Below are 57,023 nucleotides of genomic sequence, written 5' to 3' on the forward strand. Positions count from 1 at the left end.
TTCCGACCCTGACGCGGGATGGAGCAGCCCGGTAGCTCGTCAGGCTCATAACCTGAAGGTCGTAGGTTCAAATCCTACTCCCGCAACCAGCGTCGGAAAATCTCAGAACAGCCCGTTCAGACTACAATTGATCCACTGGATCAATTGCTTAACGTCTTCACCTCGTCAGGCTCATAACCTGAAGGTCGCAGGTTCAAATCCTGCTCCCGCAACCACTTGGGTCGAACAAAGTACCGAACAAGCCGCCGCAAGGCGGCTTTGTTCATTCTGGACCAACCCTATCAGCGCCGCCAGGGCACCCTCCAACTCAATCCGCACGCGACAGCATTGTTTACACAGGCACAACTCATTGCGTACGATCCTGTTGAATATTTCCGACATTATAAACAAAGGGTTTGATGCCATGCCAGATACGCTGGACCTGCATAAGTACGAAAATCTAAGTCCTTTCCAAATCAAAGACGAACTCATCAAGCTGGCACAGAAAGAGTCGCGCCAGATGGCTCTTCCCTATCTGAATGCGGGACGTGGCAACCCCAACTGGATCGCAACACAGGCACGCGAGGCGTTTTTTCTTCTGGGTCAATTCGCGATGACCGAAGCGCGGCGCCATCGCAATGAACAGCGGGTCGGTTTGGCCGGAATGCCGCAGGGGGATGGATGCTATGACCGGCTCAAGACGTATTGTGCGGATTCGATAGATAAGAATGGCCCTCCGGGTGCTGACACTCTGGTTGATGTGGTGGACTTCGCGATTGAGAAGTTCGGCTTTGCCCCTGACGATTTTGTTTTGGAATTGGCCGACGGCATTGTCGGTGACCACTACCCGATGCCTGATCGGTGCATGCAGCACAACGAGGCGATCGTCCATGAATACGTGATGTGGGCGATGTGCGCCGGTCACCGGCCCGACGCGAAATTCGACATTTACGCGGTCGAGGGCGGCACGGCTGCGATGTGCTATATCTTCAAGGCGCTCAAGAACCAGCGTCTGCTGAATGCTGGTGACACCATCGCATTGGGCACGCCGATATTCACGCCTTATCTGGAAATGCCAGTGCTCGAGGACTATGGGCTGAATGTCGTGGATGTATCCTCGGCCGAGAAAGATCACTTTCAACTGACCGATGACGACCTCGAGCAACTGGCCGATCCGAAGGTCAAGGCTCTGTTTCTGGTCAATCCGGGCAACCCGTCTTCGGTCGCGATCAGTTCCGAGGTCATGGCCCGGTTGGTCGAATTCGTCAAAACCCGTCGCCCGGATCTGATCATCCTTACGGATGACGTCTATGGTACATTCGTTCCGAACTTCCAGTCGGTGATGGGGCATCTGCCCGAGAACACGATCGGGGTCTATTCCTACTCAAAGTATTTCGGCTGCACCGGCTGGCGTCTTGGCGCAATCCTGGTGGCTGAGAACAACATCTTCGACAGGATGATTGCCGAGGCGCCGGCCGAGACAAAGGCCGTGGTCAACGCACGGTATGAGACCCTGACCCCGGATCCTTCGTCCTTCAAGTTTATCGACCGCATTGTGGCCGACAGTCGCGATGTGGCACTGAACCACACAGCGGGGCTGTCATTGCCACAGCAAGTGATGATGACACTGTTCTCGTTGGTCGAACTGATGGATGAACAGAAAGGTTATCAGCAATTCTGCTGGGGTATCCTGAAACACCGCTTTGATGAGTTGGTCGAAGGCCTGGGCATTGAAGTGCCTGACAACCCGTTGTTCGACAAATACTACGGCATCATCGATTTCGAATTCTGGCTTCGGAAATACGTGGGCGAAGAGGTGGTTGCCTGGATCAAAGACAACGTCCACCCCCTCGATATTTCCTTCAAGCTGGCCCAGGATCACGGGATTGTTCTGCTGAACGGATCGGGTTTTGATGCCCCCAACTGGTCGGCGCGGGTGTCCTTTGCCAACCTGGACGACAGCGCGTATCGGCAGATTGGTCGCGCGGTCCGGGCCGTGGCCGTTGGCTATGTGCAAGCTTACCGCGCGTCGAAAGGGTTGCCGTTGCACGGCTAGGTGCGAGCGCAAGAAGCTGATCGGGCAAAGCATTGGCCATCTCCCTGCCCGACGATACTTTGCAGCCTACCCAAAAGCTATGTGTCGCCGCGCTTGGGGGCCGTGTTCCTAAGGATCGGCCTAGGGAACAAATGCCACGACCAGCGGTCCCCAGAGGGTCAGGAAGATGTTTGCCACGGCGTAGGTCATTGTAAAGGCGGGCGTTGGGGTCGCATTGCCCGTCTTTTCCAGCAGCGTTGCAAAACCCGGATTTCCCGAACGTGAACCGGTTACAACGGCGCAGGCCTCGACCGGGTTCTTGATGCGCAGGACAAAATAGTTGATCGGGAACTGTACGATCATCGGCATCAGCGTCACCAGGATTCCCAGAAGCAGGAGGGTGATGCCGTACTCCTGAATCGCTTCCAGCGCGGGTTGCCCGGCATTCAGACCGACGACACCCACAAAAACGGCCAATCCGAAACTTTGAAGGAAATTCGCCGCACCCCGATTAATGCCGCCAATCTTGGGTCGTCTGATGCGCAAATAGCCGATGATCAGCCCCGTTACGAGGCATCCGAGCCCCGAGCCCAGTGCCACTTTGGTACCCGCGATGTTAAAGCTGATCTCGCCGATCAGATAACCAATCGCCACACCGATCCCCAACGCCACGAAATTCGTGACCGAGGCCGACGGAGGCACATAACCCGCAAGCTTCGAAACCCGATTCAGATCGTCCTTGTGGCCGACGATGCTGATCTCGTCACCCGCATGGATTTCGGTTTTTTGCAGAACCGGTATGTCATGGCCCATTCGGGTGATTTTCGAGATATGGACACCGCGCCGTTGATCCGCTGTAAGCGCCGCGCGCAGTTCGGCAAGGGTTTTGCCGGTCAGTTTGCGGTTGGTGACCACAACGTTGCGACGCTCTTCCACAACTGTCAGTTCCGGCGGATACTCACCGATTTCACCACTGACAGTGCCTTCGAATTGAGTGAGAGTTGCGACAAGGCCTGAGACAACGATGACGTCCCCGGCATTGACCGACGTCTGCGGCGTTGGATCGACGGGAGCACCGTTTTGCAGCAACCGTTCGACCACAAGATCGCCCTGGTAACCGCTCTCAATGTCCTTAACCGGTTTTCCAACTATCGCCGCATCGTCGTTCACCTGGTACGCCCGGGCTTCAAAGCGGTTCATCGGAAGGAACTCGCCTTCTTCCAGCCTGTGACCACCACCGCTGAGTTTCTGAGCCAGCTTGATAGCTTCTTGTCGCAGATCAACGCGCATTATGATCGGGATGACACTGACGGCCAGAATTGGACCGATTGAGCCAAAGATATAGGTAACCGAGTAGCCCACAGCGATGTTCGTCTTAAGCTTTTCGGCTTCATCCGAGGCCAGACCCAGCAGATCGATAGCGTTTCCTGCGGTTCCGATAATGGCCGATTGAGTCAGGCCGCCAGCCGCCAGACCTGCCGCCAGTCCTTTGTCCAGTCCCGCCAGTCTGGCCACGACGACAACAAAGAACAATCCCCACAAGGTCATCATAAAGGCGGCCAGAAGCTTGGTCAGCGCCGTGCGGTTCAATGCAGCGAAAAACTGAGGGCCACCGTTGTAGCCCACCATGAAGATAAACAATGAAAAAAAGACGTTCTGAACATCCGCGCTCAGGTTTATGCCGCCAATCTGACCGACAAATACGGCCACAAGCAAAGTACCCGCGATGCCGCCCAGCTCAAACTTGCCAACCCTGAATTTCCCGACTCCGTAACCCAGACCCAGACACAAAAAAAGCGCCATTATTGGAAAGGCGCGTAGTTGTTCAGTGATCAATTCCATCATCAAACCCCTGGGTTTCTACACTGCTCGAGCCGGCACTGCTTATGACGTCTCAGCACATTGAAAAGACAATAGATTTAAACTCATACCGCTATGTCGCTGACAGGTAAGCATCGAGAGAGAGTTCTGTCAAATTCTGACATATCGGCAAAACCGAATGCGTGTTCGCAGCCTCTCGTAGGGAACTCTGCGCCAAACGAGCCACTTCAGGACGGGTTTGTTCATTTCCAGCCAGATTATTGTCACTGTCGATCCGCCCCCACTTGATCTGCACGCCGTCCCTCACTTGCCGGACCAAGATACGTTCGACCAAACCCGGGGCGAGGTCCGGCGATCCGGTGCGGATCGACCGATCCGATATTTTCTTTTTAAGTGATCATTCGCGTTGCAGAGTTTCTGTCGCTCGTCCCGCGAAAGTATTAGCCGCGTTTGGTTGTTATCAACAAAGCCAGCATTCTTTAGAAAACACCTTGCGGCTGCGGCGCGAAAGCTTGGTGCGAGAAATCTTGGTGATGAAATATCGGCTGCCACGCAGAATACCCGGTCCACTTAGTTCTTTGGTCACGGCGGCGAGCCGATCTCAATGAGCCAGGAGCGTAGCGTACTGACGGGAGGAGACCGTTGGTCTCCGTCCCGGCAAACGAAGCACAGGGCGTTCTCGTCTTCAACGCTGACATCACTGAGGTAGACCAGCCGTCCTGCCGCCAGGTCATCAGCGACCAGAATCTGACGCACAAGGATGGCACCCTGCCCATCGATGGCAGCCGCAATCAAAACGGCAGAATTTGGGAAAGCCGAGCTTTTTGATTGAGCATCCGGGTGGCGTATTCCGGCCTGTATCGCCCATGCATCCCAGTGCGGATGAAACTGATCATGCAAAAGAGGAAGCTGAATTATGGTGTCAGCGGCAACCGGACCTTCCGCCACCAAGGAAGGCGCGGCAACAACGACGAGGCGTTCCTTCCAAAGGCGCTCGCGGTAAAGCCCACTCGGCGGATTGCCGCCATACCGCAGCGACACATCGACCTCGCTGTCAAAGAAATCGATGATTTGATCATCGGTATCCAGACGAATGGAGATGCCGGGGTGGCGCTTGCGGAACTCCGGAAGCCTCGGCACAAGCCATTTGATCGCCAGGGAAGACGAAAGCGATACCGTGACCGAACGCCGTGTTTTCGAACGCTTAATCGCCCCAATCCCTTGTTGCAACGTTGCGAATGAGTCCTGTGTCGCCAGATGCAGACGTGACCCTGCATCAGTGAGTTCGACACCGCCCGGCAGTCTTCGCAGCAACCGAACATCCAAGTATTGCTCAAGTTGCTTGATCTGGCGGCTTACCGCGCCATGCGTCACACCAAGGTCATCGGCTGCTTTGCTGATGTTCAAGCGTGATGCGGCTGCGTCGAAGGCTTGTAATGCTCGAAGATGTCTGATGATCGTCATGACTGTGATTTTATCTCACATCTATGTGTCGTAAAGTCGTTTTATTTTAGGCTAGATACCGCATACCTTAGTCAAGCCAAGGCAGAAAAATCATAGCGGAGAAAGTGAAATGACTGGTGTCAGAGTGGCCCTGATGACCGGAACTGGCCAGGGCATTGGAAAGGGGTGCGCCGTCGAGATGGCGAAAGCGGGCTACAAGGTCTCGCTGATGTCCCCATCGACGCGATCCAAAGACCTGGCAGAGGAATTGGGCGGGATTGGACGCCAGGGTTCGGTCCTCGACACCGATGATCTGCAAGCGATGGTGGACGCCACACTCGATAAGTACGGAAGGATCGATGCCGTCGTCAGTAACATGGGCCATGGTGGCGGCGTACCAGAGGCAATCAAGACGGTTGGCTTTGATCCGGAATTCGACGGGCCGTTGCTGGAATTGCCGGATGAGTTGTGGCACGAAAGTCTCGACATGTATGTTCTGAACGTGGTCAAGCTGGCGCGCATTGTGACCCCGATCATGATTGAACAAGGCGGCGGTTCATTCGTGAACATCTCGTCCATGAACACGGTTGAACCGCGCGCGCCCTACCCGATGAGCATGCTGCGCGGTGCGCTGCATAGTTTCGCCAAGCTGTTCGGAGATCGGTATGCCCGCCACAACATCAACATGAACAACCTGATGCCCGGTTTTTGCGAGAACGTGAATCTGTCCGATATTGCAAGACGGTCCATCCCCGCGCAACGCCCGGCAACATTCGCCGAGATCGGCCAAGCCTGTGTATTCCTTGCCTCGGAAGGAGCGCGTTACATTAACGGGCAGAACATCCTGTCGGATGGAGGGATGAACCGTGCGGTTCGATGACTTTGGGAAGGTAAAGGCATGATCGTAAGATCGCTCGAAGGTATTGTCGGGACAGAGCGGGATATTACCGGCCCGGGATGGAACAGCAGACGGCTTTTGCTCGCGTCCGATGGCATGGGATTTTCGATGACCGATACAATCATCGAAAAGGATGCGATCCTCGAGCTTGAATACACCCATCACCTGGAAGCCTGCTACTGTATCGAAGGCAGAGGTCAGATCAGGCGATTTGGCGAAGCGAAATGGTACGCACTGGAACCTTTCACGCTATACGCTTTGGATCAAAACGACAGACACCTGGTACAAGCTCTGGACGGTCACCTCCGGCTCGTCTGCGTCTTCAACCCGCCCCTCACCGGGAGGGAGGTTCATCGCGAGGACGGAAGCTATGCGCCAATTGAATCCTGACGCGCACAGTGAGTTATTTCCAAGTTTCCAAGCTCGGGGAAAGGGCGCATTGCCAATAGTCCATTCCGGGGTCATTGCGACCATCAACCGAAGCATTGTGAGAGCCCGCTTCGCGGACACGGCAGTCATCCAATTCTATAGATCAGTTGTCCTGATTAGGATTAAACTCTTCGTTGACAGCTATTGGACTTGGTCACCAACCCTAATACCGCTTTGCAGCTGCTCCTTCCGGCCAGCATCAACCGGATTTCAATTCACTGGACTTTCGAAAGGTCGATCGTAGATTTGTGACATTCTTCGAAAGAGGTGCCCGCGTGTTGGTCAGGATCGGTTCACTCGTTTTCTGGGTATGGTGTTTGTTTTGTTTCGGCGCTGCGTCTTCTGTCGCTGATGTAGTGCACCGTTGGGTCCAGCTTGGGCCCGATGACGAAGTTGTTGTACGCGCAACCTCTACATCGCCTGACTGCCCCAACTTGCAAGTCGATGGCCATTTGGTCGCCATGAACAAAAGGGCGATACCAGACAGCCAGTTTCCGGAAATCGTCTGCGAGCATCGCGCGCCAAAAAGGGCGCAACAGATAATGCTTGAGGGAAACGCGCTGCCAATTCTAAATCCAAGCGTCCAGCGGATTGTCGTGATTGGAGATACCGGCTGCCGCATTCGGGGCGGCAGGGCTCAGGCCTGCAATGACCCGGTTGCCTGGCCATTGGAATCGATCGCGGCAGAAATTGCATCCAGATCACCGGATCTGATCATCCACGTTGGCGATTACCTGTACCGGTCAAGTGAGTGCCCAGACCCGGAAAAGTGCGGTGGTTCCCCTTTTGGTGACAATTTCCGGGCCTGGTCTGCAGATTGGTTGGACCCGGCCGAAACCCTGTTCGCTCTTGCCCCCTTCATATTTGTCAGAGGCAATCATGAAAGTTGCGGGCGCGGCGACAAAGGGTGGTTCCGGTATTTTGCACCTGGTCTCGTTCCGGATGATTGTCCGGCTGTGACTGAACCCTGGGTAGCCTCTGTCGACGGGTTTGATCTGATCGCATTCGACTCGTCCGCCGGTCCTGCCCCAAAAAGCAGCCCCGATCTGTTGCCCGAATATGGTCGAATGGCCGGGGATATGTTTGCAAACATCAGTGGCGAAACCTGGTTTCTCACTCATCGCCCACTTTGGGCAAACATGCGTGCCTTCGGTGAACTGATCGATGGCGACGACACACAGCGCGCGGCGTTTGGCGAGGCCATGCCAGGACCATTGAACCTTGTCCTGTCTGGCCATATTCACGCGTTTCAGGCAATCGATTTGGCAGATGGGCCGGTGCAGGGGATAAGCGGCAACGGCGGGACACAGCTGGATCCAATGCCAACAGGTGCTTTGACCAATGTTGAAGTCGCCGGAAGCCTGGCAAGTCTCGTGGTCAACAACAGTGATTTCGGCTTCCTGATGTTGACCAGAGAGGTTGGAGACAGTTGGTCGATGGAGGCGATTGACGCAAAAGGAAACGCACTAAATCGATGCCTCCTGAGAAGCCGCGCGCTTTCTTGCGAGTGATGTCACCGGATGGCACAACTACTCATCGCACCGGTTCAGAACGCGTAGCGCACGCCGAATTCGGTGTAGTTCTGATTTAGGACCAGATCGGCCTTCCGACTTTTTCCAAGAACCAGTTCGGCGTTGGGCAGGTCGTTCCCGGTTGCGCGTTGCAGTGCCGTTACGGGGTCGAGGCCGTGTTTGATCCACCGTTGTTGCAGTCTGCTTTCGAGTTCTTCCAATGTCGGGCTGACAAAAACCGTCAGAGCAAAGACATCCGCCAATGCATTCCAGGGATCACTGTCCATCAGAAGGTAGTTCCCCTCAACGACGACAATCGGAGTTTCTGGATGAACGGCAATCGCGTTTGCAATCGCCAGATCCATCTGTCTGTCGAACTTTGGGTGAAAGACTTCATGCTGCGCGGATTGCAGGCCCTTGATCGCCTTACAGAACCCAACCGCATCGAAGGTTCCCGGGGCACCTTTTTTTGCCAGTAGTCCCCGTGCTTCAAGGACGCGGTTGTCCAGATGATAACCGTCCATGGGCACCAGCGTTGCCTGTGGAACCCCCGAGCCCTGATCAGTGTTGAGCGATTGAACGACGGCCTCCGCCAGGGTCGATTTTCCGGATGCAGGGGGGCCGGCGATTGCGACAATCATCCGGGCACCGGCCTGCCGTCGGGCGGCAATCAGGTCGCAAACGTGTTTTACGTCCTGCTCGATCACGCGGCGTCCTCTTTCGGGGGTTCCTTGGCGCCGGTCATGAAAGCCACAGCGTCGGACATCGTGTAGTCCTTGGGATCGATTGTGCAGAGCCGTTTGCCCAACCTGTGTACGTGAATACGATCGGCGACTTCGAAGACATGGGGCATATTGTGGCTGATTAGGATGATCGGAATGCCCCGCGCCCGAACATCCTGGATGAGTTCAAGCACCTTGCGGCTTTCTTTCACGCCCAGTGCGGCTGTTGGTTCGTCCATGATGATGAACTTGGTCGCAAACGCAGCGGCACGGGCAACGGCCACGCCCTGGCGCTGGCCTCCGGACAGGGTTTCGACTGCCTGATTGATCGATTGAACGGTCATCAAACCAAGCTCGGTCAGCTTGTCACGCGCGAACTTCTCCATGGCTGGCCGGTCGAGCTGGCGCAGGTATTTTCCCATGAAGCCCTGTTTGCGGATCTCGCGGCCCATGAACATGTTATCCGCAATCGAAAGGGCAGGGGACATCGCAAGTTGTTGGTAGACGATCTCGATCCCCATGTTCCTCGCGTCAATCGGAGAGGTGAAGTTGACCTTCTTCCCCTCAATCAGGATCTCGCCCTCATCCGGGATCGTGGCGCCGCAGATTGCTTTGACGATGGATGATTTGCCCGCGCCGTTATCCCCGATGACCGCCAGGATTTCGCCCTGACGCAGCTCAAAATCGGAATGGTCGATGGCGGTTACATGGCCATAGCGTTTTACGATCCCGCGGCCCTGGACGACTGGAGTTGTGTCTGACATCAGCCCGATACCTTTCTGATCCACTGGTCAACCGCGACCGCCGCGATGATGAGAAGTCCGATAAGCAGGAAGGTCCACTGTGCGTCCGCGCCCAGTAGCCTGAGGCCAAGCGTGAAGACGCCGACGATCAGGGCACCAAACAGGGATCCCAGAATTGAACCGCGCCCCCCGAAAAGCGAGATACCCCCGATCACAACCGCGGTGATGCTTTCGATGTTGGCCAATTGCCCGGATGTCGGCGAGACCGATCCGATACGCCCGATCAGAGCCCAGCCAGCGAAAGCACAGATCAGACCGGACAACATGTAGACCGACATCAATGTTCTGTGGACATTGACCCCTGATAGTTCTGCGGCTTCTGGATCGTCCCCCACTGCGTAGACATGTCGGCCCCAGGCCGTGTGTTTGAGCGCGTAGGCCAACACAAAGATCAGCACGAGCATGAATATGACGCCAACGGTGAAGGTTGCTCCACCGATGCTGAACTTGGTGCCGAAGAACTGAAGGAAGGGGGCGTTTGCCTCGATGTCCTGACTGCGAATGGTTTCGTTCGCGGAATAGAGGAAGTTCGTGGCCAGAACGATCTGCCACATTCCAAGCGTGACGATGAAGGGGGGAAGCTTGACGCGACTGACAAGCCAGCCATTGAGCGCTCCGATCATGGTTCCGGCGGCTAGTCCGCACATAACGGCAATTGGCACCGGAATGCCGTATCGGAAGGAAAACTGCCCCATGATGACAGAAGAAAACACCATGATCGCGCCAACGCTCAGATCGATGCCAGCGGTCAGAATGACCAGGCTTTGCGCTGCGGCCACGATGCCGACGATCTGCACCTGCTGAAGGATCAGGGTCATCGCGAAGGGCGAAAAGAACTTTGAGCCCAAAAGCAGTCCGAAAATCAAAATCGCACCGACCAGGACGATTAGCGGCACAAAGGACGGGTTAACATGCAGAAGATGCTGCAACTTCCCCAGAACGCCGTGGCGATGGTCCTCAAAAGTCGCAACAGTTTCTGTTTTGCTGGCTGCGGATTCAAATCCCTGGGCGCTTTGGTTTGCTTCGGACATATCTCCCCCTTTTCGTGGGCGTTATGCCGCCCACGAGATTAGTGTACAGGAAGTTTCGGTTTGCTGGCGAAAGGAATGATGAGGCGCTTCGGCGCGCCTCATCCAACAGGCCTGCGCTTAGCCCCAGCAGAGCTCCAAGCCTTCAGCGACCGAAATCGATTCCACACCATCAACGGGCTGATCGGTAATCAGCGCAACGCCGGTATCGTAGAAGTCTTTACCGGGTGTGTTTTCTGGCTTCACGCCCTCGTCGGCCCATTTCTTCACGGCCTCAACGCCAAGCGACGCCATCAGCAGGGGGTATTGCTGGCTTGTGGCGCCAATCACTCCGGCCTCAACGTTTTGTACGCCGGGGCAGCCGCCATCGACCGAAACGATCAACACGTCGTTTTCACGCCCGATGGATTTCAGAGCCTCATAGGCACCCGCGGCCGCCGGTTCATTGATCGTGTGAACCACGTTAATCGTTGAATCCTTGGCCAGAAGGTTTTCCATGGCACGGCGTCCACCTTCTTCGTTTCCGTCGGTTACGTCGCTGCCGACCAGCCGTGCGTCTGTTTCATCGCCGATAACATTTGGATCCGCCAATTCCACTCCGAACCCGTCGAGGAAGCCCTGATTGCGCAGAACGTCCACGGTCGGCTGGCTGACATTCAGATCAAGCGTCGCGATTTTGGCGTCCGCTGCTGCATCACCCATTTTGGCCTTCGCCCATTGCCCGATCAGCAGACCTGCCTTGTAGTTATCTGTCGCAAATGTCGCGTCCGCCGAGTCAATCGGGCTGAGCGGCGTATCCAATGCGATCACAAGAACACCAGCGTCCCGAGCCTGCTGAACCGCGGGGACAATCGAACTTGTGTCAGACGCTGTCAGCAGAATTCCCTTGGCGCCATCGAGGATGCAGGTTTCAATCGCCTGGACCTGAGTTTCGTGGTCGCCGTCGATTTTGCCAGCAAAAGCCTTCAGGGTCATGCCAAGCTCTTCCGCCTTCGCGGTCGCACCCTCCTTCATTTTTACAAAAAATGGATTGGTGTCGGTCTTGGTGATCAGGCAGACGGTCTCACCGGCCGCTTGCGCAGATGCGGCAGCCAGTGTGAGTGCAGTCGCCGATGCGGCAAGCTTGAGTAAATTTCTCATGTTGTCCTCCCATAAAATCATCGTCGTCCCGCATGGCGCGCCAGCGAGACCTACCTCCATCCTCCAATGCAGGTCGTATTCAACAAACCGCGATTCGAGCCTCGATGTCAATAAGTAAATAAAGTTTATTTATTAATTCGATCAGATATCTTTTCATAAGAAAACAAGGTGGTTATGTTCGGGATTATGGAGAAAGAAGCACTTAAAATGCTGACCGGCGGGGTAAGTCAAAGCGGTGTTCGCGATCATAACGAGCGCCTGATTTTGACGGTTTTACAACGCCATGGACCGGCAGCGGGTGCGGATGTTGCCCGGTTGACCGGCCTTTCTCCTCAGACCGTTTCAATCATCCTTCGCAAACTTGAAAAGGATGAGATTCTCAAACGTGGAACCCCTTTACGTGGGAAAGTTGGCAAGCCTTCGGTCCCGATGGAGTTGAACCCGGAAGGCATACTTTCTGTTGGAATGAAGATTGGGCGGCGCAGTGCAGACCTGCTTTTGATCGACTTTACAGGCAAGCCGCGCCGCCAGCTTTCCACCACTTATGACTACCCGCTGCCAGAAGCCGTATTCGGGTTTCTGGAGGCTGGCCTGGAAACGCTTTTGGCGCATGAGCCCCGGAAACTGCGGGACCGCGTTTGCGGGATTGGAATTGGCACCCCGTTCGAGCTTTGGAAGTGGCACGACCTGACGGGGCTGGCGGCCAAACAGTTCCGGTCCTGGAAGAACGTAAACTTCTTTACCGAAGTGGCCAGGTTCAGCAGTTTGCCTGTTTTTGTCGTCAACGATGCGACAGCAGCGTGTCACGCCGAACATCTCTACGGTCGCGGCGCGGAATACCGCGACTATTTCTACTTTTTCATCGGCTCGATGATCGGCGGCGGGGTCGCTTTGAATGGCACGGTGTTCGAGGGCAACCAGGGCAACGCCGGGGCCCTGGGCGCGATGCGCACCACCGGCCCCCTGGGCGAAAGCCAGCAGCTGATCGATACAGCCTCGCTGTTTTTGCTTGAGGACAGGCTGGTCGAAGCGGGCGTCGATCCGGGCATTCTCTGGAAGAAGCCGCAGGATTGGAGCAGCATTTCCCGTTATGTTGAGCCGTGGATTGGCACGACAGCTCAGGAATTGGCCAAAGCCGCGCTTTCGATCTGTGCTGTCATTGATTTCGAGGCAATCTTCATAGATGGGGCATTCCCGCCGGAGGTCAGGGAAGAACTGGTTTCAAGGGTGCGTCGCTATCTGGCCAACCAGGACAAGCGCGGGTTGATCCCGCCGGTCGTTGAAAGTGCAGCGGTCGGGGAAAACGCGCGCGGCATTGGCGCTGCGAGCAGTCCGATCTTTCGCCAGTTTCTGTTGAACACCAATGCGGGGCTTTCCGGAATGTAGCGGAAGCGCATTACAGGCATATTGGAGCAGAAGCTCGCAAAACCCATTCGAAACAAAATTCCCCCAAGCATCTGCACCCGGGGGAATTTCAGTTCTGTATCTTTGACCTGTCAGATCGGCTGATCGGCCAATCTCAATGGACGAAAGCCTAAATGTCGAACTTGACGCCCTGCGCCAACGGCAGTTCGGCCGAGTAGTTCACGGTGTTGGTCTGGCGGCGCATGTATGCCTTCCAGGCATCCGAGCCACTTTCGCGCCCGCCGCCGGTTTCTTTTTCACCGCCAAACGCGCCACCAATCTCGGCGCCGGACGGTCCGATGTTGACATTGGCGATGCCACAATCCGATCCTGCCGCAGTCAGGAATTGCTCGGCCTCGCGCATGTTCAGGGTGAACACGCAGGATGACAGGCCCTGCGGCACATCATTCTGAATGTCCAGCGCTTCGGCAAAGTCGTCATATCCCATGACATAAAGGATCGGCGCAAAGGTTTCGGTCTTCACCACCGCGCTTTGACCGGGCATTTCGACGATAGCAGGTTCCATGTAGACGCCGGCCGGCACTTTTTCGGTCACCCGATTACCGCCAAAGACAGTTCCGCCCTCGGCTTTTGCGGCCTCCAACGCTGCGGTCATGGCCGCGCCCGAGGCTTCATCCACCAGCGGGCCGACCAAGGTGCCTTCGGCCAGCGGATTGCCGATGGGCAGACCGGCATAGGCCTTCTTCAGACGGCTCACCAGTTCCTCGCGGATCGAGTTGTGCGCGATCAGGCGACGCAGGGTGGTGCAGCGCTGACCGGCGGTGCCAACAGCAGAGAACACGATGGCACGAACCGCCATTTCCAGATCGGCCGAAGGGCCAACGATCATAGCGTTGTTTCCGCCCAGCTCCAGAATGCACTTGCCGAAACGTTGCGCCACGATGGGGGCCACCGCGCGGCCCATGCGGGTCGAACCTGTTGCCGAGATCACCGGAACATCCGCGCTGGCCACCAGCGCTTCACCCAGGGCGGCGCCCCCGATCAGGGTTTGCAGCAGGCCGTCAGGCGCATCGCCGAACCGGGCGAGCGCGCGCTCAAAAATCCTCTGGCAGGCCATGGCGGTCAGCGGCGTCTTCTCGGACGGCTTCCAGATCACCGGATCGCCACAGACCAGGGCCAGCGCCGCGTTCCAGGACCAGACCGCGACCGGGAAGTTGAAGGCCGAGATCACGCCGACCGGACCTGCCGGATGCCATGTCTCCATCATCCGGTGACCGGGGCGCTCGGAGGCGATAGTCAGACCGTAAAGCTGACGCGACAGGCCGACAGCAAAATCGCAGATATCGATCATCTCCTGCACTTCGCCCAGACCTTCCGAGGTGATCTTGCCAGCTTCCCAGCTGACCAGAGCGCCCAGATCATCCTTGGCGGCCCGCAGCTCCTCGCCAAGCAGGCGGATCAACTCGCCGCGGCGCGGTGCCGGAACGACACGCCAGGCTTTGAAAGCCGATTGCGCGCGGGCAAAGACAGCGTCCATCTCTGCAACCGGTGTCTCGTGCACTTGTGCCAGCAGGCTGCCATCGATCGGAGACGTCACCTTGAGCGTGCCGCCGTTCAGTTCGGCCTCGGTCAGATCCAAATTCGCAAGCGTGGTTTGGGCTGTCATCACAATGTCTTTCATATCTCAGGCTGCCTTGTTCTGTTTGGTGACGTCACCAGCGCGATAAAGCTGGCCGAATTCGGTGTTGAGGAAGTCATCAAGCTTGACCTGTTCCTGCCGGACAAACCCCTTCGCGGGCAGTGCGCCGATGCGCATCAGGTCAACCACGCCCAGAACACCTGCGGCGGTGGTGACCTGAATGGCGCTCCAGACCTGTCCGTTGATGGTGCGGGCAAAGGACTTGTTGATCAGGGACTTCTCGCGCAGCACCCCGTCAATCCTGCCCTTGGCGGTGCAGTAAACCAGAACGACGTCCTGGTCGGTGCGGGGCAATGCGGCCTCGAAAATCTCTTTCAGCAGATCGCGGCGGCGTTCCAGCCCCAGATCGTTCAGAAGCAATTTCAGAATGTCGCAATGGCCCGGATAGCGGATCGAGCGATAGGACACGGCCCGCGCTTTGCCTTCCAGCGTTTCCGGCAATGTGCCCAAGCCACCCGAAGTGTTGAAGCACTCGTATTCCACGCCGTCATGGCCCAGAACCTCGTAATCTTCCAGCGGTGCAGTCTTGACCAGCTTGCCGTTCACGATGGCATCGCACGGGTTGCAGTATTCGTTGATCAGCCCGTCGGTTGACCATGTCAGATTGTATTTCAGCGCATTCGTCGGATACAGCGGCAACGCACCCACCCGCATATGCAGGCTGTCGATCTCGTCAAACTCCGCCGCCAGCGAAGCGCCGGCAATCCCGACAAAGCCAGGTGCCAGGCCACATTGCGGCATGAACGCCGTCTGGCTGCCCTCGGCAAGCTCACGCACTGCCTGGGTTGCGGCGACATCTTCGGTCAGGTCGAAGTAATGCGCGCCCGCAACCTTGGCTGCCTTGGCAATGGTCGGGGTCAGAAAGAACGGTGCTGCCGAAATGACGGCATCAAATCCGGTTAGCTCTTTGGCCATGCCGTCCGCGTCAGTGGCGTCGATCTGTTTGGTGCCAACGCCCATTTTCGCGATATCGCCCAAAGCTTTCAGGTCATGATCCGCAACCGTAACACTGTAATTCGGCGACCCTTTCAAAAGCGTCGCGATCATCTGCCCGATCTTGCCGGCCCCGATGACACAAATATTCCAGGACATCAGTTTCTCCATAAAACTGTCTTGCGTGGAAAATGGCTGAAAGGGGTTACGCTTCATAGGGACCAATCTGACGAATTGCACCTAGATGACGTCAAAATGACGGAATTTTTGTCAGTTCGGTAGGTCGGTTGCAAAGCACCGTGGCACGTAACGAGGGTTGCAAATTGACATGACGTTGAAATCACGAAGGGCTCAAACAGCCGAAGGCCTTCTGGGCGCGGTGTATCAGGGGCGATCCGGGGGCGTGGCGCAGCAGGTTTCAATTGCGCCCTCAAACTCGAGCCGCAATTGAAAGCAATGCGATCTAAATTTCCAGCGAAAAGCTATGAGCTGGACTACGCCGCGCCCGAAAACTCGGCCCACTTCTGGCGAAGTGTCGCCGTCAGGCCGGTTGGCTGAGGTTCAGCCTGCTTCGAAATCTCTTCAGCCGAAGCCAGCACCGGAAACTCGGAGCGTACTGTTTGAAGCGACGGAGTGCTCTGCGAGAGCTCCTCACACATGACCGCGGCAATTGCGGCCTCCAATTCGGCCTCGTCCAATTCCTGTGCCGGGGACTCCATCGTCCTTAGACGCAGATACGGGTAATACGGCCTTTCATATTCCTCATGCATTGTAACACCAAACCGTTAACTCAGACATTCGCAGATCAATGCGCCACACTTGAATCCAACACATCGCCTGAAAACTTGTTCTGCCAGGAATGCGTCACACTCGCCCCACATGCGGCGGCATTGCAGCTTAAATGTGGCAAAACATTGTCAATCGGGCAAGCTAGGAGCGGCACCGGACGGAAAAAACCGTTCAAACTGACCAGCTTAGCAAACAAAGGGGTAGGTTTTGGCGGGACTGTTTCCCGTTGCTCCATTATGGGAACGATTTTTGCCCATAATCGCGACGGTCAGTTCCGATACTCAATCGGTGTCACGCCACCGATTCACGATGGGATACCGGCGATCCAACCAGAAGGCGCGTTTGGTCAGCCTTGTTCCCGGCGCAGACTGAAACCGCTTGTACTCGCTGATGTAGATCAGATGTTCGACCCGACGGGCCTCGGCCTCGTCAAAACCTGCCGCCACACAATCGGCGATCGAGCCGTCCTGGTCGACCAGGATCTCCAGGATGGCATCCAGAACCGGATAGTCGGGCAGGCTGTCACTGTCCTTCTGGTCCTCGCGCAGCTCTGCGCTTGGGGGCTTGTCGATAACTGACGGGCGGATGACCTCACCCGCTGGTCCCATCATCCAGTCGCGATGATTGGCATTGCGCCAGCGGCAGGTCTCGAACACGCGGGTCTTGTACAGATCCTTGATCGGATTGTAACCGCCGTTCATGTCGCCATAAATGGTGGCATATCCCACCGCGACCTCGGATTTGTTGCCGGTTGTCAGCAGAATCTCGCCAAACTTATTCGAAATCGCCATCAGCAGAAGTCCACGCAGGCGAGACTGAACATTCTCTTCGGTCAGGTCTTCGTTTCGACCTTCAAACAATGGGGCGAGCGAATTGGTGACAGCGGCGCGGCTTTCCGAGATCGGAACAAAATCGTAGTGAACGCCCAACGCCCTTGCGACGGCCTCGGCGTCGTCCAGCGAGGCCTGGCTGGTATATTCCGACGGCAACATCACGCAGCGCACGTTTTCCGACCCGAGCGCATCCACCGCTATTGCCGCCACCAGCGCGGAATCGATGCCGCCGGACAGGCCAAGCAGGGCTTTGCCGAACCCGGTTTTCCCCATGTAATCGCGCAAGGACTGCACCATTGCGCGATAATCCTGTTCCCATTCATCCGGTTGCGGCACGATTTCTGCCGGTGCAATGCGCCAGCCATCTTCGCTACGTTCCAGATCGATATGTGAGATCGCTTCATCAAACACGGGCATCCGGAACGCCAGCTCTCCTCCCGGATTCAGGCCGAATGTTCCGCCGTCAAAAACCTGATCGTCCTGACCGCCCACCATGTTGAGGTAGATCAGCGGCAGTCCGGTTTCGATAACGCGCGCCACCATGTGGTTCAGGCGTATGTCGTATTTGTCGCGGAAATACGGTGATCCGTTGGGGATCAGCAGAAACTCGGCGCCGGTTTCTGCCAGCGTTTCGGTTACATCCTCGTGCCAGCTGTCTTCGCAAATCGGGCTGCCGATGCGGGTGTTGCCCACCGAATAGGGGCCACCCAGCGGTCCGGCGTCATAAAGGCGGACTTCGTCGAAAACCGTTTCATTGGGCAGGTGATGTTTCAGGACTTTGCTGGAAATCCGCCCACCCTTGAGGATCAGATAGGCGTTGAACAGTTTGCCATCCTCGACCCACGGACCGCCAATTGCCAGCGCCGGCCCATCGGCGCAGCGTTCAGCAAGCGATTCGACCGCAGCCATGGCCGCTTGGTGAAACACCGGCTTCAGGATCAGATCCTGCGTGTTGTACCCGGTGATGAACATTTCGGGCAACGCCACCAGATCGGCCTTGGCATCGCGCCCCTGTGCCCAGGCGGCAAGGGCTTTGTCAGCATTGCCGTCGATATCCCCGACAACGGGGTTGAGTTGCGCCAGAGTGATGCGGAAACGGTCGGCCATACTGCCCTCTTGCCCTCGACTGTCCTATTGCCATTTACCAGATCGCACCGTGAGGAAAAGACAAATGCGGCAAAAGCCGTTGCCCTGCCCTGAGTGGTGCCTTAGTTTTGCGCAACAGAACGCATTCAAAGCATGACCGGCCAGGCGTGAAAACCCATGAACTTGTTTCGCATATCTATAGCCGTTTCACTTTTGGCCCTGACGGCGGTCAACGTGGCCGCGCAGGGTGACGAAGTCATCATTGCCGATGACGAGGTTGGCGGCGTGTACGAGGGCACGTTTGAAAACGGGCTACGTCATGGGACCGGCACGTATCGCCTGCCTGACGGCTTCGAGTATTCCGGTGAATGGTTCGAAGGCGAGATCAAGGGCAAGGGCATCGCGCGCTACGCCAATGGCTCGGTCTATGAAGGGATGTTTGCAAAAGGCCAGCCCGAGGGGCGCGGCAAGATCGTTTTTGCCGATGGCGGCAGCTACGAAGGCGATTGGGCCGGCGGATCCATCAACGGGACAGGTATCGCCGAATACGCAAACGGAATGCGGTATGAAGGCGAGTTCAAGGATGACCGCCATCACGGCAAGGGCATGATCAAGGATCCTGCCGGCTATGTCTATGACGGTGATTGGGTCGACGGCGTGAAGCAGGGCAAAGGCCGGATAACTTACGCCGAAGGCGGCGTCTATGAAGGCGATATCGAAAACGGGCTGCGTCATGGCCAGGGTACGCTGACGCTTTCTGACGGGATGATCTATACGGGGGACTGGTCACAGGATCTGATCACCGGCAAGGGCCGTCTCACCCAGGCCAACGGCGATGTCTACGAAGGGGACATGGTCGAAGGTCGGCGTGAAGGCAAAGGCAAGGCGACCTACAAGAATGGCGCGACATATGAAGGCGACTATGTGGATGATCGCCGCCACGGCAAAGGCCGGTTTCTCGGCGCGGACGGGTTCGACTATAACGGCGAGTGGTCCGAAGGCCAGATTGAGGGATTTGGTGAGTTGATCTATCCGGATGGATCAACCTATGTCGGGGACTTTCAGGCTGACCTGCCGCACGGCAAGGGTATGAACACTTTTGCGGACGGTACGATCTACGAAGGCGATTGGATCGCCGGCGTGTTCGAAGGCAACGGCAAGGCGACCTATCCCAGCGGCGTCGTCTACACCGGACAATTCAAGAATGCCCGCAGCCATGGCCAGGGCGTTCTGACATTTGCCAACGGCTACAGATACGAGGGCGAATGGGTTGACGGCGAACGGCACGGCAAGGGCAAGGCCAGTTTCGCCGACGGCACCGTTTACGAGGGTGATTTCCGGAACGGTGAGCGCCACGGTGAAGGAACGATCACAGCGCCAAACGGGTTCAGCTACACGGGCGGCTGGATTGACGGCAAGATCAGTGGTGACGGTATTGCCACCTATGCGACTGGCGACGTTTATGAAGGCAGCTTTGTTGACAACAAACGGCAAGGCAACGGCACCATGAAATATGCCAACGGTCTGGAAGAAACCGGTGTCTGGGAAAATGGTGCGCTGGCGGAAAAGGCTGACGAATCCCAGGACGCCACGGATGCGGATGAACCAACGCAGGAAAACGCAGAGGAACCGGCCGCTTCGGATGGGTGACCCTTACCTACCAGGGTATCCGTTCACCGGCCCAGTCAAAAAAGCCGCCGCTATCCGCAGGCATTAATCCTTCGATGACGGACAGCAGATTGCGGGCAGCTTCATCCGGTTCGACTGCCGGGTGCCTCCCCAGATATTTCCGCGTAAACTCGGTTTTGACCGTACCGGGGTGCAGCGCCACGCAAATCGCCTGTGTATGCGTGCGATCCAGTTCAATTGCAGCGGTGCGCGTGATCTGATTGACTGCTGCCTTTGCGGCGCGGTAGCTGATCCATCCCCCAAGCCGGTTGTCCCCGATGGAACCGACGCGCGCGGACAAGATGGCAAATACGGAACGCCGATCCCGGGGCAGCAACCGATTTGCGTGGCTAAGCACAAGGGCTGGCCCAACCGCGTTCAACGCGAACTGGTCCATCATCGCCGTTGAAGACAGCGACCGGATGGTCTTTTCCGGCCCGTGGCCATCGATCTCAAGCGCGCCCGTGGCGACCAGCACCAGATCAAACGGGCCCTGAAGCTTGTCCAGCGCGGAGTGAACAGTATCGGGTTTCGTCATGTCAAATCCACCGGCCGAGCGGGACAACCCGGTCACGCTGACCTGTTTCAGGTCCAGCTGCCTGCAAACGGCGCGTCCAATTCCTCCGCTTGAGCCGATGATCAATGCTGATTTCATGTGCGCCAACCTAGAAGGATACCCGTCTGAATCAATGCCCGGCTGTAAAGGCCGGGTCCGGTCAGAGGATCGCAAATTGGTTCTTTTCATTCCTTGCGGGCTCTGTATAACCTCACAGTCATGATCAACCGCGCAGATATCCCTTATGCCGACACCGCTTTTTGCGGTGCGTCGCTGCGTGGCCTACTGATCCTAATCCGCCTCTGAGCGTGCCATTCGGCGCGCCCGCTCAGAGGAGGACGCCCGCGCGCCATAGGCTTTAGGACAGAAGAAGAAAGAGAATCCCATGACCAACGTGACCGACCAAGACCGCGTCTTGATCTTTGACACCACTTTGCGCGACGGCGAGCAAAGCCCCGGCGCCACCATGACCCACGACGAAAAGCTTGAGATCGCCGAGCTGCTGGACGACATGGGCGTCGACATCATCGAGGCCGGTTTCCCAATCGCCTCTGAGGGTGACTTCAAAGCGGTTTCCGAAATCGCCCAACGTTCAAAAAACAGTCGCATTTGCGGTCTGGCCCGCGCAAATTTCGCGGATATCGACCGCTGCTGGGAGGCGATCAAACACGCCGAACAGAACCGCATTCATACATTCATCGGCACCTCTCCGCTGCATCGCGCCATTCCGAACCTCACGCAGGACGAAATGGCGGAAAAGATCCATGAAACGGTCAGCCATGCCCGCAACCTGTGCGAGAATGTGCAGTGGTCGCCAATGGACGCGACCCGGACGGAATGGGATTACCTGTGCCGCGTTATCGAGATCGCGATCAAGGCAGGCGCGACCACGATCAACATACCCGACACTGTCGGTTATACGGCACCACTGGAATCCGCCGATCTGATCAAGCGTCTGATCGAAACCGTTCCCGGCGCAGATGAAGTCGTGTTCGCGACCCACTGTCACAACGACCTGGGGATGGCGACCGCGAACTCTCTGGCGGCCGTGATCGGCGGGGCGCGTCAGATCGAATGCACCATCAACGGCCTTGGCGAACGTGCGGGCAATACCGCGCTGGAAGAAGTTGTGATGGCCATGCGGACCCGCAACGACATCATGCCGTTCCGCACCGGGATCGATACCACCAAGATCATGCATATCTCGCGCCGGGTCGCCACGGTGTCGGGCTTCAACGTGCAGTTCAACAAGGCCATTGTCGGCAAGAACGCCTTTGCCCATGAAAGCGGTATCCATCAGGACGGGATGTTGAAAAACCGCGACAATTTTGAGATCATGCGCCCCGAGGATGTGGGATTGTCCGGCACTTCGCTGCCCTTGGGCAAGCACTCGGGCCGCGCGGCATTGCGGGACAAGCTGAACACGCTGGGCTATGAGGTCGGTGACAACCAGCTCAAGGACATCTTTGTTCGGTTCAAGGATCTGGCTGACCGCAAGAAAGAGGTCTTTGACGACGACATCATCGCGCTGATGACGCTGGACGATGACGAAGCCAACGATTTTCTGCAACTGGTGTCGATGAAAGTCACCTGCGGCACCGGAGGTCAGGCAGAATCGACGGTTGAGCTTGAGGTTGACGGAAAGGATGTCATCGCCACGGAATACGGTGACGGCCCGGTTGATGCGACGTTCAGGGCAATCCGCGCGATTTTCCCGAACGAGGCTCATCTGCAGCTCTATCAGGTGCATGCCGTCACCGAAGGGACGGACGCCCAGGCCACAGTATCGGTGCGGCTGGAAGAGGATGGCATGATTGCAACCGGCCAGTCGGCGAATACCGACACTGTTGTGGCCTCGGCCAAGGCTTATATCCATGCTCTCAACCGTCTGGTCGTGCGCCGTGCAAAAGCCGGGCCCGGGGCGGACACGCGTGAGATCAGCTACAAGGACCTGACCTGAAGGGCGCGAATGCTCCCGCACCCGCGGCGGTTCGGCTGCGCAGAACCACCTTGCGGCTTTGGGCCCGGCGCCGCGCTTTGGCGCGGTGCCGGGCCCAAACCAATTGACTGCATCTTTGATGCCGGCAAACGGGGCGGGGGTTCCCCCGTTGTTTGCGCGAACGTCTCTCAGATCCTGTCGAACAGGGCCGTAAGCCGCGCGGTTTCATCTTCGAAACCGTACGGAGCGTTGATTATGAACATCCCTGAACCGATCATGTTGTGCCCTTCCCGGGCAGGCGGGAAGATCACTTCGTGGCGCATCACCTTTGGCAATGCCTGATTGGTCAGGGCTGCCAGCATAGGCTTATGACGGTCATCGGCCAGAATCGGGTACCACAGCGCGATCACCCCGACATTCCACTTGCGGTGCAGTTTGGCGACGATCCCCGGTAAACGACCATATTCGGCCTTCACCTCGTAGCTGGGATCGATCAGCAACATTCCACGACGCGGCGTGGGCGGCAGCAGGGATTGCGCCAGTTCGTAGCCATCCTGCCGATACACCCGTGCGTTTCGGGCCGTTAGCGCGCCTGAAAGGGCCGCGTATTCCTTTGGGTGCAGTTCCGCGAAATGCAAATTGTCCTGTGGGCGTAACAGGCTGGCTGCGATCATGGGAGAACCCGGGTAACAGGCCGGTCCATACCGGGCCTGTATGTCCGAGATTGCCCGGGCCAGCGGGTGTTCCGGATCGAACCAGGCCTCTCGCCGCGCCCTTTCGATGCCCGCGTCCGCTTCGCCGGTTTTGCGGGCCTCCTCCGAGTCCAGATGGTATAGCCCGCGTCCGGCGTGGGTTTCGATGTAGCTCAGCGGTTTGTCTTTTTGCGTCAGATAACGCAGCGTCCAGGCCAGCAAAGCGTGCTTTTGCACGTCCGCCAGATTCCCGGCGTGGTAAATATGTTGATATGAAAGCATTTTGCCTTCTAAAGTCCCTATCAATGAGGCGAAAAGGCGCTGATTGTCACGGAATCAGGCCTTTAATCGGGCGTGTTGGCACCCTATAAGTCATCCGTCCCGGAACCGTCGAGTCGCGGGCAGTAGAAAATTCTGACAGACAGGATCAGGGGAAACATGGGGATCTTTGGCAATCTGGGCGGCCTGTTCACAGCGGACATGGCCATTGACCTTGGGACGGCGAACACGCTGGTTTATGTCAAAGGGCGCGGCGTCATTCTGTCCGAACCCTCTGTGGTCGCCTATCACGTCAAGGATGGCGTGAAGAAAGTGCTGGCTGTGGGCGAAGACGCCAAGCTGATGCTGGGCCGGACCCCCGGTTCCATCGAGGCCATCCGCCCGATGCGCGAAGGGGTCATTGCCGACTTCGACACCGCCGAGGAAATGATCAAGCATTTCATCCGCAAGGTGCACAAGCGCTCGACCTTCTCGAAACCGAAAATCATAGTCTGTGTTCCGCATGGTGCGACTCCGGTCGAAAAGCGCGCAATCCGACAGTCGGTTCTGTCCGCAGGGGCCCGTCGCGCGGGTCTGATCGCTGAACCCATTGCGGCCGCCATTGGCGCGGGAATGCCGATCACCGATCCGACCGGAAACATGGTTGTCGATATCGGTGGCGGTACAACCGAAGTTGCGGTTCTGTCGCTGGGCGACATCGTTTATGCCCGCTCGGTTCGCGTCGGTGGGGACCGGATGGACGAGGCCATCATCTCGTACCTGCGCCGTCAGCAGAACCTGCTGGTAGGTGAATCGACCGCCGAGCGTATCAAAACCACCATCGGCACTGCCCGGATGCCCGATGACGGCCGTGGCCAGTCGATGCATATCCGCGGCCGTGACCTGCTGAACGGTGTCCCGAAAGAAATCGAGATCAGCCAGGCTCAGGTGGCCGAGGCGCTGTCCGAACCAGTCCAGCAGATTTGCGAGGCGGTGATGACCGCGCTGGAAACCACGCCGCCCGATCTGGCAGCGGACATTGTGGACCGGGGCGTCATGCTGACCGGCGGTGGCGCTCTGTTGGGTGATTTGGACCTGGCGCTGCGCGAACAAACCGGTCTGGCCGTGTCGATTGCCGATGAAAGCCTGAATTGTGTGGCTTTGGGCACCGGCAAGGCGCTGGAATACGAAAAACAACTGCGCCACGCGATTGACTACGAAAGCTAAGGCGCGCACCCTTCCAATACAGGGTTAACAATCGGGCGCGAGCAGCACGGGAAGGAGTCCTGTGGCAAAGGACCGATCACAGCGCGACGAATACACCACCCCCTTACGCCGCTTGTTGCTGGGGATCGTTGTTTTGTGCCTGCTGGGTATCTTTCTGGTCTGGCGCATTGACAGCCCACGGGTCGAGAGGTTTCGCGCTCAGGTCGTGGATGCCGTGGTGCCCTCGATGGAATGGGCCATGGTGCCGGTCACGGCCACGGTCAACCTGGTCCGCGATTTCCAGAGCTATCAGCGGCTGAGCGAGCAGAACCGGGAATTGCGCAGTGAACTGCGCCGGATGCGTGCCTGGAAAGAGGCGGCGCTGCAGCTGGAACAGGAAAACGCCCGGCTGCTGGACCTGAACAACGTCCGGCTGGATCCGCGCCTGACCTATATCACCGGTGTTGTCATGGCCGACAGCGGCTCCCCCTTCCGGCAGTCTGTCCTTCTGAACGTGGGACAGCGGGACGGTATAGTCGATGGCTGGGCCGCCATGGACGGGATCGGGCTGGTTGGGCGCATCTCCGGCGTCGGCGCCGACACCGCGCGTGTCATCCTGATGACAGACGCCTCGAGCGCTATCCCTGCCACTATCCAGCCGTCCGGGCAGACCGCTTTGATCAAGGGGGACAATACAGCGGTGCCATTGGTCGAGTTTCTGGAAAACCGTGAACTCGTCCGACCCGGCGACCGGGTCATTACGTCGGGCGACGGTGGCGTTTTCCCGGCAGGATTGCTGATCGGTCAGATCACCGCCGATCCGGGTGGCAGGTTGCGCGTGCGTCTGTCCGCCGATTTCGAGCGGCTCGAGTTTCTGCGCGTGCTGCGCTACCAGTCGGCGCCCGCCATTCGTGATTCCGGGGATATTGTTGGTCCGCTGCGACCCGAAGCATCCCTGACCCCCGACGAGGCCGCTGATGGATAAGGCGGTTTCCCATCTCTGGGCCATGCGCTGCCTCTATGTTTTTCTGGTGGTTCTTGTGCTGTTTCTGCACCTGTTGCCGCTGAACACGCAGCCGGACCGCTGGCCGTTTCCGGATGTTCTGATCGCCCTCACATTCGCCTGGGTGCTTCGGCGCCCCGAATACACGCCCATCGCAATTGTGGCCGTTGTCATGCTGATAGCCGACCTGCTTCTGCAACGGCCGCCGGGGTTGCTGGCGGCACTGGTCGTTGTGGCAACAAACTATTTGCGCTCGGCAGCGCCGGGAATGCGGGATATCGGATTTTTTGGCGAATGGAGCTCGGTCGCGGCGGTGATGACCGGTATCTTTGTGCTGAACCGTTTCATTCTGTCGGTTCTGTCGGTCCAACAGGCCGCCTTTTGGCCGACAGTTGTTCAACTGATTGTGACCATCGCCATCTATCCCTTGATTGTGCTGATCAGTCAGAATGGTATGGGCGTCCGCCGTATTTCAGCCGCGGATGCCGGTATTGTCGGGGCGCGGGCATGAAGCAGAAACGCACCAAATCCCAGGGTCTTGCCTATAAACGACTGCCGCGCCGGGCGTTGGTTCTGGGTGGTTTGCAGGCGGTCTTTATCGGTGGTCTGGCCGCGCGGATGCGGTTTATGCAGGTTGATCAGGCCGATCAGTACCGGCTGCTGGCCGAGGAAAACCGGATCAACATCCGCCTGATCCCGCCGACACGCGGGCGCATCTATGACCGGAACGGGCAGGTCATTGGCCAGAACTCGCCGTCCTACCGAATCGTGATCGTGCGCGAAGACGCGGGTGATATCGACACGGTCATTGCCAAGCTTTCGGAACTGATCCCCCTGAACGAGGATGAGATCGAGCGTGCCCGCACGGAAATGCGCCGGTCCGCACCCTTCCTGCCGGTCACGTTGGCAGATCAGGTCACGTGGGAGGACATCTCGAAAGTGGCGGTGAACGCGCCGGCCTTGCCTGGCGTGACGCCCGAAGTCGGTCTGACCCGCCAATATCCCCGGTATGAGGATTTCGCCCATATCGTCGGTTATGTCGGCCCGGTCAGCGACTACGACCTGAGCCAGATGGAAGACCCTGAGCCGGTTTTGCGCATCCCCCGGTTCCAGATCGGCAAGGTCGGGCTGGAGGCCAAGCAGGAAGCCACTCTGCGCGGCAAGGCCGGGGCCAAGCGGGTCGAGGTCAACGCGACCGGTCGCGTGATGCGGGAACTGGACCGCCAAGAGGGTGAAGCCGGGGCCGACCTGCAATTGTCGATCGACGCCGATCTGCAGCAATACGCGCAAGCCCGATTGGCCGGAGAAAGCGCGGCAGCCGTTGTGATTGATTGCGAAACCGGCGATCTGCGCGCGATTGCCTCGGCCCCCAGCTTTGATCCCAACCTGTTTGTACGCGGTATCTCGGTCGCCGATTACAGGTCGCTGACACAGGACAAATATCGCCCGCTGGCCAACAAGACGGTACAGGGTACCTATCCACCGGGGTCGACGTTCAAAATGATCACGGCCATGGCTGCGCTTGAGGCCGGTGTGATCGGACCCGGCAATACGGTATATTGCCCCGGTCATCTGAAAGTCGGCAGCCGCAGGTTCCATTGCTGGAAGCGCGGCGGGCACGGTACGGTCGATCTGGAAACCTCTCTCAAACGCAGTTGCGACGTCTACTACTATGATGTTGCCCTGCGCGTGGGCATCGACAGGATATCCGACATGGCCCGAACCTTCGGGCTGGGCATCAAGCACGATATCCCGATGTCGGCCGTGGCAGGGGGGCTGGCGCCAAATCAGGAATGGAAACAGCGGGTCCACGGGCAGGAATGGCTGGTCGGGGACACCGCGAACGCCTCGATCGGTCAGGGCTTCATGTTGGCCTCGCCCATGCAGCTTGCCGTCATGACCGCGCGGATCGCCACAGGCCGCGCCGTGACGCCGCGCCTGGTCCGGTCGGTCAACGGGGTCGAACAGCCCTCGGGCGCGGGTGAGCCACTTGCGGTCAATCAGCGGAACCTGTCACAGGTGCGCAAAGCGATGTTCTCGGTCTCCAATGACCGGCGTGGAACGGCCTACCGCAGCCGTATCATCGCAGATGAGTTTCGCATGGCGGGCAAGACGGGTACCAGTCAGGTCCGCAACATTACCAAGGCTGAACGCGCTGCTGGTGTGATCCGAAACGAAGATCTGCCTTGGGAACGGCGTGACCACGCGCTGTTCGTCAGCTTCGCCCCGTACGATAATCCGAAATACGCCATAGCCGTCGTCGTTGAACATGGCGGTGGCGGGTCCAAGGCGGCCGCCCCTGTCGCGCGGGACATCATGCTTCAGGCGCTCTACAACGGTACGCCCCCGCTTGAGGCGTATCCGGTTGCCGACCGCGAGCGCATCAAGGAACAGCAAAAAAGGTTGGAGGGCGACCGCCGCCCCAAAGCGCGTCCGGATGAAAAGGACCGCGCATGAGCTATCTTGAATATGCCGTCAAATCCACGCCGTCGGGGTTTCGCAAGTTTCTGTATATGAACTGGCCGCTGACCCTGCTGTTGATCAGCACGGCCAGTGCCGGGTTCCTGATGCTGTATTCGGTGGCGGGCGGTTCGTGGACCCCGTGGGCCGAACCGCAGATGGAGCGGTTCGGGATGGGTCTGGCGGCCATGTTCATTGTGGCGCTTGTTCCGATCTGGTTCTGGCGCAACATGTCGGTTCTGGCCTATCTCGGCTCGATCGTTCTGCTGATCTTTGTCGAGCTTTTCGGCACGGTCGGCATGGGCGCGCAGCGCTGGATCGACCTTGGGTTCATGCGGCTTCAACCGTCCGAGGTCATGAAGGTTGCCCTGGTCATGGTGCTGGCCGCCTATTACGACTGGTTGCCGTCTCACAAGACCTCGCGCCCGCTTTGGGTGCTTATCCCTGTTGCCCTGATCCTGATCCCAACCTTCATGGTGCTCAAACAGCCTGACCTGGGTACGTCGATCCTGTTGCTGGCCGCTGGCGGTGGCCTGATGTTTCTGGCTGGTGTCCACTGGGCCTATTTCGCCGCCGTAATAGCAGCAGGTGTCGGGCTGATCGCCACAGTGTTCAACAGCCGTGGGACAGACTGGCAATTGCTCAAGGACTACCAGTTCAGGCGCATCGATACGTTTCTCGATCCTTCCACCGATCCGCTTGGCGCGGGTTACCACATTACACAGTCCAAGATTGCCCTGGGATCCGGGGGCTGGAACGGACGCGGGTTTATGCAGGGCACTCAGTCGCGGTTGAACTTCCTACCCGAGAAACATACCGATTTCATCTTTACCACACTGGCCGAAGAGTTCGGGTTCGTCGGCGGCATCACGCTGTTGATCCTGTATGCTCTGATCCTGATTTTCTGCATGGTTACCGCGCTGACGACCAAAGACCGTTTCTCATCGCTTGTGACTTTGGGCATTGCACTGAACTTCTTCCTGTTCTTTGCCGTCAACATGTCCATGGTCATGGGTCTTGCCCCGGTTGTCGGCGTTCCGCTGCCCATGGTCAGCTATGGCGGCTCGGCCATGCTGGTTCTGATGGCCGCGTTCGGCATCGTTCAAAGCGCGCATATCCATCGTCCTCGTTAATCTGAAAGGCAATCCATGACAGTGAATGTCCTGTTTTCCGCACGTCCCGGGCTTTGGCCGGTTTATGAGCCGTTGCTGCGCCAGGGCCTGTCCGAAGCCGGGCTGGAGTTTGAGTTGTCGCCAGAGATTTCACCGGAACAGGTCGACTACGTGGTTTACGGACCGACGGGCGGATTGCGGGATTTCGGGCCCTTCAGTCGGCTCAAGGCTGTACTCAGCCTGTGGGCCGGGATCGAGAGTATCGCGGACAATGAAACCCTGACCGTGCCGCTGGCCCGGATGGTCGATCACGGGCTGACACAAGGCATGACAGAATGGGTCGTCGGGCATGTGCTGCGCTACCATCTGGGGATGGATCGTCACATCACCGTCCAGGACGGCGTCTGGACGCCCGAAGCACCGCCGCTCGCGCAGCAACGGCATGTAACGGTTTTGGGTCTGGGCGCTTTGGGGCTGGCCTGCGCCAAGGCACTGGCCGCGCTGAATTTCAATGTTACCGGTTGGAGCCGCACGCCCAAGGACGTCGACGGCGTGACTTGTCTGCATGGGCAGAAGGGATTGGAAAGGGCGCTGTCACAGGCAGAAATCGTGGTTCTGCTGCTGCCCGATACGGCAGCGACGGAAAACACGCTGAACGCGGAAACGCTGGCCCTGTTGCCCAAAGGTGCACGGATCCTCAATCCGGGTCGCGGGCCGTTGATCGACGATGATGCCCTGCTGGATGCGTTGAATTCCGGGCAGGTGGGCCATGCCACACTGGACGTGTTCCGGACCGAACCACTGCCGCCCGAGCATCCGTACTGGGCACATCCCAACGTGACTGTGACACCTCATATCGCGTCCGAAACCCGCGAGATCACTGCCGCGCAGGTTATCTGTGAAAACATCCGGCGCGGCGAGGCAGGTGAGCCCTTCCTGCATCTGGTGGATCGCCAGTTGGGGTACTGACGACCCATCCAGTTCAGGCGGCGATCAGGCCCCGCCCTTTCAGCAGTGCCTCGACACCCGGCAGACGGCCGCGAAAGGCCAGATACAGATCTTCGGCCTCGCGTGAGCCTCCGGTGGACAGGATGTTGTCCTCAAGCGCCTGGGCGCGATCGGGATCGAAGGCGCTGCCCGCCTCCTCAAATGCCGCAAAGGCGTCGGCATCCATGACCTCGGACCACATGTAGCTGTAGTAGCCGGAACTGTATCCGTCCCCGGAAAAGACATGCGCGAAATGCGGAGTGGCGTGGCGCATTCCGATGGCTCGCGGCATTCCGATTTCGGCCAGAACTTCGGCCTGTTTCGCCATCGGGTCGGCTGGGGCCGCGCCGTCGTGGAATGCCAGATCGACCAGAGCCGAGGCGACATATTCCACGGTCTGAAAGCCCTGATCGAAATTGGCCGCTTTCAGTACCTTCTCCAACATGTCCTGCGGCATTGGTTCGCCGGTTTCTGCATGCGTTGCGTATTCTGCCAGTACCTCGGGCACTTCCAGCCAGTGTTCGTAAAGCTGGCTGGGCAGTTCCACAAAGTCCCGCGCAACGCTTGTGCCCGAGATGCTTTCATAGGTCACATTCGACAGCATCTGATGAAGGGCATGGCCAAATTCGTGAAACAGGGTGCGCGCGTCGTCGTAGGACAGCAGCGCCGGGTCGCCTTTGGCGAAGTTGCAGACATTAATGACAACTGGCGCCTGTTCCTTGGGGAATTTCGCCTGCGCGCGCATTGCGCTGCACCAGGCACCGGACCGTTTGGAACCGCGCGCGAAGTAGTCCCCGATGAACACCGCGATATGCTTGCCATCGCGCGTCACCTCCCACGCGCGGCAATCGGGGTGATAGAGCGGGACATCCAGCGGCTTGAATTCCAGCCCGAACAGCCGATTGGCGCAGGCAAAGGACGCCTCGATCATACGTTCCAACTGCAGATACGGCTTGAGCGCGGCCTCATCCAGATCATGCTCGGCCTTGCGCCGTTTTTCCGCGTAATATCGCCAGTCCCAGGCTTCCAGCGGCCCGTTGACCCCGTCCTCCTGCATCATTTGCGTCAGGGTTTCGGCATCGGCATCTGCGCGCGCCTTAGCAGGCTTCCAAACCTGCATCAGCAGGTCCCGCACTCTATCCGGCGTCCGGGCCATTTCCGTTTCCAGTTTGTAATCGGCAAAGCTGCCATAACCCAGCAGCGTAGCGCGTTCTTCGCGCAACGAAAGGATTTCAGCGGCAATCTCGCGGTTGTCGGTTTCCCCGCCTTTCGCACCACGCGCCGCCCACGCGAGATACGCCTTTTCGCGCAGATCGCGGCGGGGCGAGAATTGCAGAAACGGCACGATCAAGGACCGTGACAGGGTCACAACCGGGCCATCCAGCCCTTTCTCCTTGCCGGCCGCACGGGCGGCATCGGTGGCAAAACCGGGCAGACCGGCCAGATCACCCTCGGTCAACTCCATGAACCAGTCTCTTTCATCCGCCAGCAGGTTCTGGGTGAAGGATGTGCCCAACGTGGCCAGACGGGATTTGATTTCCTGCATGCGGGTATCGTCATCACCCTGCAACGCCGCACCCGCGCGCACAAAACCGCGATGGGTCAGCATCAGGACACGCGCCTGTTCGTCGGTCAGGCCCAATCCACCGCGCCGCGCCCAAAGATCGGCGACCCGCTGAAACAGAGGTTTGTTGGATGAGATCGCGGAAAAATGGGCCGCCAGTTTGGGTGAAAAATCGCGCTGCAGGGCTTCGCGTGCAGGGTTGCTGTCCGCACCTGCGACGGTAAAAAAGACCGCCAGAACCTTGTCCATCTGTTCCCCGGCGGCTTCGAGTGCCTCGATTGTATTGGCGAATGTCGGGGCGTTCGGATTTGTCGCGATGGTATCGATCTGGGCGGTGTGCGCGTCCAATGCCTGATCCAGCGCCGGGGCAAAATCATCGTCCGAAATCTCGGCAAATGGGGCGATTGCAAAGGGGGTGTTCCAGTCGGACAGGATCGGGTTGGTCATTCAGATCTCCTTTGTCCGACAAGGTAGGCAGCCGGGGTGTGATGGTCCAGAGGGCGGGCGCGCAAGTCGCCTGAAAAAGTCGCAATCCGGCTTGCATCGGCAGTGTGGCGCACGCAGGGTCGTCGGCAAAGGGAGACAGGATATGACCAAGCCGAACCGTCCCGCCGGGATCATGACCAGGGCTATCCACGCAGGCGATCCGCCGGATGCCTCGACCAACGCGTCTGCCCCGCCGATCCACATGAGCTCGACCTATGTGACCGAGGATCTGGCGGGTTTTTCGGCCCATGACCTGACGCCGGACAGCCCGTTTGTCTATTCGCGCTGGGCGAACCCGACGGTCGCGGGTCTGGAGGCCAAGATTGCCGCGTTGCAGGGGACTGAAGCCTGTCTGGCAAGCGCGTCCGGGATGGCTTCGGCGTCAGCGATCTTTTTCACCTTTCTGTCCGCCGGAGATCATCTGATCGTGTCGGATGTTTCTTATGCAGGGGTCGCGGAACTGGCGCGCGAGACTTTGCCGCGGATGGGGATCGAAGTCTCGGCGGTCAACATGTCCGATCCGGCCTCGGTGGCGGCCGCAATTCGCCCCAACACCCGCCTGATCCACACGGAAACGCCGGTGAACCCGATCGGTCGCCTGACCGATCTGGCCGCCGTCTCGAAACTGGCGCGTGACGCCGGGGCGTTGCTCAGCTGTGATGCGACCTTTGCATCGCCTTTGGGCATGGACACGGTGGGTCTTGGCGTTGATCTGACGATGCATTCGATTACCAAATATATCGGCGGCCATGGTGATGCGATTGGCGGCGCCGTTGCCGGGTCCGCCGAGCTGATCGCGAAAATGCGGATCGAGGCAGGTATTCATCATGGAGGCGTTTTGTCCCCCTTCAACGCCTGGCTGATCGCGCGCGGGGCTTCGACTCTGCCGTTGCGGATGAAAGCGCACGAGGCTGGCGCAATGGCCGTAGCGCAATGGCTGGAAGGCGACCCACGTGTCACGAAAGTCATCTATCCGGGTCTGGGCTCGCATCCGCAGGCGGATCTGGCGGCACGGCAGATGTCGAACAAATCCGGCATGATCGCATTTCAGGTCGGCCGCGCCGCTGATGGTGAACGTATCGCGCAGGAGATGATCGAGCGGCTTGAGGTGATTCACTACGCGGTGTCGCTGGGGCATCATCGCAGCCTGATTTTCTGGATGGGAACCGATGGCCTGATGGAAACGTCCTTCCGGCTGAGTGGTGCGCAGCTTGAGGACTACCGCGCCTATGCCGGCGACGGGATTTTCCGCCTGTCTGTCGGGCTGGAAGACGCCAAAGACCTGATCGCCGATCTGGATCGCGCATTGGGCCATCGTTAGGCTCCCGCCCTCGCGGGACACATCAAAGACGTGCCCTGGCGGGGTTGGGCCGGGCCGCGCGCCGCTGGCGCGCGGCGGATTGGGTTAAACCCCGGCGCTTGCGCAGATCGGGCAATCGTCGCGTTTGGACAGGGTGATCTTGCGGCTTTCGCCGTAAAGCGCGTCATAGATCAGCATTTCGCCGCGCAAAGCCTGCCCCGCGTCGATGATGACCTTGATGGCTTCCACCGCCATCATGGAACCGACCACACCGGGTAGGGGGCCAACGACACCTGCTTCGGCACAGGAAGGAGCCAGCCCGGGGGGCGGGGCTTCGGGGAAAATGCATTGATAGCAGGGGCCATCCGTGGCCGGATCAAAGACGCTCAGTTGCCCCTCCCATTGCGACAGCGCGCCTGAGATCAGAGGCTTGCCAAGCGCCACTGCCGTTCGGTTGGCCAGATAACGAGTGCCGAAATTGTCGGTACCGTCCAGTATCAGATCAAAGTCGCGGAACAGCTCTTCGGCGATGTCGTCCGTCAGGCGACGATGATAGGGCAGGACCACAACATTCGGGTTCTGCGCCTCCATTGCCTGTTGGGCGGAAAACACCTTGGGCATGCCGATATCCGCGTCCCGATGGATTACCTGCCGCTGCAGGTTGGCGTTTTCGACCTCATCATCGTCGATCACGCCGATTGTGCCGACACCTGCCGCTGCCAGATATTGCAGGGCCGGGGCGCCAAGCCCGCCGGCACCAATGACCAGCACCCGCGCCTTTTTCAGCCGTTTCTGTCCGGGTCCGCCCAGTTCGCGCAGAACGATGTGGCGGGCGTAGCGGTCAAGTTCGGTTTCGCTGAATTGATCGGATGGCATGGCAGGCTCCTTGGCAGGCACTGCGCGAGCGCGCAGCATCCTCAACAACCTGCCATAAATCAGAGCAAGACCGGCAGCGCCACCCAGGATCAGCCAGACTGCCGCCGATCCGCCGGTCGCCTGCCTTAGCGGGTTTCCATCCGGCAGCACCAGTTGGGCAATGATGACCCCGGCCAACAATACGGCAACGGATACATTCCGCGCCCCGCGCGAAACTCCGGCAAAATACCCGATGCCCCAAAGCCCAGCGGCAAGCCCAAGAACCAGTATCATCAGCCGCGCCCGGTCGAACCGAAGCCACCTGCCCCGCGTTCGGTGTCGGACAGGGCAACCGCGGCCTCGAACACGGCCTGCACAACCGGGGCCACCACAAGTTGCGCAATGCGTTCCCCATGCGTGATCTCGAACACATCCTGCCCAGCATTCAGAACGATCACACCCAACGGGCCGCGATAGTCGCTGTCGATGGTGCCGGGCGTGTTTGGCAAGGTAATTCCGTGTTTCAGCGCAAGCCCGGAACGGGGGCGCACCTGCACCTCATACCCGTTGGGAATTTCGATCCGCAGCCCGGTCGGCACCAGCACACGCTGACCGGGTTCAAGCCGTATCGGCGCGCCACCCGGCAGATTGGCCCGCACGTCCGCGCCCGCCGCGCCCGATGTTTCATACGAGGGCAGGGGAACCGAAGGGTCCGCTCCATCTTCACGGATTACACGAATTGCTACCATAGCTGCACCTCTTGCCGTGCCACGCGGGGCCGGTATCTTATTCTTTCAAAGCGTCGGCGATTTTGGCGGCCAGTTTCCGGGCGACTTCATCCTTGCCCATGCGAGGCCAGCTTTCGGCCCCATCTTGCGAGATGAGGGTCACGGCGTTTTCCGAACCGCCCATAATGCCCGTGGCGGGGCTGACATCGTTCGCGACGATCCAGTCGCATCCTTTGCGCGTGCGTTTGGCCGTCGCATTTTCGACTACGTCATTGGTTTCGGCGGCAAAGCCGACAACCAGTCTGGGCCGCCCTTCCGTCATGTGCGACACACGTTTCAGGATGTCAGGGTTTTCGGCAAACTCCAGCGCGGGCAGGCCGTCGCGGCTTTTCTTCAGCTTCCGATCAGACGCGCTGGCCACGCGCCAGTCAGCCACGGCTGCGGCAAACACGCCGGCATCGACAGGCAAGGCTGCATCGACCGCCTCGGACATCTGGCGCGCGGTTTCCACTGGGATGACCTGCACGCCATCGGGCGGAGGTACATCTGCTGGGCCGGTTACAAAGATCACTTCGGCCCCCAAGGATGCCAGCGCGCGGGCCACGGCCGTGCCTTGCGCGCCAGACGACCGGTTGGCGATATAGCGCACCGGGTCGATGGGTTCGTGGGTCGGTCCCGACGTCACCAGAATACGCTTGCCGGACAGGGGGCCATTGCCCAATGCGGCCTGGATCGCGGCCACGATCTCCAGAGGTTCCGACATGCGGCCCGGTCCGAACTCGCCGCAAGCCATATCGCCTTCGTTCGGACCGACGAACCGGACGCCATCGGCCTGCAATTGCCTTAGGTTTCGTTGCGTCGCGGGATGATCCCACATACGCACATTCATGGCGGGTGCGCACAGCACGGGCGTATCCGTTGCCATCAACAGGGTCGAGGCCAAATCATTGGCGAGCCCAGCAGCCATCTTGCCCATCAGATCCGCCGTAGCCGGAGCCACTACGATCAGGTCAGCAGAACGGGACAGCTGGATATGGCCCATCTCGGCCTCATCCGTCAGATCGAACAGATCTCGGTAGAGTTTTTCTCCGGCCAGCGCGGACACGGACAAGGGCGTCACGAATTCTTCTGCTGCGCCCGTCAGGACCGGAGTCACCGCCGCACCACGTTCCTTCAGCCGCCGGATCAGGTCCAGCGACTTGTAAGCCGCAATCCCGCCGCCAATGATCAGCAATATGCGTTTGGATGCCAGCATCATATGCCCTTCCCGTCCCGGTCGGCCCCGACATTAGGCAACGCAGGCAGGTTGTTCCAGTTGTTAATTCTGCACACCAAAGGCTTCGCACGGATCTTCCCGCTCGGCAGCGGGGCTGTCGATTACGGCGTCAAACGTGCCATCGATAACGCCATCTTCGGACTGGCCCAGTACATAAACCTTCAGACCGGGGCTCAGGCGCGACAGGAAGGTCGGAATACCGCGATCCTTGCGAGCGTGGCCGTTGCCGGTGATAACCGCGACCGGCCCGCCGGTTTCATCCTTTGCGCGCAGGATCGCTCGGGTCAGGACCGCATCCCGCAACCTTTGAATCGCAACCATCTGGGGCAACATCTCGGTCGGAACCGCATTGCAATGCGCGGCAAGCTGATCGGCCTCGCGCGCGGCCTGATCATCGGCTGACAGGGGAACGGTCAGACCGTAGCGCGCCGCATCGGCGCCGAACGTCGTGGCGGCACCTCGTTCCATGGCAGTTCGGGCGGCCTTTCGTGGAACCATCGCCCCGTAAACTGGCGCATCCGTTGCCTCGAAGACGGGGTAATACATGCTGAGCGGCGGCCAGCCAGACTCGGCCCATTGCAGAATACGTGACAATTCCTCGGGGTCGGAGGCTGCCGTCTGAGCCAGACGTTTGGCACCCTCTTCCGTCACCATTTCCCAAACTACGGCAGAAGGCGAAACTGCCTCAAGCGCCTGGGTCTGAACCATGTGATGGCGCGGGTTGTCGTGGATTTCACCCAGTATGACCACATCCGCCGCCTGCATGGCGGACGTCACATCATCGGGGATCAGGCTATCGGCCTGCCCGGGTCGCGCCAACCCAGAGGTAAGGATCAGGGCCCAAACAAGAATCGCAAAATGTTTCATGCGATGAAGTGTTGCACCTCGCGCGATTGGCCTTCAAGGTTCTTACGCATTTTAACAAAGGCGGCGGCTTCAAGCTGACGCACCCGTTCCTTTGACAATCCCAGTTCCTGCCCGAGGCTTTCCAATGTCCGGGAAGGTTCACGCAGTTTGCGCTCGCGCACGATGAAACGCTCGCGCTCATTCAGCGATTGCATCGCTTTCAGCAACCATTCACGCAGCTGTTCGGTGTCATGACGGCTTTCCACGGTTTCAGCGGCCTGCTCGCGATCGTCCTCAAGGGCGTCGATCCATTCGCGCCCGTCTTCATCGGCTGACTGCACCGCATTGAGCGAGAAATCTGAACCGGACAGACGCCCCTCCATCATTTCGACGTCGCGCAGCGGGACACCGATTTCGGCCGCGATCATCTGGTGAAGCTGATGGCGATCCAGTTCCATACCCTCGGTCGCTGCTTCACGTTCCAACCGGGCCTGAACCCGCCGCATGTTGAAGAACAGAGATTTCTGCGAAGAGGTCGATCCGGTCCGCACCATCGACCAGTTTCGCATCACGTAATCCTGCACGCTGGCCTTGATCCACCAAACCGCATAGGTCGAAAAGCGCACGCCGCGGTCCGGATCAAACTTGTCGGCGGCTTTCATCAGGCCCAGCCCGGCCTCCTGAATCAGATCATTCATCGGCGCGCCATAGCGCTTGAACTTGGCGGCCATTGAAATCGCCAAACGCATATAGGCGGTGATCAGGCGATGCAGCGCCTGCTCATCTCGTTCATCCCGCCATGCATAAGCCAGCCGAAGTTCGGTTTCAGCGTCCAGCAGCTCGGCTTTCATTGCCTGCCGGGACATCGAAAAATCTTTTGCGTTATCCAGTGCCATGCAAATCTCCCCTTTCACAGGCGCGGGCCGGGCTTGCCATGCCGACCTGGTGTCGATACGCACAGAAAGACCAGATGGATCATTTGAAAGGTAGGGACCGTGAGCTCCGATTTAACCTTTGTACTGGGCGGGGCCGCCTCGGGGAAATCGGCCTTTGCGGAACAACTGGTTGTTTCAACTGCAAAAAGCCGGGTTTATCTTGCAACTTCACAAGTGCTTGATGGCGAGATGCACGCCAAGGTTCAGCGCCATCTGGATCAGCGCGGGGAAGGCTGGACCACGATTGAGGCGCCCATGGATCTGGCCCCGGTTCTGGCCGAACTGGCAGCGGATCAGATCTGTCTGATCGATTGCGCCACCATGTGGCTGACCAACCATTTGCTTGCAGAATCCGATCTGCAATCTGCGCAGGAGGATTTGCTGAACGCATTGCGCGATTGCCCGGCCCGGCTGGTTGTCGTGTCCAACGAAGTCGGTCATGGCATCGTGCCCGAAAACGCACTGGCCCGCCGGTTCCGCGAAGCGCAGGGGCGTCTGAACATTGCGCTGGCCGCGCAGGCCGATTTGGTCGTGCAGGTGACAGCCGGGTTGCCGCTGGTCCTCAAGGGGCATTTGCCATGACACGTTTGTTTCTTGTCAGGCACGGGCCCACACATGCTAAAACCATGGTCGGCTGGTCGGATCTGCCTGCTGATCTGAGCGATCAGGCCGCGATTGACCGGTTGCACGAGCACCTGCCATCAGATGCTCTGATCGTGTCATCCGACTTGTCCCGTGCGGCGGATACGGCGACGGCCATTCAGGGCGCGCGGAGACGGTTGCCGCATCACCGTGAATTGCGGGAAATCAACTTTGGCCGCTGGGAGATGCGCGCCTTTGCCGAAATCGAGGCGGAAGATCCCGAACTTGCATTTGCCTATTGGGACAATCCCGGCGACATACGCCCGCCCGGTGGCGAAAGCTGGAACGACGTGCGCCTGAGGGTGGACCGGGCCATTGATCGGCTGATCGCAGCGCACACGGGCGCGGATCTGGTCATTGTCGCCCATTTCGGCGTTATCCTGACACAGGTGCAACGCGCGCTTGATCTGGATGCGCAACAGGCATTTTCACACCGGATCGACAATCTGTCGGTGACGCGGATTTCGCGGGACGGCAGCACATGGTCGGTTGGGTCTATTAATCACATTCCGTGATAAGAGTGCCCACAATTCTCTGATTTACTGATGCAAAGCCCTGCGGCATCGTTGCCGCATGACTTATGACCTGTATATCGGGGACCGCCTGTTTTCCAGCTGGTCCATGCGTGGATGGCTGATGCTGGAAAAGTTCGGCCTGCCTTATCGAAGCCATTTGATCGGTCTGTATTCCGGCACAATGGACGAAGACATGAAATCTCTGGCTCCGGCACGGCTTGTGCCGGCCTTGCGTTTGCCGGACGGAACTGTGGTTGGTGAAAGCCTGGCCATGGCCGAGACGCTGGTTGAACGGCACCCCGAGGCAGGCTTGTGGCCCAACGAACCGGCGGCCCGCGCAACCGCGCGCTGGCTTTGCACAGAAATGGTGTCGGGTTTTTCGGCGTTACGCAGCCAATGCCCGATGCAACTGCTTCACTGCTGGGTGGGTTTTGACCCTTCGCCCGAAACCCTGTCAGACCTGAAGCGCATCGAAACATTGTGGGATCACGCCCGTTCGGTGTCCGGTGCGGCTTCGGGTCCGTTGTTCGGCGCGTATTCTCTGGCAGATGTATTCTATACACCAGTTGCGGCCCGCATCATTGGCTATGGGCTGCCGGTGTCCTCGGCGAGCCGCGACTATTGCCTGGAGTTGCTCTCGGACCCTTGCGTAAGGCAATGGCGGGCCATGGGGTTGACCGTGCAATACGATCCTTTTCCTTACGCGCAGGACCTTTCTTCAATCCCGTGGCCCATCGGCGGGGTTTCACAGGCCAGGCCAGTTGCAAGCGGCCCCTCCGCCAATAAAAACTGTCCCTATTCCGGTAAAGTAGCCACCCACTTCCTGGAGCTTGACGGCGCAAGTTGGGGGTTCTGCAACGCGTTTTGTCGGGACAAGACGGTCGCCGACCCCGAAGCATGGCCGAAATTCAAGGCGATGGTCGGGAAATGAACACTGCCGTTAACCATTCCTAAACCGCACCCATGGCAGCAACGTCCTGTTAACCAACAACAGGAAGACAATGGTTGCCCGCTCCCACACTGTCGCATTTCAAGGGGTTGATGCCCGTCCGGTCGAAGTCCAGTGCGCCGTTTCACCGGGGTTACCAGCCTTTTCGATCGTAGGCCTGCCGGACAAAGCCGTGTCCGAAGCGCGCGATCGTGTGCGCAGCGCCCTCAGTTCAATGGCCATCGCCCTGCCGTCCAAACGGATCACGATCAACCTGTCCCCCGCCGATCTACCGAAAGAGGGCAGCCATTTCGACCTGCCCATTGCCGTAGCCCTGCTGTCGGCGCTGGAGATCATTCCTGCCGATGCCGCGGAAGGCACAGTTGCGCTGGGCGAGCTGTCCCTGGATGGATCGCTGGTCCCCGTCGTCGGCGCCTTGCCCGCAGCCATGACCGCCGCTGCCGAGGATCGTTCCCTGTTGTGCCCCAAAGCCTCAAGCGCCGAAGCGGCCTGGGTTGATGCTACGCAAGTGATCGGCGCCGAATCTCTGGGCGATGTGGTCCGGCATTTCTCGGGTCAGTCGCCATTGCAGGTCGCGCAGCCCGGCGAAGTGACACTTGCGCCCATTACGCGAGACCTGCGCGATGTGAAGGGGCAGGAACGCGCCAAACGGGCGCTGGAAATTGCTGCGGCGGGGCGACACCACCTGATCATGATCGGCACACCGGGATCGGGCAAATCAATGCTGGCCGCCCGGTTGCCCGGTATCCTGCCACCGCTGACAGCGGTCGAAGCACTGGAAACCTCAATGATTCAGTCCCTGTGCGGCTTGCTGGACGAAGGCGGCATCAACCGCAGCCGCCCCTTTCGCGAACCGCACCACACCGCTTCGATGGCGGCCATCGTCGGCGGCGGAAAGGGTGCCAAACCCGGTGAGATTTCGCTGGCCCATAACGGGGTGCTGTTCATGGATGAGTTCCCCGAGTTTCCGCGCACCGTGCTGGAAACTTTGCGCCAGCCAATCGAAACCGGCGAGGTCATGGTCGCCCGCGCGAATGCCCATGTGAAATACCCTTGCCGGTTCATGCTAGTAGCGGCCGCAAACCCATGCAAATGCGGCTATCTGAGCGATCCTGCGCGTGCCTGTTCGCGGGTTCCGATGTGTGGCGAGGACTACCTGGGGCGCATTTCTGGTCCTTTGATGGATCGTTTTGACCTGCGAATCGAAGTTCCTCCGGTCGGGTTTACCGATCTGGATCTGCCGCCGTCAGGTGACTGTTCGGCTGTGGTTGCAGCGCGCGTGGAACGGGCGCGTGGCATTCAGGCAGCGCGATTTCAGGGAAACCCGTCGGTGCGTCAAAACGCTGATATCGAGGGGGCGCTGCTGGAGGAAGTTGCTGCGCCGGACGCCGAAGGCAGGGAGTTGCTGTTGAAAGCGGCCGAACGGTTTGGACTGTCAGCCCGCGCGTTCCACCGTATCCTGCGCGTTGCGCGCACGATTGCGGATCTCGACGGCGCGCCTGACATCCGCAAACCCCATGTGGCCGAAGCGCTGAGCTTTCGCATCAGCGCCCGGACGATGGCCTAGAGCTTTGCCTCAATTGCGTCCCAGATTTTGCCTGCGACGTTGACCCCGTCGAACCGTTCCAGTTCCTGAATACCGGTGGGCGAGGTGACGTTGATCTCAGTCAGGTAGTCGCCGATCACGTCGATGCCGACAAACACCTGGCCTTTTTCCTTCAGCAGCGGACCGATCTTGGCGCAGATTTCAAGATCCCGGTCGGACAAGCCGATCTTTTCTGGCCGGCCGCCAACATGCATGTTGGACCGTGTCTCGCCCTTTGCTGGAACGCGGTTGATGGCACCAACCGGTTCCCCGTCCACCAGAATCACGCGTTTGTCGCCGTTTTGGACATCGGGCAGGAATTTCTGCACGATCAGAGGTTCACGCGAAAAGCCCGTGAAAAGTTCATGCAGCGAGGTCAGGTTGCGGTCATTGGTATCCAGGCGGAACACACCGGCGCCGCCGTTGCCGTAGAGCGGCTTCAGGATGATGTCGCCATGTTTTTCCTTGAAGGTTTTGATTGTCTCCAGATCCCGCGCGATTGTGGTTGGCGGGGTCAGGTCAGGAAAATCCAGAACCAGAAGTTTTTCCGGGTAGTTGCGCACCCAGAAGGGATCATTCACCACAAGGGCGTGCCCGTTCAGGCGGTCCAACAGGTGCGTGGAGGTGATGTAGTGCATGTCGAACGGTGGGTCCTGACGCAGCCAGATCACGTCGAATTCGGCCAGATCCACTTCGCGTTCTGGCCCCAGAACCGCAGGATCGCCGGGAACGCGCTGTACCGTCATGTCCCGGCCAAGGGCTGTAATGCGACCTTCCTGATAAGCCAGTTGATCGGGTCCGTAGAAAAACAACTGATGTCCGCGGGCCTGTGCCTCTTCCGCCAGCCTGAACGAACTGTCTGCATTGATGTCCACGGTCCCGATTGGGTCCATCTGAAAGGCGATTTTCATGGCGTATCCCTCGTTTTCTCGCCTGATACATGGCGCAGAGGGGCAGGGGGTTCAATGGCGATCAAACCTGACCGAAGGCGTTTTCGATGATTTGAACCGCTCCGCTCGCGTCGACCAGAGCCGCGTCAAAGCGGACATTCGTCAGTTGCCCATTGGGTTCATGCTCCAGAAACTGGGCTGCGGAGGTGTAGATTCGGCTGATCTGGCGGGGGCTGATCCGCGCTGCGGCCTTTTCAAAACTGCTGCTTTTCTTGACTTCTATGAAGACGATACCGTCCGCATCGCGTGCAATCAGGTCGATCTCACCACCGGCCCCGCGCCAGCGACGGTGAGTGATTGTGAAACCACGCCGCTCATAATCAGCCGCGACGCACAGTTCCGCAGACTGACCCGCGTGGTAGGAAACTGACCCCCTGACCGAACGACTGGCCATTTCACTCCTTCCCGAGTTTCAGAGCCTTCTGATAGAGGGGGCGGCGCGGCAGTTTGAACATCTGCGAGACAAGATCAGCCGCGTCCCGAACCGAATGGGTTTCCAAGGCTCTTTTCAGAGCCTCTTCTACGTCAGAGTCCTTAATGTTTTGCGAATGGCCGCGATCAACCAGCAAGACAACTTCGCCCTTTACGGTTTCGCCGCGATAGGCTTCGGCCAGATCCCCAAGCGTGCCGCGCCGGACCTCTTCAAATTTCTTGGTCAGTTCGCGGCACAGCGCGGCCTGACGGTCGGGTCCAAGACCCTCTGCGAGATCGGACAGGCTGGCGGCGACGCGCTTTGGTGATTCGTAGAACACCAGCGTACCGGGTATGTCGCGCAGCGCCTCGATCCGGCTGCGGCGCGCGCCCGAGGCATTGGGAAGAAAGCCTGCAAAAAAGAACGCATCCGTGGGCAAACCGGCAAGCGTCAAGGCCATCAGAGCCGCAGAAGGTCCGGGGGCACAGGTCACGGAATGCCCGGCCTCGGCCGCCTGTCGTCCAAGATCGTAGCCGGGGTCGGCAATCAGCGGCATCCCGGCTTCGGATGCGTAGGCCACCGACAATCCCTGCGCCAGCGCGTCCAGGATTTTCTGGCGCGCGCCTGCACTGCTGTGGTCGTGGTAGGCCTGAATGCGCCGCCCTTCCAAGGGGATTCCATGAATTTCCATCAGGCGCCGCAGGCTGCGGGTGTCTTCGGCGGCGATCATGTCAGCCGAGGCCAGTACATCCAGCGCCCTGAGCGTGATGTCGCGCGCCGTTCCGATCGGAGTGGCAACAAAATACAATCCCGCGCCTAATCTGACCTTCTGGAAATTCAAAGCTGGACCCTCACTGCATGACGTTTATTATCGCGGCTCAATAGAATAGCAGCGTTCCAAGCCGCCGGATCAGGGAGTTTTCATTTAGATGTTTACCGTTTGCAAGCCCGTTCGCAAGTTGGCGAAATCCGCCGTAGTCCTCGCCACTGCCGCGCTTCTGGCCGCTTGTGAGCCCGGCGGTCTGGGCGGGGGTCCTTCGATCAACGCATCCAAACCGGTGCCTGTCGCCCTACTGGTTCCACGCGGATCGGCGCAATCGGGGGATGCGGCATTGGCCCAAAGCCTTGAAAACGCCGCCCGTCTGGCCATGGCTGATCTTCAGAATGTGCAGATTGATCTTCGGGTTTATGACACTGCAGGAAACGCGGGTATCGCCGGCACGGTGGCCAAACAGGCCGTGGATGACGGTGCGAAGATCATCATCGGCCCGGTTTACGCGCAGGCAGCCAATGCCGCCGGTTTGGCCGTTCTGGACAAAAGCATCAATGTTCTGTCCTTTTCCAACAACACCAGCGTCGCCGGTGGAAACGTGTTTGTGCTGGGACCGACCTTTGAAAACACGGCTGGTCGGCTGGTGAATTACGCGGCCCAGCAGGGCAAAACCGGAATGGTCGTCGTTCACAGTAACGATGGGGCAGGTCAGCAGGGCCAAACCGCCATTATTTCGGCCCTCAGCACAAGCCGGGTCAACAATGCGGGTTCGGTTGGATTTGACCGCTCGCAGCAGGGCGTCATCGGCTCGGTTCCCACGATTAAGGCGACGGTCGATGCAACTGGGGCCGATTCGATCTTTCTGACGGCGACCACCGCCGGTGCCTTGCCGCTGTTCAGCCAGCTGCTGCCCGAAGCCGGCATTTCCCCGGCCACGACGCAATTCATCGGGCTGACACGCTGGGATATTCCGCCGCAAACACTGGAATTGCCGGGTGTGCAGGGCGGCTGGTTTGCCTTGCCGGATCCGGCAAAGGCACAAGCCTATCGCCAGCGGTACAATGCGACCTATGGCGAGGCACCGCACCCGATCAGCGGTTTGGCCTATGATGGCATCGCGGCCATCGGCGCATTGGTCGGGCAGGGGAAATCGGACGCGCTGACAGGTGCCGCCCTGACCCAGAACGCTGGGTTTCAGGGCGTTGGCGGCATCTTCCGTCTGCGATCGAACGGAACAAATGAACGTGGTCTGGCGGTTGCCACGATCCAGAACAAACAGGTGGTTGTGATTGACCCTGCTCCACAAAGCTTTGCAGGCGCCGGTCTCTGAGCCTGAAGGCAGCCTGATCTGCCCGGCAAACGAGATTTTTGACAGCGAGGGCGTCAGTGCCCGTTTGTCCGAAGCCTTCGATAACTGCAATGACAATGCTGAAATGCGCGCGGAAACCGTGCGCGTTTTGCGTGATGCGCAGAAGGCCGGACGCACGGCCATCGCCAATGCGTTTGCGGAGCAACCCTTTGCCGCGCGACCACTGACGCGATCGTACACCTACCTGACGGACCAGTTGGTCGGAACCGCGATGCTGGTCTCCGGCAGATATCTTCACCCGTTGGCCAATCCGACCCAGGGTGAAAAGATCGCGGTTCTGGCGGTCGGAGGGTATGGCCGGGGCGAGATGGCCCCTTCATCCGATGTCGATCTGCTGTTTCTGACCCCCTACAAGATCACCGCGTGGGCCGAGAGCGTGATCGAATCCATGCTCTACATCCTTTGGGATCTGCGATTGAAGGTCGGGCATTCATCGCGCACGATCCGGGATTGCCTGCGTTTGGGGGCGGATGATTTCACGATCCGCACTTCGATGCTCGAGCAGCGGTACCTTGCCGGGGACAGGGAATTGGCGACGGGGCTGGAAGAGCGCCTGAAAGCCGACCTGTTCAAGGGCAGCGAGCGTGAATTCATCGAAGCCAAGTTGCAAGAGCGGGACGCACGACACCTCAAGCAGGGCCAGCGATATATGGTCGAGCCCAATGTGAAAGAGGGTAAAGGGGGTCTGCGCGATTTGCAGTCATTGTACTGGATCGCCAAGTACATCTATGGCGTTCACGACGTGGCCGAGCTTGTTCCGCTTGGCTTGTTTACACCTGATGAATTCAAGGGCTTTGTCGAGGCCGAGGAGTTCCTGTGGGCTGTCCGGTCGCATCTGCATCTGATCACGGGTCGCGCGACCGAGCAGCTGACCTTTGATCTGCAGGTCGAGGTTGCCGACCGCATGGGCTATCAGGACCGCGCCGGTCGGCGTGCGGTCGAGGTGTTCATGCAGCGATATTTCCGCGAAGCAACGCGGGTCGGAGAACTGACGCGGATCTTTCTGACCAAGCTGGAGGCAGCGCACGTAAAAGGTGCGCCGCTGCTGGAACGCATCTTTCGCCGCCGCCGCCGTGTCAAATCAGGCTACACGGTGGTGCATGGCCGGCTGGATGTTGGTGACCCGGACAAGTTTCTGTCTGACAAACTGAACCTGCTGCGTCTGTTTGAGGAGGGGTTGCGGACCGGGATGCTGATCCACCCGGATGCAATGCGCCTGGTCACGGCCAACCTGCATCTGATCGACGATGAAATGCGCAATGACAAAGAGGCGCAGCGCATCTTCCTCGATCTGATGCTGAAACACGGCAACCCGGAACGCGCCCTGCGCCGGATGAATGAGCTTGGTGTGTTGTCGGCCTTCCTGCCCGAGTTCGAGCCTATCGTGGCGATGATGCAGTTCAATATGTATCACAGCTATACGGTGGACGAGCACACCATACAGTGCATCGTCAACCTGGCGCAGATCGAACGCGGAGAGTTGGTTGAATCGCTGCCGCTCGCCTCGTCGATCCTGAAAGGGGGCGTCAATCGCAAGGTTCTGTATGTGGCGCTGCTGTTGCATGACATTGCCAAGGGGCGGCCTGAAGATCACTCGATTCTCGGCGCCCAGATGGCCCGCAAGATTGCGCCGCGTCTCGGGTTGAACAAGTCAGACACCGAAACGGTCGAATGGCTTGTGCGTTATCACCTGCTGATGTCGGACATGGCACAAAAACGCGATATCTCCGACCCGCGCACGGTGCGCGATTTTGCCAAGGCGGTGCAGACAGTCAAACGGCTGGACCTTCTGACGGTGCTGACGGTTTGTGACATTCGCGGCGTCGGCCCAGATACATGGAACAACTGGAAGGCTACCCTGTTGCGCGCGCTGCATGCCGAAACAAAACGCGCGCTGGAAACGGGGATGGAGGATCTGAACCGGGCCAACCGCGGGGCCGAGGCCAAGAAGGCACTGCGGGTTGCGCTGGACGACTGGTCCAAGGCCGACCTGAAAACCGAAACCGGACGGCACTACGATCCTTACTGGCAGGGTCTCAATCTTTCGACCCACATCGAATTTGCCGAGATGCTGCAGGCTTTGGAAACCAGCGGCGACCCCGGAGCGATGGAAATCCGCCTGCACCCGGACGAAGACCGCGATGCCACCCGCGCCTGTTTCGCCATGGGCGATCACCCCGGAATTTTCGCGCGGATCGCCGGCGCGCTGGCGCTGGTCGGGGCCAACGTCGTGGATGCACGCAGTTATACGACCAAGGACGGCTATGTGACCGATGCGTTCTGGATACAGGATGCCGAAGGCCACCCATTCGAAGCCAGCCGCCTGCCGCGCCTGACCCAGATGATCCACAAAACCCTCAAGGGTGAGGTGGTGGCGCGCGATGCGCTGAAATCGCGGGACAAGATCAAGAAACGCGAACGCGCCTTCAACGTTCCGACCCACATCATGTTCGACAATGACGGGTCTGAAATTTACACGATCATCGAGGTCGATACCCGCGACCGCCCCGGTTTGCTGTTCGACCTGACCCGAACCCTAGCGGCATCCAACGTGTATATCGCCAATGCTGTGATCGCGACCTACGGCGAACAGGTGGTCGACACCTTCTATGTCAAGGATATGTTCGGGTTGAAATACTATTCGGAAAGCAAACAGCGCGGGCTGGAAGCCAAGCTGCGCAAAGCGATCTCCGAAGGCGCCGAGCGCGCGGCCTCATGAAGCAGATCCGCCTGTTTTCGGGCCTGTTCACGGTCGGCTTCTGGACGCTTGCCAGCCGCATCCTTGGATTTCTGCGCGAAATCCTTCTGGCGGCCTATATTGGTCCGGGACCGGTCATGGATGCATTTGTCGCGGCCTTCCGCCTGCCCAACATGTTCCGCCGCTTCTTCGCCGAAGGCGCGTTCAACGCAGCGTTTGTTCCGATGTTCTCAAAGCGCCTTGAGGGCGGCGAGAACGCACAAGAGTTTGCGCAGGACGCCTTCAACCTGCTGGCGTTGGCTGTGTTGGCGCTGGTCGGCCTCGCCATGGTCTTCATGCCCGCGCTGGTCTGGGTCACGGCCGAGGGCTTCTATGGCGACGAACGTTTCGATCTGGCGGTGGATTATGGGTATATCGTCTTCCCCTACATCCTGTTCATGTCGCTGGCGGCCTTGTTTTCTGGCGTCCTGAACGCGACGGGCCGGTTTGCCGCCGCTGCGGCCGCGCCGGTGTTGCTGAACATCTTTGCCTGTTCGGCCCTTATTCTTGGTGCTGTATCCGGGGGCGAAGTCATCCGCTGGCTGCTGGCGGTCATTCCGGCGGCCGGTGTCGCACAGTTGGCGCTGGTCTGGGTCGCAACCGAGCGCGCAGGTATCCGTATTCGTCCCGGGCTTCCCAAGCTCAGCCCTGAGATGCGCAATCTGGTCCGTGTCGCGGTTCCTGCTGCATTGGCGATGGGCGTGACGCAGGTCAACCTGGTGGTGGGCCAGTTGGTGGCGTCGAAAACCGAAAAAGCCGTCAGCTGGTTGTTTGCCGCGGACCGGCTGTATCAGCTGCCGCTGGGCGTCGTGGGCATTGCGGTGGGCATCGTTTTGCTGCCCGATCTTTCGCGCCGCTTGCGCGCGGACGACAAGGACGGCGCGCGCAACGCCTTCTCCCGTGCGGGCGAATTCACGCTGCTGCTGACCATTCCATCGACCGTGGCGTTTGTGATCATGCCCACGCCGCTGGTGTCGGTGCTGTTCGAACGGGGCCAGTTCGGCCCCGAAGACACAGCCGCCACGGCGCTGGCCGTTGCGATTTACGGGGTCGGCCTGCCAGCCTTCATGCTGCAAAAACTGCTGCAACCGCTGTTTTTTGCCCGTGAAGACACCCGCACGCCGTTTCACTACGCTGTGGTGGCCATGATCGTGAATGCTGCCCTGGCCTTTGGCCTGTATCCGGTTGTGGGCTGGATCGCGCCCGCCATTGCGGCTTCGGCTGCCGGGTGGGCGATGGTGGCGCTTCTGGCCATCGGCGCACGCCGGATGGGGGAAGAGGCCCGCTTTGACGCCCGCTTCAAGCGCCGTGCTTGGCGAATCGTCGCGGCTTCGGTTGGAATGGGCGTTGTGTTGTTTGTTGCGCTGCACCTGTTCGGCTGGGTCTTTGCCCTGCCAGGATGGCGTTATCCGGCCCTGTTCCTGCTGATTGCGATTGCCGCGATCACCTATTTCGCGCTGGGCCACCTGTTGCGGGCTTTTGAAGTATCGGAATTCAGGCGCGCCTTGCGCCGGTCCTGATCCGTCAGTCGCGCCGGATGCGCCCGACAATCCGGGCCCATCCGCCCGGGGCCAAAAAGAATGACAGGCCAAAGCCGGTGGCAAACCCGCCCAGATCGGCGACCCAGTCGGACGTGCCGCCAAACAGCAGGCCGAACAGCAGTTGGATGCCCATCAGCACGGCAATCAGGCTGAAAGCGCGTGACTGGTTTTCGCCGACCAGCGACAGTTTGCGCCACAGCAGCCATGTGAACGCGCCGATCAGACCGTAGACCGGTGGGAACCCGCCGACCAGCGGGTAGCGTGGATCCAGGATCAGCGCATAGGCCAGTGCACCGCCGACACCTGACAGCACAAAGATCAACAGCATGGGAAAGCCGCCAAACACCTCAGCCACCATTTTGCCCATGGCCAGCACGAACACGCAGACAAAAATGGCCTGCGTGAAATTGGCCGAGACAAAGGGATAGGTCACGAACCGGACAACATGTTCGAAGGGCCACCGCCCGTTTTGAACCATCCAGTCGAATATGTCCGGCGAGAAGGCATAGCTTTGCAGCGCGTCCAGCCGCCATCCGACAGCCGAAGGTCCGCCGACGATCCCGCGCGTACCAAGGGAAAACGCCAGTTCAATCCCCATGATGAACAACACCAGCGCCACAACGACAGGCGGCAGAGGGTTCACGGCAGGTGTATATTGTTCGCTGCTCATTGGGCGGGCCTTTCGCGGCTGTTGACGTCCCTTGACCTCATGGGTAAGCGACGGGGGCCGATTTTTCCAGACGGGAGTTCCCTTCGATGACCGAAACTCAATTCACGCCGCGCGTGTTTTCCGGCATCCAGCCTTCGGGAAACCTGCACCTTGGCAACTACCTCGGTGCGCTCAAGCGTTTTGTGGATATGCAGGGCCCTGAGTTCGAGACCATCTATTGCATGGTCGACCTGCACGCGATCACCGTCTGGCAAGACCCGGAGCGTCTGCGCGAAAAGACCCGCGAAGTCTGCGCGGGTTTCATCGCCGCCGGTCTTGATCCGGAAAAGTCGATCCTTTTCAACCAGAGCCAGGTGGCCGAACACACGCAGCTTGCGTGGATCTTCAACTGTATCGCCCGGATGGGCTGGATGCAGCGGATGACGCAGTTCAAGGACAAGGCGGGTAAGAATGCGCAAAACGCCTCGCTGGGTCTGTTTGCCTATCCTGCGCTGATGGCGGCGGACATTCTGACCTATCACGCAACCCATGTGCCTGTGGGAGAGGATCAGAAACAGCATCTGGAACTGACCCGTGACATCGCGATCAAGTTCAATCACGACTATGGAGTGGATTTCTTCCCTGTGACCGAACCGGTCATCGGTGGTGCTGCGCCGCGCGTGATGAACCTGCGCGACGGAACGCGCAAGATGTCGTCTTCGGATCCGTCCGACATGACCCGGATCAACATGACCGATGACGCCGACGCGATCGCCAAGAAGATTCGCAAGGCCAAGACAGACCCGGATGCGCTGCCGTCCGAGATCGACGGGCTGGCAGAACGCCCGGAGGCGCGCAATCTGGTAAACATCTATGCCGCCCTCAGCGACCAGACTGCCGAGCAGGTTCTGGCCGAAGCAGGCGGCAAGCAGTTTGGCGAGTTCAAACCGATGCTGGCCGAACTGGCGGTGTCGAAGCTGGCGCCGATCTCGTCCGAGATGGCCCGACTGATGGGCGAAGAGGCCGAGATCGACCAGATTTTGGCACGGGGCGCCGAGAAGGCCCGCGCGATTGCATCTCCGATCCTGCAGCAGACCTACGAAATCGTGGGCATGGTCGGCGCCAAACAGGGCTGATTACGCTGGACGTTGCCTCAACGCCTTCCTAGGTTTGCCAAAAGCTAGGGAGGGCGCCATGGCAGTCGGCAAGAATATCCGTACCTATTTCGAGGGTCAGTGGCATGACGGGGATGCCCCGATCATGCGCGCGGCCGATCACGGTGCGTGGCTGGGATCGTCCGTTTTTGACGGGGCGCGGTATTTTGATGGCATGGCCCCGGATCTTGAGGCGCATTGTGCCCGCGTGAATCGCTCGGCCGAGGCGCTTATGCTGACGCCATTCGTAACCACTGATCAAATGATCGGGATCGTCCGCGAAGGCTTGAAAAGCTACAGCCCCGATGCCGCTGTCTATATCCGTCCGATGTACTGGGGTATCGATGGCGACGCGACCGCGATCGTACCGCAGGAAAACAGCACCGGTTTTGCGGTCTGTCTGGAAGAAATTCCAATGGCGCCCGAGACCGCGTCGGCAACGCTGGGCACCACACGATTCCGTCGCCCGGTTTTGGAATCCGCAGTCGTGAACGCCAAGGCCGGCTGTCTTTACCCCAACAACGCCCGGATGTTGCAGGAGGTGCGCGGAAAAGGGTTTTCAAATGCGCTTGTCACCGACGCCCTTGGACATGTGGCGGAAACCGCAACGGCCAACATTTTCATGGTTCGCGACGGCGAGGTGTTCACACCCACCCCAAATGGAACCTTTTTGGCCGGGATCACGCGCGCCCGTCATATCAAGAACCTGAGGGCGGACGGCGTCACTGTGCACGAAGCCATCCTGAGCTTTGATGACTTCCACAACGCTGACGAAGTGTTCATGACCGGGAACATGAACAAGGTCACACCGGTCACGGCACTGGAAGATACCCGGTATCAGGTCGGCCCGATTTCCCGCCGCGCCCGTGAGTTGTATTGGGATTGGGCCACCAGCAACCGCTAACACGTCAATGCGGCGCGCTTCCGAGTTGCCAGTATCCCCACTGTCGGGCATGATCCCGGAAACAAAAGAGGATACAAATGCGTAAGTTCCTGGTCATACTTGACGACAGCCGCGAATGCCTGAATGCCATGCGTTTCGCGGCAATGCGTGCGGCGCATACCGGCGGAGGGGTAACGGTTCTGTCGGTCATCCCTCCGGATGAGTTCAACCACTGGATCGGTGTGGCGGAAGTCATGCGGGAAGAAGCGCGCGAGCGCATTCACGCACATTTCGAGGTGTTTGCGAAATGGATGCGCGACAAGCAGGGTATCGAACCCGAACTGGCCATCCGCGAAGGCGATCCGGTGCCGCAGATCATTGAACATGTCCAGTCGGACCCTGAAATCGGGGTACTTGTTCTGGGTGCGGGCGTCGAAAAGAAAGGGCCCGGTCCGCTGGTGACGCAACTGACACGCAATTCCGGCAGTCTTCCGATCCCGATCACCATCGTGCCCGGGGATCTGAGCAAGGAAAAGCTGGAAGCTATTACCTGAGGCCCCAACATGACCCGCCGTATCCAATTCTGGTTCGAATTTGCTTCGACCTATTCCTATCTCAGTGCGATGCGGGTTGAACAGGTGGCGGCGCAAAAAGGGGTTGCCGTGGATTGGCAGCCCTTTCTTCTGGGCCCGATTTTCGCCGCGCAGGGATGGGACAATTCTCCGTTCAATATCTATCCCGCCAAAGGGCGCTACATGTGGCGTGACATGGAACGTCTGTGCAAAAAGCGCCGGTTGGCTTTCGTGCATCCGAACCCTTTTCCCCAAAACGGAGTTCTGGCCGCCCGGCTGGTTCTGGCCATCGAGGATCAGGACCAAAAAGCGGCATTTGTGCGCGCTGTGTACCAAGCAGAATTTGCCGACGGGCGCACAATCTCGGACGAAAGCGTGCTGGCTGATTGTCTTGTCGTTGCCGGGTTGCGCAGCGATATGATTGCGCGATCAAAGGATCCGGCTATCAAGGAAGCTTTGTTCGAGCAGTCCAAGCGCGCTCAGGCCCTGGACCTGTTCGGGGCGCCCAGTTTTGTAGCAGGCGACGAGCTGTTCTGGGGGGATGACCGGCTGGAGGATGCGGTCGATTTTGCCAGTACGATTTAGAATCGTTCCAAATCTTGACTTCCACGGCGCCTGCCCGCATATCAGGTACAACCCAACCGGAGCCGCGCCATGTTCATTCAAACCGAATCGACGCCCAACCCTGCAACATTGAAATTCCTGCCCGGCCAAACCGTTCTGGAAGCGGGTACGGCAGACTTCCCAACGGCCGAAGCTGCCCAGAAGTCACCCTTGGCCAAGCGGATCTTTGAGGTGAACGGCGTTACCGGAGTTTTCTTCGGCAATGATTTTGTAACAGTCACGAAGTCTGACGACGTGCAGTGGGATCACATCAAGCCCGCAATTCTGGGCGCGGTGATGGAACACTACCAGTCCGGTCAGCCGGTTATGGGCGCAGACGCCGCAACCGCTTCGGGGCACGCCGAACATACCGGCGAGGACGCGGAAATCGTCAATCAGATCAAAGACCTGCTGGACAGCCGCGTGCGTCCGGCCGTGGCGCAGGATGGTGGGGACATCACCTTTCACGGCTTTGACCGTGGGGTCGTATATCTGCATATGCAAGGCGCCTGTGCGGGCTGCCCATCGTCGACACTTACCCTGAAAATGGGGATCGAGAACCTGCTGCGTCACTACATCCCCGAAGTGACCGAGGTGCGCCCGGTTGCCGTCTGATCCGACCATACTGGCATTCGACACATCGGCCGCGCATTGCGCGGCCGCTTTGTTGCGGGACGGCGAAATCGTGACCTCCTGCGCTGAACCCATGACGCGCGGCCAGGCGGAACGCCTGATGCCGCTGCTGCACGAGGTTCTGGCCCTGGGCGGGTGTACTTGGGCGGATTTGGATGCGATCGGCGTTGGCATAGGTCCGGGCAATTTCACCGGAATCCGAATCTCGGTTTCTGCCGCGCGCGGTTTGGCGCTGGGCCTGGGAATTCCGGCTGTCGGCGTGACGGGATTCGATGCTCTGGCCGAATTTGCGCCTCAGGGCAGCATCCCTGCGATTCGCGCGCCGCGAGAGCAGGTTTATGTTTCCTTGCATGATTCTGGCCCGGAACTGATCGGCCAAGAGACGGCAGAAACGTTTGGAGCCCTGGTTCTGAACGACAACGCGGATTTGCAAGCCCGCGCGATTGCCCGGATTACGTCGCGTCGCTGGCAGTCTGTATCAGGGGCACCAGCGCCGCTCTATATCCGTGCGGCCGATGCGGCCCCGTCGAAAGATCTGCCTCCGGTGTTGCTGGACGAATGAAACCGCAGGATCTTGCAAGGACGCATGCCGCGGCTTTTACCCGAGCCCGCCCGTGGAGCGCCCAGGAGTTTTGTGATCTTCTGGAAAACAGATTCACGCATGTTGTTGGAAATGAACGATCATTTGCCGTCATTCAGGTTATTGCCGATCAGGCGGAGCTTTTGACGATTGCAACTCACCCGGCCTATCAAAGGCAGGGGCTTGCAAGGCAATGCATGAAAGACTGGCACAACAAGGCAAAAAAACTGGGTGCCACTCATACTTTTCTAGACGTAGCGGCCGACAATTTGCCGGCAATTTCCCTTTATCAGAGCTGTGGTTACAAGGTCTGCGGCCTGCGTAAGGGGTATTACCTTCATGAAAACAATCAGAAGCTCGATGCAATCCAAATGGAATGCCGCCTGATCTGAAGGCAGGCAAGTTTTTTACCGATTGGTCAAATTAGCGGTTGACCATGGCTGTTGCAAACGGCCTTAATTCCCGCCATCACAACAGTTATGCTCGCTCTGAGTGGGTAAAGGGGGCTATCTTGGCTCCAGCCGACAAAAAAACAAAACGGGAGTAACCAATGACCCTGATGAAATCCTTGATGGGTGCCGCAGCCGCAGTCGCGATGACAGCGGGTGCCGCAATTGCAGAACCGGCCCTGATCTTTGACCTGGGTGGTAAGTTCGACAAATCGTTCAACGAAGCGGCCCATAACGGCGCGTCACGTTGGGCCAATCAGACCGGCGGTACCTACCGCGAGATCGAGCTTCAGTCCGAAGCCCAGCGCGAGCAGGCCCTGCGCCGCTTTGCCGAAGCCGGTGCCAACCCGATCATCACCATGGGTTTTGCAATGGCCGATCCGCTGTCTGCTGTTGCAGGCGACTATCCGGACACCAAGTTCGTCGCGGTTGACGTAACCTGGCTGGACGCGCCGAACATCCGTCAGATCGGCTTTGCCGAACATGAAGGCTCGTATCTGGTCGGCATGATGGCCGCGATGGCGTCCAAGTCCGGCACCGTCGGCTTTATCGGCGGCATGGACATTCCGCTGATCCGCCACTTCGGTTGCGGCTATGCACAGGGCGCCAAGGCTGTGAACCCGGACATCAACGTGGTAGCCAACATGACCGGCACCACCCCGGCCGCCTGGAACGACCCTGTAAAGGGTTCGGAACTGACCAAAGCCCAGATCAGCCAGGGCGCTGATGTGATCTATGCGGCTGCCGGCGGCACCGGTGTTGGTGTTCTGCAAACTGCGGCGGACGAAGGCATCCTGTCGATCGGTGTGGACAGCAATCAGAACCACCTGCACCCGGGCAAGGTTCTGACATCGATGCTGAAACGCGTGGACGTTGCTGTTTATGAAGCGATGAAAGCGGGTGAAGACCTTGAAACCGGCGTATTCGCCATGGGTCTGGCCGAAGACGGAGTTGGTGTCGCAATCGACGATAACAACCGCGAACTGGTACACCCCCAGATGGCTGATGCCGTAGAAGCTGCACGTCGTGGCATCATCGACGGGGACATCTCTGTTGTCAGCTACTACGAGAACGACAGCTGCCCGGCGCTGCAGTTCTGATATCGCATGGGACGGGGGATTTTATCTCCCGTCCCAACTCACTCTGCCGCTGTTTGACTACGCGGCCCTTCGGCAATTGAGGGCAAGACATGACCGTCCCCGCCATTGAGCTCAAAGGGATTTCCAAAGCCTTTGGGCCGGTTCAGGCCAACAAAGACATTTCCATCAGCGTCGCCCCCGGCACGATCCACGGGATCATCGGTGAAAACGGTGCGGGCAAATCCACGCTGATGAGCATCCTATACGGGTTTTACAAAGCCGACAAAGGCGAGATCTGGATCAACGGGACAAAGACCGAAATCCCTGACAGCCAGGCCGCGATTGCCTCGGGGATCGGGATGGTGTTCCAGCACTTCAAACTGGTCGAGAATTTCACCGTTCTGGAGAACATTGTTCTGGGCGCTGAAGACGGCGGGCTGCTGGCCCCGTCTTTGTCCAAGGCGCGCAAGGAACTGAAAGCGCTGGAAGAAGAGTACGAACTGTTCGTGGATCCGGACAAACGCATCGACGAGATCGGCGTGGGCATGCAACAGCGTGTCGAAA

Annotated in this window: 52 protein-coding genes and 1 tRNA gene (1 of these 53 running past the window's edge); 31 read left to right on the forward strand and 22 right to left on the reverse strand. The window is 59.0% G+C overall.

Annotation, left to right across the window (positions count from 1 at the left end; translation table 11 throughout):
• The first annotated feature begins 12 nt into the window (after positions 1–12).
• Positions 13–89 (forward strand) — tRNA-Met (locus tag ACR1XU_RS05715).
• Between the two features lie 314 nt (positions 90–403).
• Positions 404–2,035, forward strand: a complete 1,632-nt coding sequence (locus tag ACR1XU_RS05720; RefSeq protein WP_480908932.1) for a bifunctional aspartate transaminase/aspartate 4-decarboxylase — start codon at positions 404–406, stop codon at positions 2,033–2,035.
• Between the two features lie 120 nt (positions 2,036–2,155).
• Here ACR1XU_RS05720 and aspT read toward each other — a convergent pair whose 3' ends face one another.
• Together aspT and ACR1XU_RS05730 are read right to left on the reverse strand one after the other, a co-directional pair.
• Positions 2,156–3,856 carry an aspartate-alanine antiporter gene (gene aspT, locus ACR1XU_RS05725; RefSeq protein WP_480908931.1) on the reverse strand — a complete coding sequence of 567 codons (1,701 nt, stop codon included), beginning with the start codon at positions 3,854–3,856 and terminating at the stop codon, positions 2,156–2,158.
• Positions 3,857–4,417: 561 nt separating this feature from the next.
• Complete coding sequence (locus ACR1XU_RS05730; protein ID WP_480908930.1) at positions 4,418–5,299, reverse strand: LysR substrate-binding domain-containing protein; 882 nt, start codon at positions 5,297–5,299, stop codon at positions 4,418–4,420.
• A gap of 109 nt (positions 5,300–5,408) precedes the next feature.
• Here ACR1XU_RS05730 and ACR1XU_RS05735 point away from each other — a divergent pair, with 109 nt between their 5' ends.
• The 3 genes from ACR1XU_RS05735 (at position 5,409) to ACR1XU_RS05745 (ending at position 8,116) form a co-directional block, all read left to right on the forward strand.
• Positions 5,409–6,158, forward strand: a complete 750-nt coding sequence (locus tag ACR1XU_RS05735; RefSeq protein ID WP_170805730.1) for an SDR family oxidoreductase — start codon at positions 5,409–5,411, stop codon at positions 6,156–6,158.
• Between the two features lie 18 nt (positions 6,159–6,176).
• Entirely contained in the window at positions 6,177–6,566 is a 390-nt protein-coding gene (locus tag ACR1XU_RS05740) for an ectoine synthase (RefSeq protein ID WP_480908928.1), read from the forward strand.
• A gap of 581 nt (positions 6,567–7,147) precedes the next feature.
• Entirely contained in the window at positions 7,148–8,116 is a 969-nt protein-coding gene (locus ACR1XU_RS05745; RefSeq protein ID WP_480915590.1) for a metallophosphoesterase family protein, read from the forward strand.
• A 35-nt stretch (positions 8,117–8,151) separates the two neighbouring features.
• On the opposite strand, the gene ACR1XU_RS05750 is transcribed toward ACR1XU_RS05745, so the two are convergent.
• The 4 genes from ACR1XU_RS05750 to ACR1XU_RS05765 form a co-directional block, all read right to left on the reverse strand.
• A complete protein-coding gene (locus ACR1XU_RS05750) occupies positions 8,152–8,823 on the reverse strand; it encodes a nucleoside triphosphate hydrolase (RefSeq protein WP_480908926.1) in 672 nt (223 codons plus the stop codon).
• Positions 8,820–9,602, reverse strand: coding sequence for an ATP-binding cassette domain-containing protein (locus tag ACR1XU_RS05755; RefSeq protein WP_170805733.1), 783 nt, complete (start codon positions 9,600–9,602; stop codon positions 8,820–8,822). The genes ACR1XU_RS05750 and ACR1XU_RS05755 overlap by 4 nt, the downstream gene beginning before the upstream one ends.
• Positions 9,602–10,672, reverse strand: a complete 1,071-nt coding sequence (locus ACR1XU_RS05760) for an ABC transporter permease (protein WP_170615753.1) — start codon at positions 10,670–10,672, stop codon at positions 9,602–9,604. Before ACR1XU_RS05760 ends, ACR1XU_RS05755 begins: the two co-directional genes overlap by 1 nt.
• A gap of 117 nt (positions 10,673–10,789) precedes the next feature.
• Positions 10,790–11,809 carry a sugar ABC transporter substrate-binding protein gene (locus ACR1XU_RS05765; protein ID WP_170615751.1) on the reverse strand — a complete coding sequence of 340 codons (1,020 nt, stop codon included), beginning with the start codon at positions 11,807–11,809 and terminating at the stop codon, positions 10,790–10,792.
• A gap of 186 nt (positions 11,810–11,995) precedes the next feature.
• On the opposite strand from ACR1XU_RS05765, the gene ACR1XU_RS05770 reads away from it, so the two are divergent.
• Positions 11,996–13,195 (forward strand): ROK family transcriptional regulator, encoded by a 1,200-nt coding sequence (locus ACR1XU_RS05770; protein ID WP_170806045.1) that lies wholly within the window; start codon positions 11,996–11,998, stop codon positions 13,193–13,195.
• Between the two features lie 148 nt (positions 13,196–13,343).
• Here the strand turns inward: ACR1XU_RS05770 and amaB are convergent, their stop codons facing one another.
• The 4 genes from amaB to ACR1XU_RS05790 all read right to left on the reverse strand — a co-directional run bounded on the left by amaB (position 13,344) and on the right by ACR1XU_RS05790 (position 18,535).
• Entirely contained in the window at positions 13,344–14,840 is a 1,497-nt protein-coding gene (gene amaB / locus ACR1XU_RS05775) for an L-piperidine-6-carboxylate dehydrogenase (protein ID WP_480908925.1), read from the reverse strand.
• A gap of 18 nt (positions 14,841–14,858) precedes the next feature.
• Positions 14,859–15,965, reverse strand: coding sequence for a saccharopine dehydrogenase family protein (locus ACR1XU_RS05780; RefSeq protein ID WP_480908924.1), 1,107 nt, complete (start codon positions 15,963–15,965; stop codon positions 14,859–14,861).
• A 335-nt stretch (positions 15,966–16,300) separates the two neighbouring features.
• Entirely contained in the window at positions 16,301–16,576 is a 276-nt protein-coding gene (locus tag ACR1XU_RS05785) for a hypothetical protein (protein ID WP_480908923.1), read from the reverse strand.
• A gap of 300 nt (positions 16,577–16,876) precedes the next feature.
• Complete coding sequence (locus ACR1XU_RS05790) at positions 16,877–18,535, reverse strand: NAD+ synthase (protein WP_480908922.1); 1,659 nt, start codon at positions 18,533–18,535, stop codon at positions 16,877–16,879.
• 156 nt (positions 18,536–18,691) lie between these two features.
• Between ACR1XU_RS05790 and ACR1XU_RS05795 the strand changes: the two genes are divergently transcribed.
• Positions 18,692–20,164, forward strand: a complete 1,473-nt coding sequence (locus tag ACR1XU_RS05795; protein WP_170805738.1) for an MORN repeat-containing protein — start codon at positions 18,692–18,694, stop codon at positions 20,162–20,164.
• A gap of 7 nt (positions 20,165–20,171) precedes the next feature.
• Here ACR1XU_RS05795 and ACR1XU_RS05800 read toward each other — a convergent pair whose 3' ends face one another.
• Positions 20,172–20,837 (reverse strand): SDR family NAD(P)-dependent oxidoreductase, encoded by a 666-nt coding sequence (locus tag ACR1XU_RS05800; RefSeq protein WP_480908921.1) that lies wholly within the window; start codon positions 20,835–20,837, stop codon positions 20,172–20,174.
• A 286-nt stretch (positions 20,838–21,123) separates the two neighbouring features.
• Here ACR1XU_RS05800 and ACR1XU_RS05805 point away from each other — a divergent pair, with 286 nt between their 5' ends.
• Positions 21,124–22,698, forward strand: a complete 1,575-nt coding sequence (locus ACR1XU_RS05805; RefSeq protein ID WP_170615737.1) for a 2-isopropylmalate synthase — start codon at positions 21,124–21,126, stop codon at positions 22,696–22,698.
• Between the two features lie 167 nt (positions 22,699–22,865).
• On the opposite strand, the gene ACR1XU_RS05810 is transcribed toward ACR1XU_RS05805, so the two are convergent.
• On the reverse strand, positions 22,866–23,651 hold the full coding sequence (locus ACR1XU_RS05810) for a 23S rRNA (adenine(2030)-N(6))-methyltransferase RlmJ (RefSeq protein WP_480891974.1): 786 nt from the start codon (positions 23,649–23,651) through the stop codon (positions 22,866–22,868).
• Positions 23,652–23,807: 156 nt separating this feature from the next.
• On the opposite strand from ACR1XU_RS05810, the gene ACR1XU_RS05815 reads away from it, so the two are divergent.
• The 6 genes from ACR1XU_RS05815 to ACR1XU_RS05840 all read left to right on the forward strand — a co-directional run bounded on the left by ACR1XU_RS05815 (position 23,808) and on the right by ACR1XU_RS05840 (position 30,377).
• The gene (locus ACR1XU_RS05815) at positions 23,808–24,854 is read left to right on the forward strand and encodes a rod shape-determining protein (RefSeq protein ID WP_039523195.1); all 1,047 of its coding nucleotides are present in this window, start codon (positions 23,808–23,810) and stop codon (positions 24,852–24,854) included.
• 61 nt (positions 24,855–24,915) lie between these two features.
• Positions 24,916–25,818, forward strand: a complete 903-nt coding sequence (mreC, locus tag ACR1XU_RS05820; RefSeq protein WP_170805741.1) for a rod shape-determining protein MreC — start codon at positions 24,916–24,918, stop codon at positions 25,816–25,818.
• Complete coding sequence (locus ACR1XU_RS05825; protein WP_480908920.1) at positions 25,811–26,347, forward strand: rod shape-determining protein MreD; 537 nt, start codon at positions 25,811–25,813, stop codon at positions 26,345–26,347. Before mreC ends, ACR1XU_RS05825 begins: the two co-directional genes overlap by 8 nt.
• The gene (gene mrdA, locus ACR1XU_RS05830; protein WP_170805743.1) at positions 26,344–28,293 is read left to right on the forward strand and encodes a penicillin-binding protein 2; all 1,950 of its coding nucleotides are present in this window, start codon (positions 26,344–26,346) and stop codon (positions 28,291–28,293) included. Before ACR1XU_RS05825 ends, mrdA begins: the two co-directional genes overlap by 4 nt.
• Positions 28,290–29,429, forward strand: a complete 1,140-nt coding sequence (gene rodA, locus ACR1XU_RS05835; protein WP_170615727.1) for a rod shape-determining protein RodA — start codon at positions 28,290–28,292, stop codon at positions 29,427–29,429. Before mrdA ends, rodA begins: the two co-directional genes overlap by 4 nt.
• A gap of 15 nt (positions 29,430–29,444) precedes the next feature.
• Entirely contained in the window at positions 29,445–30,377 is a 933-nt protein-coding gene (locus ACR1XU_RS05840) for a 2-hydroxyacid dehydrogenase (RefSeq protein WP_480908919.1), read from the forward strand.
• A 13-nt stretch (positions 30,378–30,390) separates the two neighbouring features.
• On the opposite strand, the gene ACR1XU_RS05845 is transcribed toward ACR1XU_RS05840, so the two are convergent.
• Complete coding sequence (locus ACR1XU_RS05845; RefSeq protein ID WP_480908918.1) at positions 30,391–32,406, reverse strand: M3 family metallopeptidase; 2,016 nt, start codon at positions 32,404–32,406, stop codon at positions 30,391–30,393.
• Between the two features lie 142 nt (positions 32,407–32,548).
• Between ACR1XU_RS05845 and ACR1XU_RS05850 the strand changes: the two genes are divergently transcribed.
• Entirely contained in the window at positions 32,549–33,766 is a 1,218-nt protein-coding gene (locus ACR1XU_RS05850; protein WP_480908917.1) for a trans-sulfuration enzyme family protein, read from the forward strand.
• Between the two features lie 84 nt (positions 33,767–33,850).
• On the opposite strand, the gene ACR1XU_RS05855 is transcribed toward ACR1XU_RS05850, so the two are convergent.
• The 5 genes from ACR1XU_RS05855 to ACR1XU_RS05875 all read right to left on the reverse strand — a co-directional run bounded on the left by ACR1XU_RS05855 (position 33,851) and on the right by ACR1XU_RS05875 (position 38,346).
• Complete coding sequence (locus tag ACR1XU_RS05855; protein WP_480915591.1) at positions 33,851–34,894, reverse strand: HesA/MoeB/ThiF family protein; 1,044 nt, start codon at positions 34,892–34,894, stop codon at positions 33,851–33,853.
• Complete coding sequence (gene dut / locus ACR1XU_RS05860; protein ID WP_480908915.1) at positions 34,894–35,349, reverse strand: dUTP diphosphatase; 456 nt, start codon at positions 35,347–35,349, stop codon at positions 34,894–34,896. The genes ACR1XU_RS05855 and dut overlap by 1 nt, the downstream gene beginning before the upstream one ends.
• Positions 35,350–35,386: 37 nt before the next feature.
• A complete protein-coding gene (coaBC, locus tag ACR1XU_RS05865) occupies positions 35,387–36,583 on the reverse strand; it encodes a bifunctional phosphopantothenoylcysteine decarboxylase/phosphopantothenate--cysteine ligase CoaBC (RefSeq protein ID WP_480908933.1) in 1,197 nt (398 codons plus the stop codon).
• Between the two features lie 63 nt (positions 36,584–36,646).
• Positions 36,647–37,471, reverse strand: a complete 825-nt coding sequence (locus ACR1XU_RS05870; protein WP_480908914.1) for a ChaN family lipoprotein — start codon at positions 37,469–37,471, stop codon at positions 36,647–36,649.
• On the reverse strand, positions 37,468–38,346 hold the full coding sequence (locus tag ACR1XU_RS05875; protein WP_170615711.1) for an RNA polymerase factor sigma-32: 879 nt from the start codon (positions 38,344–38,346) through the stop codon (positions 37,468–37,470). The genes ACR1XU_RS05870 and ACR1XU_RS05875 overlap by 4 nt, the downstream gene beginning before the upstream one ends.
• 99 nt (positions 38,347–38,445) lie before the next feature.
• On the opposite strand from ACR1XU_RS05875, the gene cobU reads away from it, so the two are divergent.
• The 4 genes from cobU to ACR1XU_RS05895 all read left to right on the forward strand — a co-directional run bounded on the left by cobU (position 38,446) and on the right by ACR1XU_RS05895 (position 42,058).
• Complete coding sequence (gene cobU, locus ACR1XU_RS05880; RefSeq protein ID WP_480908913.1) at positions 38,446–38,967, forward strand: bifunctional adenosylcobinamide kinase/adenosylcobinamide-phosphate guanylyltransferase; 522 nt, start codon at positions 38,446–38,448, stop codon at positions 38,965–38,967.
• The gene (locus ACR1XU_RS05885) at positions 38,964–39,542 is read left to right on the forward strand and encodes a histidine phosphatase family protein (RefSeq protein ID WP_480908912.1); all 579 of its coding nucleotides are present in this window, start codon (positions 38,964–38,966) and stop codon (positions 39,540–39,542) included. The genes cobU and ACR1XU_RS05885 overlap by 4 nt, the downstream gene beginning before the upstream one ends.
• Positions 39,543–39,600: 58 nt before the next feature.
• Complete coding sequence (locus ACR1XU_RS05890) at positions 39,601–40,473, forward strand: glutathione S-transferase N-terminal domain-containing protein (protein ID WP_480908911.1); 873 nt, start codon at positions 39,601–39,603, stop codon at positions 40,471–40,473.
• A gap of 70 nt (positions 40,474–40,543) precedes the next feature.
• Positions 40,544–42,058, forward strand: coding sequence for a YifB family Mg chelatase-like AAA ATPase (locus tag ACR1XU_RS05895; RefSeq protein WP_480908910.1), 1,515 nt, complete (start codon positions 40,544–40,546; stop codon positions 42,056–42,058).
• Here ACR1XU_RS05895 and gshB read toward each other — a convergent pair.
• The 3 genes from gshB to rsmI form a co-directional block, all read right to left on the reverse strand.
• On the reverse strand, positions 42,055–42,987 hold the full coding sequence (gshB, locus tag ACR1XU_RS05900) for a glutathione synthase (protein ID WP_480915592.1): 933 nt from the start codon (positions 42,985–42,987) through the stop codon (positions 42,055–42,057). The genes ACR1XU_RS05895 and gshB overlap by 4 nt on opposite strands.
• 61 nt (positions 42,988–43,048) lie before the next feature.
• Positions 43,049–43,420: a YraN family protein gene (locus ACR1XU_RS05905; protein WP_170615698.1), complete on the reverse strand. Its 372-nt coding sequence runs from the start codon at positions 43,418–43,420 to the stop codon at positions 43,049–43,051.
• A 1-nt stretch (position 43,421) separates the two neighbouring features.
• Positions 43,422–44,279, reverse strand: coding sequence for a 16S rRNA (cytidine(1402)-2'-O)-methyltransferase (gene rsmI, locus ACR1XU_RS05910; protein ID WP_480904216.1), 858 nt, complete (start codon positions 44,277–44,279; stop codon positions 43,422–43,424).
• Positions 44,280–44,367: 88 nt separating this feature from the next.
• Here rsmI and ACR1XU_RS05915 point away from each other — a divergent pair, with 88 nt between their 5' ends.
• Genes ACR1XU_RS05915 through murJ form a run of 3 tightly spaced genes read left to right on the forward strand, consistent with a single transcriptional unit; the run spans position 44,368 to position 49,836 of the window.
• On the forward strand, positions 44,368–45,540 hold the full coding sequence (locus ACR1XU_RS05915; RefSeq protein WP_170681842.1) for a penicillin-binding protein activator: 1,173 nt from the start codon (positions 44,368–44,370) through the stop codon (positions 45,538–45,540).
• On the forward strand, positions 45,500–48,298 hold the full coding sequence (locus ACR1XU_RS05920) for a [protein-PII] uridylyltransferase (protein ID WP_480904212.1): 2,799 nt from the start codon (positions 45,500–45,502) through the stop codon (positions 48,296–48,298). Before ACR1XU_RS05915 ends, ACR1XU_RS05920 begins: the two co-directional genes overlap by 41 nt.
• Positions 48,295–49,836: a murein biosynthesis integral membrane protein MurJ gene (murJ, locus tag ACR1XU_RS05925; protein WP_480904209.1), complete on the forward strand. Its 1,542-nt coding sequence runs from the start codon at positions 48,295–48,297 to the stop codon at positions 49,834–49,836. Before ACR1XU_RS05920 ends, murJ begins: the two co-directional genes overlap by 4 nt.
• Before the next feature lie 4 nt (positions 49,837–49,840).
• On the opposite strand, the gene ACR1XU_RS05930 is transcribed toward murJ, so the two are convergent.
• The gene (locus tag ACR1XU_RS05930) at positions 49,841–50,527 is read right to left on the reverse strand and encodes a rhomboid family intramembrane serine protease (RefSeq protein WP_480904206.1); all 687 of its coding nucleotides are present in this window, start codon (positions 50,525–50,527) and stop codon (positions 49,841–49,843) included.
• Between the two features lie 86 nt (positions 50,528–50,613).
• Between ACR1XU_RS05930 and trpS the strand changes: the two genes are divergently transcribed.
• From trpS to ACR1XU_RS05975, 9 genes are all read left to right on the forward strand, one after another.
• Complete coding sequence (gene trpS / locus ACR1XU_RS05935; protein WP_170615686.1) at positions 50,614–51,642, forward strand: tryptophan--tRNA ligase; 1,029 nt, start codon at positions 50,614–50,616, stop codon at positions 51,640–51,642.
• Positions 51,643–51,700: 58 nt separating this feature from the next.
• On the forward strand, positions 51,701–52,564 hold the full coding sequence (locus tag ACR1XU_RS05940; protein ID WP_480904203.1) for a branched-chain amino acid aminotransferase: 864 nt from the start codon (positions 51,701–51,703) through the stop codon (positions 52,562–52,564).
• A 77-nt stretch (positions 52,565–52,641) separates the two neighbouring features.
• Positions 52,642–53,097: a universal stress protein gene (locus tag ACR1XU_RS05945; RefSeq protein WP_170615682.1), complete on the forward strand. Its 456-nt coding sequence runs from the start codon at positions 52,642–52,644 to the stop codon at positions 53,095–53,097.
• A gap of 9 nt (positions 53,098–53,106) precedes the next feature.
• A complete protein-coding gene (locus tag ACR1XU_RS05950; protein ID WP_480904201.1) occupies positions 53,107–53,700 on the forward strand; it encodes a DsbA family protein in 594 nt (197 codons plus the stop codon).
• Between the two features lie 69 nt (positions 53,701–53,769).
• Positions 53,770–54,333 carry a NifU family protein gene (locus ACR1XU_RS05955; protein WP_321250334.1) on the forward strand — a complete coding sequence of 188 codons (564 nt, stop codon included), beginning with the start codon at positions 53,770–53,772 and terminating at the stop codon, positions 54,331–54,333.
• Positions 54,323–54,913, forward strand: a complete 591-nt coding sequence (gene tsaB, locus ACR1XU_RS05960) for a tRNA (adenosine(37)-N6)-threonylcarbamoyltransferase complex dimerization subunit type 1 TsaB (protein WP_321250336.1) — start codon at positions 54,323–54,325, stop codon at positions 54,911–54,913. Before ACR1XU_RS05955 ends, tsaB begins: the two co-directional genes overlap by 11 nt.
• The gene (locus ACR1XU_RS05965) at positions 54,910–55,323 is read left to right on the forward strand and encodes a GNAT family N-acetyltransferase (RefSeq protein ID WP_170681849.1); all 414 of its coding nucleotides are present in this window, start codon (positions 54,910–54,912) and stop codon (positions 55,321–55,323) included. Before tsaB ends, ACR1XU_RS05965 begins: the two co-directional genes overlap by 4 nt.
• Positions 55,324–55,481: 158 nt before the next feature.
• Positions 55,482–56,480: a BMP family lipoprotein gene (locus ACR1XU_RS05970; RefSeq protein ID WP_170615671.1), complete on the forward strand. Its 999-nt coding sequence runs from the start codon at positions 55,482–55,484 to the stop codon at positions 56,478–56,480.
• Positions 56,481–56,569: 89 nt separating this feature from the next.
• Positions 56,570–57,023, forward strand: partial view of an ABC transporter ATP-binding protein gene (locus ACR1XU_RS05975; protein ID WP_170615669.1) — the beginning only. It continues 1,076 nt past the right edge of the window; 454 of the gene's 1,530 nt are visible here — the first part of the coding sequence; it begins with the start codon at positions 56,570–56,572; its stop codon lies off the right edge, out of view.

The sequence above is a fragment of the Ruegeria sp. D1(2025) genome (assembly GCF_056536425.1).

Bases quoted from the DNA above. Each gene is read 5' to 3' on its own strand.
- ACR1XU_RS05940 (WP_480904203.1), top strand. From the start codon at position 51,701: ATGGCAGTCGGCAAGAATATCCGTACCTATTTCGAGGGTCAGTGGCAT.
- gshB (WP_480915592.1), bottom strand. From the start codon at position 42,987: ATGAAAATCGCCTTTCAGATGGACCCAATCGGGACCGTGGACATCAAT.
- ACR1XU_RS05805 (WP_170615737.1), top strand. From the start codon at position 21,124: ATGACCAACGTGACCGACCAAGACCGCGTCTTGATCTTTGACACCACT.
- dut (WP_480908915.1), bottom strand. From the start codon at position 35,349: ATGGTAGCAATTCGTGTAATCCGTGAAGATGGAGCGGACCCTTCGGTT.
- ACR1XU_RS05780 (WP_480908924.1), bottom strand. From the start codon at position 15,965: ATGTCCTGGAATATTTGTGTCATCGGGGCCGGCAAGATCGGGCAGATG.
- ACR1XU_RS05930 (WP_480904206.1), bottom strand. From the start codon at position 50,527: ATGAGCAGCGAACAATATACACCTGCCGTGAACCCTCTGCCGCCTGTC.
- ACR1XU_RS05810 (WP_480891974.1), bottom strand. From the start codon at position 23,651: ATGCTTTCATATCAACATATTTACCACGCCGGGAATCTGGCGGACGTG.
- mrdA (WP_170805743.1), top strand. From the start codon at position 26,344: ATGAAGCAGAAACGCACCAAATCCCAGGGTCTTGCCTATAAACGACTG.
- ACR1XU_RS05790 (WP_480908922.1), bottom strand. From the start codon at position 18,535: ATGGCCGACCGTTTCCGCATCACTCTGGCGCAACTCAACCCCGTTGTC.
- ACR1XU_RS05765 (WP_170615751.1), bottom strand. From the start codon at position 11,809: ATGAGAAATTTACTCAAGCTTGCCGCATCGGCGACTGCACTCACACTG.
- ACR1XU_RS05855 (WP_480915591.1), bottom strand. From the start codon at position 34,894: ATGATACTGGTTCTTGGGCTTGCCGCTGGGCTTTGGGGCATCGGGTAT.
- rodA (WP_170615727.1), top strand. From the start codon at position 28,290: ATGAGCTATCTTGAATATGCCGTCAAATCCACGCCGTCGGGGTTTCGC.
- ACR1XU_RS05735 (WP_170805730.1), top strand. From the start codon at position 5,409: ATGACTGGTGTCAGAGTGGCCCTGATGACCGGAACTGGCCAGGGCATT.
- ACR1XU_RS05755 (WP_170805733.1), bottom strand. From the start codon at position 9,602: ATGTCAGACACAACTCCAGTCGTCCAGGGCCGCGGGATCGTAAAACGC.
- ACR1XU_RS05950 (WP_480904201.1), top strand. From the start codon at position 53,107: ATGACCCGCCGTATCCAATTCTGGTTCGAATTTGCTTCGACCTATTCC.
- ACR1XU_RS05890 (WP_480908911.1), top strand. From the start codon at position 39,601: ATGACTTATGACCTGTATATCGGGGACCGCCTGTTTTCCAGCTGGTCC.
- ACR1XU_RS05770 (WP_170806045.1), top strand. From the start codon at position 11,996: ATGGAGAAAGAAGCACTTAAAATGCTGACCGGCGGGGTAAGTCAAAGC.
- ACR1XU_RS05850 (WP_480908917.1), top strand. From the start codon at position 32,549: ATGACCAAGCCGAACCGTCCCGCCGGGATCATGACCAGGGCTATCCAC.
- ACR1XU_RS05965 (WP_170681849.1), top strand. From the start codon at position 54,910: ATGAAACCGCAGGATCTTGCAAGGACGCATGCCGCGGCTTTTACCCGA.
- ACR1XU_RS05720 (WP_480908932.1), top strand. From the start codon at position 404: ATGCCAGATACGCTGGACCTGCATAAGTACGAAAATCTAAGTCCTTTC.
- ACR1XU_RS05905 (WP_170615698.1), bottom strand. From the start codon at position 43,420: ATGGCCAGTCGTTCGGTCAGGGGGTCAGTTTCCTACCACGCGGGTCAG.
- ACR1XU_RS05945 (WP_170615682.1), top strand. From the start codon at position 52,642: ATGCGTAAGTTCCTGGTCATACTTGACGACAGCCGCGAATGCCTGAAT.
- ACR1XU_RS05745 (WP_480915590.1), top strand. From the start codon at position 7,148: ATGCTTGAGGGAAACGCGCTGCCAATTCTAAATCCAAGCGTCCAGCGG.
- ACR1XU_RS05970 (WP_170615671.1), top strand. From the start codon at position 55,482: ATGACCCTGATGAAATCCTTGATGGGTGCCGCAGCCGCAGTCGCGATG.
- ACR1XU_RS05915 (WP_170681842.1), top strand. From the start codon at position 44,368: ATGTTTACCGTTTGCAAGCCCGTTCGCAAGTTGGCGAAATCCGCCGTA.
- aspT (WP_480908931.1), bottom strand. From the start codon at position 3,856: ATGGAATTGATCACTGAACAACTACGCGCCTTTCCAATAATGGCGCTT.
- ACR1XU_RS05785 (WP_480908923.1), bottom strand. From the start codon at position 16,576: ATGCATGAGGAATATGAAAGGCCGTATTACCCGTATCTGCGTCTAAGG.
- trpS (WP_170615686.1), top strand. From the start codon at position 50,614: ATGACCGAAACTCAATTCACGCCGCGCGTGTTTTCCGGCATCCAGCCT.
- ACR1XU_RS05845 (WP_480908918.1), bottom strand. From the start codon at position 32,406: ATGACCAACCCGATCCTGTCCGACTGGAACACCCCCTTTGCAATCGCC.
- amaB (WP_480908925.1), bottom strand. From the start codon at position 14,840: ATGACAGCCCAAACCACGCTTGCGAATTTGGATCTGACCGAGGCCGAA.
- ACR1XU_RS05740 (WP_480908928.1), top strand. From the start codon at position 6,177: ATGATCGTAAGATCGCTCGAAGGTATTGTCGGGACAGAGCGGGATATT.
- ACR1XU_RS05895 (WP_480908910.1), top strand. From the start codon at position 40,544: ATGGTTGCCCGCTCCCACACTGTCGCATTTCAAGGGGTTGATGCCCGT.
- ACR1XU_RS05815 (WP_039523195.1), top strand. From the start codon at position 23,808: ATGGGGATCTTTGGCAATCTGGGCGGCCTGTTCACAGCGGACATGGCC.
- ACR1XU_RS05825 (WP_480908920.1), top strand. From the start codon at position 25,811: ATGGATAAGGCGGTTTCCCATCTCTGGGCCATGCGCTGCCTCTATGTT.
- coaBC (WP_480908933.1), bottom strand. From the start codon at position 36,583: ATGCTGGCATCCAAACGCATATTGCTGATCATTGGCGGCGGGATTGCG.
- ACR1XU_RS05760 (WP_170615753.1), bottom strand. From the start codon at position 10,672: ATGTCCGAAGCAAACCAAAGCGCCCAGGGATTTGAATCCGCAGCCAGC.
- ACR1XU_RS05730 (WP_480908930.1), bottom strand. From the start codon at position 5,299: ATGACGATCATCAGACATCTTCGAGCATTACAAGCCTTCGACGCAGCC.
- ACR1XU_RS05800 (WP_480908921.1), bottom strand. From the start codon at position 20,837: ATGAAATCAGCATTGATCATCGGCTCAAGCGGAGGAATTGGACGCGCC.
- ACR1XU_RS05875 (WP_170615711.1), bottom strand. From the start codon at position 38,346: ATGGCACTGGATAACGCAAAAGATTTTTCGATGTCCCGGCAGGCAATG.
- ACR1XU_RS05955 (WP_321250334.1), top strand. From the start codon at position 53,770: ATGTTCATTCAAACCGAATCGACGCCCAACCCTGCAACATTGAAATTC.
- ACR1XU_RS05840 (WP_480908919.1), top strand. From the start codon at position 29,445: ATGACAGTGAATGTCCTGTTTTCCGCACGTCCCGGGCTTTGGCCGGTT.
- ACR1XU_RS05870 (WP_480908914.1), bottom strand. From the start codon at position 37,471: ATGAAACATTTTGCGATTCTTGTTTGGGCCCTGATCCTTACCTCTGGG.
- ACR1XU_RS05795 (WP_170805738.1), top strand. From the start codon at position 18,692: ATGAACTTGTTTCGCATATCTATAGCCGTTTCACTTTTGGCCCTGACG.
- ACR1XU_RS05885 (WP_480908912.1), top strand. From the start codon at position 38,964: ATGACACGTTTGTTTCTTGTCAGGCACGGGCCCACACATGCTAAAACC.
- murJ (WP_480904209.1), top strand. From the start codon at position 48,295: ATGAAGCAGATCCGCCTGTTTTCGGGCCTGTTCACGGTCGGCTTCTGG.